The sequence below is a fragment of the Nocardiopsis sp. CNZ308 genome (assembly GCF_004217075.1).
On record NZ_SHKJ01000001.1, the window covers coordinates 2,302,191 to 2,359,861 of the forward strand.

Annotated in this window: 49 protein-coding genes (1 of these 49 only partly in view); 20 read left to right on the plus strand and 29 right to left on the minus strand. The window is 72.9% G+C overall.

The features are described 5' to 3' along the window. Positions 1–164: 164 nt before the first annotated feature. A complete protein-coding gene (locus EV372_RS09930; protein WP_130395781.1) occupies positions 165–1,454 on the plus strand; it encodes an activator-dependent family glycosyltransferase in 1,290 nt (429 codons plus the stop codon). Here the strand turns inward: EV372_RS09930 and EV372_RS09935 are convergent. The 3 genes from EV372_RS09935 to EV372_RS09945 all read right to left on the minus strand — a co-directional run bounded on the left by EV372_RS09935 (position 1,441) and on the right by EV372_RS09945 (position 5,106). Continuing rightward, positions 1,441–2,667 (minus strand): class I SAM-dependent methyltransferase, encoded by a 1,227-nt coding sequence (locus tag EV372_RS09935; RefSeq protein WP_130395782.1) that lies wholly within the window; start codon positions 2,665–2,667, stop codon positions 1,441–1,443. The two genes, EV372_RS09930 and EV372_RS09935, sit on opposite strands and share 14 nt — an antisense overlap. A 98-nt stretch (positions 2,668–2,765) precedes the next feature. Next, entirely contained in the window at positions 2,766–3,749 is a 984-nt protein-coding gene (locus EV372_RS09940; protein WP_026338358.1) for an NAD-dependent epimerase/dehydratase family protein, read from the minus strand. A gap of 4 nt (positions 3,750–3,753) precedes the next feature. Beyond that, positions 3,754–5,106, minus strand: coding sequence for a nucleotide sugar dehydrogenase (locus tag EV372_RS09945; RefSeq protein WP_130395783.1), 1,353 nt, complete (start codon positions 5,104–5,106; stop codon positions 3,754–3,756). A 419-nt stretch (positions 5,107–5,525) separates the two neighbouring features. Between EV372_RS09945 and EV372_RS09950 the strand changes: the two genes are divergently transcribed. Further along, entirely contained in the window at positions 5,526–6,785 is a 1,260-nt protein-coding gene (locus tag EV372_RS09950) for an activator-dependent family glycosyltransferase (protein ID WP_130395784.1), read from the plus strand. Positions 6,786–6,862: 77 nt separating this feature from the next. On the opposite strand, the gene EV372_RS09955 is transcribed toward EV372_RS09950, so the two are convergent. Then, complete coding sequence (locus EV372_RS09955; protein ID WP_130395785.1) at positions 6,863–8,137, minus strand: activator-dependent family glycosyltransferase; 1,275 nt, start codon at positions 8,135–8,137, stop codon at positions 6,863–6,865. 337 nt (positions 8,138–8,474) lie between these two features. Between EV372_RS09955 and EV372_RS09960 the strand changes: the two genes are divergently transcribed. Then, positions 8,475–9,461 carry an aldo/keto reductase gene (locus EV372_RS09960; RefSeq protein ID WP_130395786.1) on the plus strand — a complete coding sequence of 329 codons (987 nt, stop codon included), beginning with the start codon at positions 8,475–8,477 and terminating at the stop codon, positions 9,459–9,461. A 22-nt stretch (positions 9,462–9,483) separates the two neighbouring features. On the opposite strand, the gene EV372_RS09965 is transcribed toward EV372_RS09960, so the two are convergent. From EV372_RS09965 to rfbA, 8 genes are all read right to left on the minus strand, one after another. Next, the gene (locus EV372_RS09965; protein ID WP_094805408.1) at positions 9,484–9,759 is read right to left on the minus strand and encodes a phosphopantetheine-binding protein; all 276 of its coding nucleotides are present in this window, start codon (positions 9,757–9,759) and stop codon (positions 9,484–9,486) included. Beyond that, positions 9,756–11,243, minus strand: coding sequence for an amino acid adenylation domain-containing protein (locus EV372_RS09970; RefSeq protein ID WP_130395787.1), 1,488 nt, complete (start codon positions 11,241–11,243; stop codon positions 9,756–9,758). The genes EV372_RS09965 and EV372_RS09970 overlap by 4 nt, the downstream gene beginning before the upstream one ends. After that, entirely contained in the window at positions 11,240–12,385 is a 1,146-nt protein-coding gene (locus EV372_RS09975; RefSeq protein WP_130395788.1) for an acyl-CoA dehydrogenase family protein, read from the minus strand. The genes EV372_RS09970 and EV372_RS09975 overlap by 4 nt, the downstream gene beginning before the upstream one ends. A gap of 15 nt (positions 12,386–12,400) precedes the next feature. Further along, positions 12,401–13,441, minus strand: a complete 1,041-nt coding sequence (locus EV372_RS09980) for a ketoacyl-ACP synthase III family protein (protein ID WP_130395789.1) — start codon at positions 13,439–13,441, stop codon at positions 12,401–12,403. A gap of 132 nt (positions 13,442–13,573) precedes the next feature. After that, entirely contained in the window at positions 13,574–15,073 is a 1,500-nt protein-coding gene (locus tag EV372_RS09985; RefSeq protein ID WP_130395790.1) for an aromatic amino acid ammonia-lyase, read from the minus strand. Further along, positions 15,070–16,182, minus strand: coding sequence for an AMP-binding protein (locus tag EV372_RS09990; protein WP_130395791.1), 1,113 nt, complete (start codon positions 16,180–16,182; stop codon positions 15,070–15,072). The genes EV372_RS09985 and EV372_RS09990 overlap by 4 nt, the downstream gene beginning before the upstream one ends. A gap of 113 nt (positions 16,183–16,295) precedes the next feature. Continuing rightward, entirely contained in the window at positions 16,296–17,288 is a 993-nt protein-coding gene (gene rfbB / locus EV372_RS09995) for a dTDP-glucose 4,6-dehydratase (RefSeq protein WP_130395792.1), read from the minus strand. After that, positions 17,285–18,181, minus strand: a complete 897-nt coding sequence (gene rfbA / locus EV372_RS10000; RefSeq protein ID WP_130395793.1) for a glucose-1-phosphate thymidylyltransferase RfbA — start codon at positions 18,179–18,181, stop codon at positions 17,285–17,287. The genes rfbB and rfbA overlap by 4 nt, the downstream gene beginning before the upstream one ends. Positions 18,182–18,515: 334 nt before the next feature. On the opposite strand from rfbA, the gene EV372_RS10005 reads away from it, so the two are divergent. Then, complete coding sequence (locus EV372_RS10005; RefSeq protein WP_130395794.1) at positions 18,516–19,724, plus strand: nucleotide disphospho-sugar-binding domain-containing protein; 1,209 nt, start codon at positions 18,516–18,518, stop codon at positions 19,722–19,724. 26 nt (positions 19,725–19,750) lie between these two features. Here EV372_RS10005 and EV372_RS10010 read toward each other — a convergent pair whose 3' ends face one another. Both EV372_RS10010 and EV372_RS10015 read right to left on the minus strand, forming a co-directional pair. After that, positions 19,751–21,001 (minus strand): activator-dependent family glycosyltransferase, encoded by a 1,251-nt coding sequence (locus EV372_RS10010; RefSeq protein WP_130395795.1) that lies wholly within the window; start codon positions 20,999–21,001, stop codon positions 19,751–19,753. Positions 21,002–21,044: 43 nt separating this feature from the next. Beyond that, on the minus strand, positions 21,045–21,596 hold the full coding sequence (locus EV372_RS10015) for an N-acetyltransferase (protein ID WP_253795645.1): 552 nt from the start codon (positions 21,594–21,596) through the stop codon (positions 21,045–21,047). 396 nt (positions 21,597–21,992) lie between these two features. On the opposite strand from EV372_RS10015, the gene EV372_RS10025 reads away from it, so the two are divergent. From EV372_RS10025 to EV372_RS10035, 3 genes are all read left to right on the plus strand, one after another. Beyond that, positions 21,993–22,574: a GNAT family N-acetyltransferase gene (locus EV372_RS10025; protein ID WP_130395797.1), complete on the plus strand. Its 582-nt coding sequence runs from the start codon at positions 21,993–21,995 to the stop codon at positions 22,572–22,574. Positions 22,575–22,636: 62 nt separating this feature from the next. Further along, the gene (gene lanKC, locus EV372_RS10030; protein ID WP_130395798.1) at positions 22,637–25,156 is read left to right on the plus strand and encodes a class III lanthionine synthetase LanKC; all 2,520 of its coding nucleotides are present in this window, start codon (positions 22,637–22,639) and stop codon (positions 25,154–25,156) included. Positions 25,157–25,238: 82 nt separating this feature from the next. Next, entirely contained in the window at positions 25,239–25,964 is a 726-nt protein-coding gene (locus tag EV372_RS10035; RefSeq protein ID WP_013155725.1) for a class I SAM-dependent DNA methyltransferase, read from the plus strand. Between the two features lie 6 nt (positions 25,965–25,970). On the opposite strand, the gene EV372_RS10040 is transcribed toward EV372_RS10035, so the two are convergent. From EV372_RS10040 to EV372_RS10060, 5 genes are all read right to left on the minus strand, one after another. Continuing rightward, positions 25,971–26,735: a DUF4429 domain-containing protein gene (locus EV372_RS10040; protein WP_130395799.1), complete on the minus strand. Its 765-nt coding sequence runs from the start codon at positions 26,733–26,735 to the stop codon at positions 25,971–25,973. 21 nt (positions 26,736–26,756) lie between these two features. Then, on the minus strand, positions 26,757–27,761 hold the full coding sequence (locus tag EV372_RS10045) for an ATP-binding cassette domain-containing protein (protein WP_130395800.1): 1,005 nt from the start codon (positions 27,759–27,761) through the stop codon (positions 26,757–26,759). 73 nt (positions 27,762–27,834) lie between these two features. After that, complete coding sequence (locus tag EV372_RS10050; RefSeq protein WP_130395801.1) at positions 27,835–28,401, minus strand: GNAT family protein; 567 nt, start codon at positions 28,399–28,401, stop codon at positions 27,835–27,837. Between the two features lie 260 nt (positions 28,402–28,661). Next, the gene (locus tag EV372_RS10055; RefSeq protein WP_130395802.1) at positions 28,662–28,784 is read right to left on the minus strand and encodes a SapB/AmfS family lantipeptide; all 123 of its coding nucleotides are present in this window, start codon (positions 28,782–28,784) and stop codon (positions 28,662–28,664) included. A 160-nt stretch (positions 28,785–28,944) separates the two neighbouring features. Beyond that, a complete protein-coding gene (locus tag EV372_RS10060; protein WP_013155730.1) occupies positions 28,945–29,067 on the minus strand; it encodes a hypothetical protein in 123 nt (40 codons plus the stop codon). 316 nt (positions 29,068–29,383) lie between these two features. Between EV372_RS10060 and EV372_RS10065 the strand changes: the two genes are divergently transcribed. Continuing rightward, positions 29,384–29,986: a GNAT family N-acetyltransferase gene (locus tag EV372_RS10065; protein ID WP_130395803.1), complete on the plus strand. Its 603-nt coding sequence runs from the start codon at positions 29,384–29,386 to the stop codon at positions 29,984–29,986. Positions 29,987–30,035: 49 nt separating this feature from the next. Next, the gene (locus tag EV372_RS10070) at positions 30,036–30,893 is read left to right on the plus strand and encodes an ABC transporter permease (protein ID WP_013155732.1); all 858 of its coding nucleotides are present in this window, start codon (positions 30,036–30,038) and stop codon (positions 30,891–30,893) included. Between the two features lie 40 nt (positions 30,894–30,933). Here the strand turns inward: EV372_RS10070 and eda are convergent, their stop codons facing one another. The 3 genes from eda to zwf all read right to left on the minus strand — a co-directional run bounded on the left by eda (position 30,934) and on the right by zwf (position 35,364). Further along, entirely contained in the window at positions 30,934–31,566 is a 633-nt protein-coding gene (eda, locus tag EV372_RS10075) for a bifunctional 4-hydroxy-2-oxoglutarate aldolase/2-dehydro-3-deoxy-phosphogluconate aldolase (protein WP_130395804.1), read from the minus strand. Positions 31,567–32,038: 472 nt separating this feature from the next. Further along, the gene (gene edd / locus EV372_RS10080; RefSeq protein WP_130395805.1) at positions 32,039–33,889 is read right to left on the minus strand and encodes a phosphogluconate dehydratase; all 1,851 of its coding nucleotides are present in this window, start codon (positions 33,887–33,889) and stop codon (positions 32,039–32,041) included. Further along, complete coding sequence (zwf, locus tag EV372_RS10085) at positions 33,886–35,364, minus strand: glucose-6-phosphate dehydrogenase (RefSeq protein ID WP_130395806.1); 1,479 nt, start codon at positions 35,362–35,364, stop codon at positions 33,886–33,888. Before zwf ends, edd begins: the two co-directional genes overlap by 4 nt. A gap of 210 nt (positions 35,365–35,574) precedes the next feature. Between zwf and EV372_RS10090 the strand changes: the two genes are divergently transcribed. The 3 genes from EV372_RS10090 to EV372_RS10100 all read left to right on the plus strand — a co-directional run bounded on the left by EV372_RS10090 (position 35,575) and on the right by EV372_RS10100 (position 39,958). Continuing rightward, a complete protein-coding gene (locus EV372_RS10090) occupies positions 35,575–36,762 on the plus strand; it encodes an ROK family protein (protein WP_130395807.1) in 1,188 nt (395 codons plus the stop codon). Between the two features lie 314 nt (positions 36,763–37,076). Beyond that, positions 37,077–37,745, plus strand: coding sequence for a hypothetical protein (locus EV372_RS10095; RefSeq protein ID WP_130395808.1), 669 nt, complete (start codon positions 37,077–37,079; stop codon positions 37,743–37,745). A gap of 458 nt (positions 37,746–38,203) precedes the next feature. Continuing rightward, positions 38,204–39,958: an LCP family protein gene (locus EV372_RS10100; RefSeq protein ID WP_130395809.1), complete on the plus strand. Its 1,755-nt coding sequence runs from the start codon at positions 38,204–38,206 to the stop codon at positions 39,956–39,958. Positions 39,959–40,312: 354 nt separating this feature from the next. Here EV372_RS10100 and EV372_RS10105 read toward each other — a convergent pair whose 3' ends face one another. Then, positions 40,313–41,521, minus strand: coding sequence for a hypothetical protein (locus EV372_RS10105; RefSeq protein ID WP_130395810.1), 1,209 nt, complete (start codon positions 41,519–41,521; stop codon positions 40,313–40,315). A gap of 353 nt (positions 41,522–41,874) precedes the next feature. Continuing rightward, a complete protein-coding gene (locus tag EV372_RS10110; protein ID WP_130395811.1) occupies positions 41,875–42,855 on the minus strand; it encodes a hypothetical protein in 981 nt (326 codons plus the stop codon). 313 nt (positions 42,856–43,168) lie between these two features. Between EV372_RS10110 and EV372_RS10115 the strand changes: the two genes are divergently transcribed. Then, positions 43,169–44,914, plus strand: coding sequence for a GAF domain-containing sensor histidine kinase (locus EV372_RS10115; RefSeq protein ID WP_130395812.1), 1,746 nt, complete (start codon positions 43,169–43,171; stop codon positions 44,912–44,914). Between the two features lie 126 nt (positions 44,915–45,040). On the opposite strand, the gene EV372_RS10120 is transcribed toward EV372_RS10115, so the two are convergent. The 3 genes from EV372_RS10120 to EV372_RS10130 all read right to left on the minus strand — a co-directional run bounded on the left by EV372_RS10120 (position 45,041) and on the right by EV372_RS10130 (position 48,484). Continuing rightward, positions 45,041–45,712, minus strand: a complete 672-nt coding sequence (locus EV372_RS10120; protein WP_013155741.1) for a response regulator — start codon at positions 45,710–45,712, stop codon at positions 45,041–45,043. 208 nt (positions 45,713–45,920) lie between these two features. Then, entirely contained in the window at positions 45,921–47,435 is a 1,515-nt protein-coding gene (locus EV372_RS10125) for an amidase (RefSeq protein WP_130395813.1), read from the minus strand. 29 nt (positions 47,436–47,464) lie between these two features. Further along, positions 47,465–48,484, minus strand: coding sequence for a D-2-hydroxyacid dehydrogenase (locus tag EV372_RS10130; RefSeq protein ID WP_130395814.1), 1,020 nt, complete (start codon positions 48,482–48,484; stop codon positions 47,465–47,467). Between the two features lie 302 nt (positions 48,485–48,786). Here EV372_RS10130 and EV372_RS10135 point away from each other — a divergent pair, with 302 nt between their 5' ends. The 4 genes from EV372_RS10135 (at position 48,787) to EV372_RS10150 (ending at position 51,706) form a co-directional block, all read left to right on the plus strand. Next, positions 48,787–49,269 (plus strand): DUF3830 family protein, encoded by a 483-nt coding sequence (locus EV372_RS10135; RefSeq protein ID WP_013155744.1) that lies wholly within the window; start codon positions 48,787–48,789, stop codon positions 49,267–49,269. Between the two features lie 115 nt (positions 49,270–49,384). Continuing rightward, complete coding sequence (locus EV372_RS10140) at positions 49,385–50,185, plus strand: maleate cis-trans isomerase family protein (protein ID WP_130395815.1); 801 nt, start codon at positions 49,385–49,387, stop codon at positions 50,183–50,185. Between the two features lie 30 nt (positions 50,186–50,215). Beyond that, complete coding sequence (locus EV372_RS10145) at positions 50,216–50,968, plus strand: maleate cis-trans isomerase family protein (RefSeq protein WP_130395816.1); 753 nt, start codon at positions 50,216–50,218, stop codon at positions 50,966–50,968. Between the two features lie 54 nt (positions 50,969–51,022). Next, entirely contained in the window at positions 51,023–51,706 is a 684-nt protein-coding gene (locus EV372_RS10150) for a GntR family transcriptional regulator (protein ID WP_130395817.1), read from the plus strand. A gap of 199 nt (positions 51,707–51,905) precedes the next feature. On the opposite strand, the gene EV372_RS29015 is transcribed toward EV372_RS10150, so the two are convergent. Together EV372_RS29015 and EV372_RS10155 are read right to left on the minus strand one after the other, a co-directional pair. Further along, a complete protein-coding gene (locus tag EV372_RS29015) occupies positions 51,906–52,082 on the minus strand; it encodes an antitoxin VbhA family protein (protein ID WP_165435977.1) in 177 nt (58 codons plus the stop codon). 65 nt (positions 52,083–52,147) lie between these two features. Continuing rightward, positions 52,148–53,611 (minus strand): NAD-dependent succinate-semialdehyde dehydrogenase, encoded by a 1,464-nt coding sequence (locus EV372_RS10155; protein WP_130395818.1) that lies wholly within the window; start codon positions 53,609–53,611, stop codon positions 52,148–52,150. A gap of 146 nt (positions 53,612–53,757) precedes the next feature. Between EV372_RS10155 and EV372_RS10160 the strand changes: the two genes are divergently transcribed. The 3 genes from EV372_RS10160 to EV372_RS10170 form a co-directional block, all read left to right on the plus strand. Beyond that, on the plus strand, positions 53,758–55,014 hold the full coding sequence (locus tag EV372_RS10160; protein ID WP_130395819.1) for an aspartate aminotransferase family protein: 1,257 nt from the start codon (positions 53,758–53,760) through the stop codon (positions 55,012–55,014). 317 nt (positions 55,015–55,331) lie between these two features. Continuing rightward, complete coding sequence (locus EV372_RS10165; RefSeq protein ID WP_253795669.1) at positions 55,332–56,363, plus strand: hypothetical protein; 1,032 nt, start codon at positions 55,332–55,334, stop codon at positions 56,361–56,363. Between the two features lie 379 nt (positions 56,364–56,742). Then, a protein-coding gene (locus EV372_RS10170) for a glycoside hydrolase family 64 protein (protein ID WP_130395821.1) crosses the window boundary here: on the plus strand, positions 56,743–57,671 show its 5' portion. The gene runs 253 nt beyond the window's last position; the window shows 929 of its 1,182 coding nt (coding positions 1–929); the start codon lies at positions 56,743–56,745; its stop codon lies beyond the right edge, outside the window.

Genomic DNA, 57,671 nt, shown 5'->3' on the forward strand with positions numbered 1-57,671 from the left:
GGGACGCCAAACCGCGCGCCCCGGCTCGACGACACGCGGCCCGACCAGTGCTCACTCTCAGCGACGAAGCCCGGACGCAAGGAGGAAGGTCATGTGAGAAAAGGTTTTACTAATTCATTCGAAACCTTCGCCCTAGCATTTCTGACAGATCGTGAGGATCTCCGGTGCGTATCTTGTTCGCAACGTTCTCCGAGAAGACCCACTTCATCGGGATGACCCCCCTGGCCTGGGCGCTGCGCGCCGCCGGGCACGAGGTGCGCGTCGCCAGCCAGCCCGAACTCGCGCCGACGGTGGCCGCGACCGGGCTGCCGTTCGTCGCAGCGGGGTCGGACCACGTGCTCCCCCAGGTGATCGCCTGGGTCGGGCGCATGGCGCGGGACATGCGCCCCGACTTCGACATGATGCGCGTGGCGGCTCCGGAGGGCCCCTCCCGGGAGGAGCTGCGGGCCGCCTACCGCGACGTGCTGGTGCCGCTGTGGTGGAAGGTCGTCAACGACCCGATGCTGGAGGACCTGGTCGCCTTCTGCCGCGAGTGGCGCCCCGACCTGGTCGTGTGGGAGCCCATCACCTTCTCCGCGGCGATCGCCGCGGAGGCGTGCGGTGCGGCGCACGTGCGCTTCCTGTGGAGCCTGGACCTGTTCGCCGCGATGCGCGAACAGTACCTGCGCCACATGGAACGACAGCCCCCACAGGACAGGGACGACCCCCTCGCCGCGTGGCTGGGCGACCGCGCCGCCCGCCACGGCGTCGACTTCTCCGAAACCCTCGTCCGAGGCCAGGCCACCCTGGACTACCTGCCCGCCTCCCTCGGCGTCCCCGCCCCCACCCGCACCCACCGCCTGCCCATCCGCTACGTGCCCTACAACGGACGCGCCGTCGTCCCCGACTGGCTGCGCACACCCCCCACCCGCCCCCGCGTCTGCCTCAGCCTCGGGACGACGGCCACCCAGCGCCTGGGCGGTTACACGGTCGACGTCGCGACCCTCCTGGAGGGCCTGGCCGATCTGGACGTGGAGGTCGTGGCCACCCTGCCCGCCCGCGAACAGGAAAGACTCGGCACCGTCCCCGGCAACGCACGCCTGGTCGAGTACGTGCCCCTGCACGCGCTGACCCCCACCTGCGCCGCCATGATCACCCACGGCGGGGCGGGCACCGTGATGTCCGGCCTGGTGCACGGGGTCCCGCAGTCGGCCGTGCCGCACCACATGTACGACGAGCCCCTGCTGGCCTCACTGGTGGCCGCGCAGGGCTCGGGAGTGGTCGTGGACCCCGCTCAGGTCACCCCCGAGGCCGTCCGGGAGAGCACCCGGAGGCTGCTGGAGGACCCCTCCCACGCCGAGGCGGCGCGGCGCCTGCGCGGAGAGGTGGACGCCATGCCCTCCCCCGCCGACGTCGCGCGTCGGCTGGCGCGGGCTGCGGGGGAGGGCGGGCGGGTGGACCTCACACGGTGGTGACGTCCGGGACGTAGTGGATCCAGCGCCCCCCGGCCTCGCGGAACCCCTCCTCCTTGGCCATGATCTCCTCGGCGTGGTTCCAGGCCAGCAGGAGGGCGCGGTCGGGGTAGGAGGCCGTGAACGCGCCGTGGTCGCGCACCGGCACGTGGGAGCCGGGCGTCAGGCGCCCCTGCTTGGCCGGCGTGGTGTCGCAGACGAACTCCAGCAGGTCGGGGCCGATCCCGCAGAAGTTGAGCACGGTCGCGCTCTTGGCGGTGGCGCCGTAGCCCACCACGCGCAGGCCCTGGTCGCGCAGCGAGCGCAGTTCCTCCACGAGCCGGTCGCAGTTGCCCCGCACCCGGTCCGCGAAGGAGGCCAGCGACTCCGGGGAGGTCAGCTCCCGCTTCCTCTCCTCCTCCAGGATCGCCTCCACGGCGGGGGAGGCGGCCCGGGAGCCCTCGCGTGCCAGGGTGTAGCGCAGCTCGCCCCCGTGCGTGGGCAGACGCTCGACGTCGACCAGCTCCAGGCCGAACCTGCGCGCCATGTTGCGCACGGAGGCGGCGGTGAACAGGAAGAAGTGCTCGTCGTAGAACTGGTCGAAGGACGCCTTCTCGCTCACGTCACCGAAGTAGGGGTCCTCGAAGACGAACACGCCCCCGGGGGACAGCAGCTCCCCGATCCCCTCCAGCACCGAGTGCACGTAGGGGATGTGGCAGAAGGTGTTGGCCGCGTAGACGACGTCGGCGGGCCCGTCCTCGGCCAGGATCTCCAGGGCCGTCGCCTTCTCGAAGAAGGCGTTGCGCACGCGCACGCCCTTGCCTCGGGCGACCTCGGCCACGGCTCCGGAGGGCTCCATCCCGAGGTGGCGCACGCCCGCGCGGGCCACCGTCTCCAGCATGACGCCGTCGTTGCACCCCAGCTCGACCACGAAGGGGTCGGAGCCGGTCAGGTGCTCCGCGAGGAGCTTCTCGGCGGTCGCCTCGAAGTGGGAGCGCATCACGGTGGAGCCCGAGGAGTAGTACGGGTACCCCTCGTGGAACATGCGTTCCCGGGGCACCTCCTCCATCAGCTGCACCATCTGGCAGTCCGGGCAGAGCCCGACCGCGAGCCGGTAGAAGAACTCCTCGCTCGTGTCGTCGGGCGCCCGGAAGGCGTCGGACAGCGGCTGGCGGCCGAAGTCCATGAACTGGGTGACCGTTCCTTCGCAGACACGGCACGTGGTGGTGGGGACCAACCTCAACTCCTCGGCTTCTCACGGACGTCGTCGGACGGGCGCGCCGGAGTCGGCGGCCCGGGCGCGGGCGGGGCGGTGGCGCACCGGCCGCGGCGGGGTCAGCCGGTGGTGTTCTCCGGCTGTTCGAGCCACCAGGGGTTCTCCTCGGCCCACTCGATGGTCCGGGCGACCCCCTCCCGCAGCGAGGTGGTGCTCTTCCAGCCCAGGAGCGAGCGGATCTTCCCCGCGTCGGGGATGCGCCGGTCCAGGTCCTGGTAGGAGTGCCCGAACCTGTCGCGCGTGTCGATCGAGGTCGGGACGACCTTGCCGCCGGTCAGCTCCACGATCAGGTCCACGGCCTCGCGGATGGTGACCTCGTCAGAGCTGCCGACGTTGAAGCACTCGCCGTCCGCCTCCGGACGTGTGCCGATCTGGACCGTCGCCTCGACGGCGTCGTCGATGTAGGTGAAGCTGCGGGTCTGGCCGCCCTCGTCGTAGACGACGGGGGGCTCGCCGCGCAGGGCGCGGTGCAGGCTGCGGCTGACGAGGAAGGCGGGGCGCTGGCGCGGCCCGTAGAGGTTGAAGTAGCGGACGATGGAGGCGTTGAGCCCCCGGCCCATGTAGCCGAACGTCAGGTGCTCGGCCAGGGCCTTGCTGGAGGAGTAGCTCCACCTACTCGCCGAGGTCGTGCCGAGGACCCGGTCGGCGTCCTCCTTCCAGGGGACGTCGGGGTTCTTGCCGAACACCTCGCTGGTGCTGGCGAAGACCACCTTGGCCCCGGCGCGCTCGGCCAGGTCCAGGACGTTGCGCGTCCCCGTGAAGTTGACGTCGATGACCTCCATGGGGGACTCCAGGTACCGGTCCACCCCCACCACGGCGGCGAGGTGGTAGACCACGTCCACGCCCCCGCGGACCGCCTTGGCGAGCTGCTCGGAGGAGCTGACGCTGCCCCGGACGTACTCGACCTCCTTCCATGAGGGGGCGGGCGCGGGCCGGGCCCCCCTCGTGTCGAAGACCACGACCTCGTCGCCCCTGGCGAGGAGCCGGTCGACGAGGTGGCTTCCGACGAAGCCGTTCCCTCCGGTCACTACGGCGCGTGCCACGTGTCTACCGTCCGATCCCTCGGTAGGTGAAACCGAGCCCCGTCAGGGACTCGACGGTCTGGTCGTCGAAGTGGGCCCTGCCGTCCAGGAGGAGGCACTCCCGCGCCGTGAGGCGGCGCAGGGCCGCCATGTCCAGTGCGGCGAACTCGTCGTGCCAGGCGAGCACGGCGAGGCAGTGGGCCCCGGTCGCGGCCGCCTCCGCCGAGGGGGAGGGCTCCAGGCCGAACGCCTTGCGGACCTCGTCCGGGTCGGCGAGCGGGTCGAACACCGCCACGTCGGCCCCGGCGTCGCGCAGCGCGGCGACCACGGGCAGGGTCGGCGTGGACCTCAGGTCGCCGGTGTTGTTCTTGAAGGACAGCCCGATCACGGCCACGCGGGCCCGCTCGGCGGGGGTTCCCAGCGCGTCCAGCCCCTCGGTGACGAGCCCCGCGACGTAGCCGGGCATCGCGTCGTTGGCGCCGCGGGCCGAGACGACGGTTCCCAGGTGCACGCCCCTGTCCCGGGCGGAGCGCCACAGCATCCAGGGGTCCTTGGTCAGGCAGGAGCCCCCGACTCCGACCCCCGGGGAGAGGACGTTGATGGTCCCTCCGCCCTTGGGCACCTCGTTGGTGGCGGCGATGACCTCCATCGCGTCCACCCCGATCGACGTGCAGAAGCGGGCCAGCTCGTTGGCCAGGGCGATGTTGTGGTCGATCCACCAGTTGTTGAGGAGCTTGACCGTCTCGGCGGCCTCCATGGAGGAGCAGACGACGGTCCGCACGCCGAGCCGGGACTCCCAGAACCTCGCGGCTGCGGCCCCGCTCTCCGCGTCCCACCCGCCGACGACCACGGGCAGCTCCTGGATCTCCGCCAGGGCGTTGCCCTGGGACAGCCGCTCGGGGCAGAAGGCCAGACCGAAGTCCTCGCCGCAGGTCAGCCCGCCGCTCTCCAACAGGGGGACGACGAGGTCACGGGTCGTGCCCGGGGGGACCGTGCTCTTGAAGACGAGGAGCTGCCCGCGGCGCAGGTGGCGGCCCGCCTCGGCGGCCGCGCTCCTGATCTGGGTCTCGACGAGGGTGCCGTCCTCCCGGACCGGCGTGCCGACCGCGACGACGACCACGTCCGCCGAGGAGATCACGGAGTAGTCGGTCGTGGCGCGCAGGCGCCCGGCGGCACGCCCCCGGGCCACAAGTTCGGGCAACCCGGGCTCCTTGAGGTGGCAGCGCCCCGCCTCCATCTCCTCGACCGGGTGGGCGTCCACGTCGACGCCCACGACGTTCACCCCGTTGGACGCCAGGCTGGCGGCCACGCACGACCCCACGTACCCCAGGCCGACGACCGAGACGGTGATCTCCTCCCGGTCCAGCAGGAAACGCATACGATCTCCATTCGACTCTCAGCCCGGCGCTACAGGGAAAACAGGCCCGGAGGGGCCTTGACGAGAAAAGTCGGGTTCCGCACCCGGCCATTCACCTGGCCCGGAGGCCGGATTCTCCCACTCTTTCTTCACTACTTCCCGTGGCCAGGGAGGCACGGGGCAACATCGAGGGAATCATCGTCGGAATCGGAACAGCCAGCTTCTCTACAATCCCCTTTGTCGAGGACGGATAAAGCACCGGCCGGATCGGCTGGGCAATGATATCCGCGCGGAAGCGGCTCTTGGCAAACCCGGTTGAGCGGTGATTGGACCGCCCGCCGGAAAGGTAACAGGCCCGCCACGGGGGGCGGCGGAACCGGGAGCGCCCCGGTTCCCGCCCCGGTGCGCGGGACCGCACACGAAGGACGGAGGCGACGGCCGTGCGCGTGCTGATCGCGACGCAGGCGGAGCGGACCCACTTCCTGGGGCTGGTGCCCCTGGCGTGGGCGCTGCGCGCCGCCGGGCACGAGGTCCGGGTGGCCAGCCAGCCCGAGCTGGAGGCGGTGGTCACCGGGACGGGCCTGCCCTTCTCCCCCGTGGGCAGGGACCACCTCCTGCGCCGGGTCATGCGGCAGTACCACGCGATGACCGGCGGGGAGGACGACGACTTCGACATGGCCGAGGACCGTGACGAGGTCCTGACCTGGGACTACCTCCTGGAGGGCTACCGCCTGACCGTGCAGTGGTGGTGGCGGATGGTCAACGACCCCATGGTCGACGACCTGGTCGCCCTCTGCCGCGAGTGGCGCCCCGACCTGGTCGTGTGGGAGCCCATCACCTTCTCCGGGGCGATCGCCGCCGAGGCGTGCGGGGCCGCGCACGTGCGCTACCTGTGGGGGGCCGACATCTTCGCCCGCACCCGCGCGCGCTTCCTGGCGCGGATGGGCGAGCGGCCCGCCTCCGAGCGCGAGGACCCCCTGGCCGACTGGCTGGGGGCCAGGGCCGCCCGGCACGGCGTGGACTTCTCCGAGACCCTGGTCCACGGCCAGGCCACCATCGAGCAGGTGCCCTCCCCCCTCAGGGTGGACACGCCCCCGCACCTGGACTACCTGCCGGTGCGCTACGTGCCCTACAACGGACGCGCCGTCGTCCCCCACTGGCTGCGCACACCCCCCGCCCGCCCCCGGATCGGACTCAGCCTCGGGACCAGCGCGAACGAGTGGTACGGCGGCCACCGGGTCTCCGCCGGGGAGATCCTGGAGGGTCTGGCCGAACTGGACGTGGAGGTGGTGGCCACCCTGCCCGCCACCGAACAGGACAAGCTGGGCGCCGTCCCCGGCAACGCCCGCCTGGTCGAGTACGTGCCCCTGCACGCCCTGGCCCCCACCTGCGCCGCCATGGTCACCCACGGCGGCCCCGGCACCGTCCTGACCGGCCTCGCCCACGGGGTCCCGCAACTCCTGTCGCCCAACGCGCACATGTTCGACACGGTCCTGCTGTCCGGGCTGGTGGAGGAGGCCGGGGCGGGCAGGGTCGTGGACCCCGACCGCCTGGACGCCGCCACCGTCGCCGAGGGCGTGCGCGCCCTCCTCGAAGACCCCCGCCACACAAGCGCCGCCCGCGCCCTGCGCGCACGCATGGACGCCATGCCCACCCCCGCCGACCTCGCCCACACCCTCACCGGCCTCACCCGCACCTGAACACGACCCACGACCCGAAGGAGCACTCAGGCACCGCCGCCACGGGACACCCGTTGTCCCGCTGGCGGGACCGTCCCTCAGACGGAGGCGCCCAGACCCTCCAGGACGCGGGGCAGGCCGCGCACCGCCTCCGCGGGCGAGGGCATGGCGGCCATCTCCCCGCGCAGGCGCCGCGCCGCCTCGGCGTGGGAGGGGTCCTCCAGCAGCCTCCGGGTCGCCTCGCGGACGCTGTCGGCCCCGGCCTCGCCCGACCGCACCACCAGTCCGGCCCCCTCCCGCTCCACCAGCCGCGCGAGCAGGGGGGCGTCGAGGCGGGGGCCGGGGACGAGGAGCTGGGGGACTCCGTGGGAGAGCCCGGAGCACAGGGTTCCCGGCCCCGCGTGGGTGATCATGACGTCGCAGGTGGGAGCCAGGACGTGCAGGGGGGCGTATCCGACCAGCCGCACGTTGTCCGGGACCGCGCCGAGTGCGGCCTCCTCCTCGGGGGGCAGGGTCGCGACCACCTCCACGTCCAGTTCGCCGAGGCCGCGCACCACCTCGGCCAGGGAGAACGTGTGCCCGCCGAACCACTCGGTCGTGCTGCTCCCCACGCTGAGGCAGACGCGGGGGCGGGTGGGGGGTGTGCGCAGCCAGTCGGGGACGACGGCGCGTCCGTTGTAGGGCACGTAGCGGATGGGCAGGCGGTGGGTGCGGGTGGGGGCGGGGACGCCGAGGGAGGCGGGCAGGTAGTCCAGGGTGGCCTGGCCTCGGACGAGGGTTTCGGAGAAGTCGACGCCGTGGCGGGCGGCGCGGTCGCCCAGCCACGCGGCGAGGGGGTCGTCCCTGTCCTGTGGGGGCTGTCGTTCCATGTGGCGCAGGTACTGTTCGCGCATCGCGGCGAACAGGTCCAGGCTCCACAGGAAGCGCACGTGCGCCGCACCGCACGCCTCCGCGGCGACGGGGGCCGAGAACGTCGTCGCCTCCCACACGACCAGGTCGGGGCGCCACTCGCGGCAGAAGGCGACCAGGTCCTCCAGCATCGGGTCGTTCACCATGCGCCACCACCAGGCCGCGGTGTCGCGCATGCCCCAGCGCATCTCGTCCCAGGACAGGTCGCCGGGCCAGCTCTCCCCCACGTCGAACAGCCCCGGGGCGTCGCCCTCGCCCCACTGCGTCACCAGCTCGAACCGCTCGCGCAGCAGGTGGTCCCGTCCGACCGGGACGGCGGGCAGACCCGCACTCCTCAGGAACCCCGCCAGTCCGGGCTGGCTGGCGACGCGCACCTCGTGCCCGGCGGCGCGCAGCGCCCACGCCAGGGACACCATGCCGATGAAGTGCGTCTTCTCCGCGTAGGAGGCGAGTAGTACACGCAAGGGGTCATCTCCCAGATGGAAGGCGGAACCCGCTTCCGGGACCGGGGCGGGCGCCGCGCGGCTCGGCGGCGGAGGAGGGGCCCTCGGCCGCGTCGAGTTCACGGGGCCCGGGATACGGTGCCATTCGTCCGCCGGGAGCGGGTCGGTCCCGGCCCGAATCCGCCGGACCGGAGCATACCGGCGCGGCCTTTCCCCGGAACGTGGAAGCCTTCCCTCGACGGCCTTTCCTGCTCCGGAAAAGTGGCGGCCTACCCGTGGGCTTCTGCAGCGGATGAGAGCCCCGTCCGACCCCGAGTCCCGTTTTCTCCGCGAGAGACACCATGAAACAGGGGAGAGAATGCAGTACACACGCCTTGGCCGGACCGCTCTTGAGGTCAGCCGGCTCTGCCTGGGAACGCTGAATTTCGGCGTGAACACCCCGAGGGACGAGAGTTTCGCGATGATGGACAGGGCCCTCTCCCACGGCGTCAACTTCTTCGACACCGCCAACCACTACGGATGGCAGGTCCACAAGGGCATGACCGAGGAGCTCATCGGCGAGTGGTTCGCCAGGGGCGGCGGACGTCGCGAGCGCTCCATCGTGGCCACCAAGGTCTTCAACCCGATGAGCGACTGGCCCAACGACCGCGGCCTGTCGGCCCGCCACATCATCGCCTCGTGCGAGGGGTCCCTGCGGCGGCTGCGCACCGACTGGATCGACCTCTTCCAGATGCACCACGTGGACCGCAACGCGCCGTGGGAGGAGGTCTGGCAGGCGATGGAGATCCTGGTCCACCAGGGCAAGGTCCGCTACGTCGGCTCCTCCAACTTCGCGGGCTGGCACCTGGCGGCGGCGCAGGAGGCCGCCAACCGCAGGAACTTCCTCGGCCTGGTCTCCGAGCAGTGCGCCTACAACCTGGTGACGCGCCACGTGGAGCTGGAGGTGCTCCCCGCGGCGCAGGCGTACGGCATCGGGGTCCTGACCTGGTCGCCCCTGCACGGCGGCCTGCTCGGCGGCGCCATCCGCAAGCTGCGCGAGGGCACCGCCGTCAAGACGGTCAAGAGCCGGGCGATGCAGGCGCTGGAGGAGCGGCGCGAGACGATCACCGCCTACGAGGACCTGTGCGACGAGATCGGCAGGGACCCCGCCGAACTGTCCATCGCCTGGGTCCTGTCACGCCCGGAGGTGCACTCGACGATCGTCGGGCCGCGCACCCTGGAGCAGTTCGACGGGGCGCTGCGGGCCCTGGAGACGGGGCTCGGCGACGGGGACGGCGAACGGATCGACGCCCTGTTCCCCCCGGTCGGCAAGGGCGGCCCCGCCCCCGAGGCGTGGTCCTGGTGACCCCGGGGAGGGCCGGGGCCGCTCAGGCCTCCCCGGTCCTCCCCGCGCACAGCATCGCCGCGATGCTGCGGACGTCGGTGAACGCGCGGGGGTCGATCCTCTCGGCCCGGATCGGCACGCCCAGGCCGGTGTGGATGTGGTTCATCAGGACGGCGGTGTTGAGGGAGGTGAGCACGCCCCACTCCCGCAGCGGTGAGTCCTCGGTCAGCTCGCCGTGGGGGTCGCCGTCCAGGAACCGGTCGCGGACGAAGAGCAGGAGGAGTTCCCGCACCTCCTGCTCGCTGGCGTCCTTCGTCACGTGTTCTCCCTCTGCTCCGGAGCGCGCGCCCACCGGGCGAGCTCCAGTCTGTCGGTCTTGCCGTTGGGTGTGCGCGGCAGCGCCTCGGTGAAGCGCACCGCGTCCGGGATCATGTAGGCGGGCAGGTGCCGCGAGGCGTGGCGCTTGAGCCCCAGCACTCCCATCCGGGCGCCCCTCCTCAGGACGGCGAACGCCGTGATGGCCGCCGTGACCCCGCTCCCGGTCACCACCACGGCCGCCTCCTCGACGTCCGGGCTGCGCTCCAGCGCCGCCTCCACCGCCCCCGGCTCGACGCGGTACCCGCGGACCTTGGCCATGTGGTCGCGGCGCCCCAGGAACTCGAACACGCCGTCCTCGCGCATGCGCGCCAGGTCGCCCGTGGCGTAGGGGCCCTCCACGGGCGGCGCCCCCCAGTAGCCGAGCATCACCGTGGGGCCGTCCACCACCAGTTCTCCGGCCTCCCCCGGGGCCGCGGGTCGGCCCGTGTCCGCGCGCACCCAGACGCGGTTGCCCGCGGTGGCCCGGCCGATGGGCAGCGGCCTTCCGCCCTCCAGGTCGGCGGGCACCACCTCGTGGAAGGTGCACGCGTTGGTCTCGGTGGGTCCGTACAGGTTGAGCAGCCGTGCGGGGCTCCACTCCGCCAGGCGCCGGGCGTACTCCGGGGGGAGCGCCTCCCCGGCGAAGAGCACGGCGCGCAGGGCCGGAGGCGGGGGCCGGTCGGCGAGCCCGCCGTCGCGGAGCATCAGCACCAGCGCCGAGGGCACGGAGTACCAGACGGTCACGCCCTCGCTGTGGACGAGGTCCACGAGCAGGTCGGGCGCGAAGGAGTACCCCTCGGGGATCAGCGTGACCGAGGCCCCCGCGCTGAAGGCGGTGTACAGGTCCAGGACCGACAGGTCGAAGGTGAGCGAGGCGTGGTTGGCGAAGCGGTCCCCCGGCCCCGCGTCCAGCTCCCCGCGGGCCCACTCCACGAAGGCCAGGGCGCCCGCGTGGCTCACCGTCACGCCCTTGGGCCTGCCGGTGGACCCCGAGGTGTAGAGCACGTAGGCGGGCGCGTCCGCGGGCGCGGTGTACCCGGGGACCGGCCCGCTCCGCGCCGGAGGGGCGTCGATGTCGAGGAACGCCGTGTCCGCGCCGAGGCGTCCGCGCAACCGCTCCAGGTCCGCGGCGGCGGCGCAGACCACACGCGGTCGGCAGTCCTCGGCGATCCGCAGGACGTGGTCCGGCGGCATGGCGCCGCTGGCCGGAACGTGGACGGCCCCCGTCCGGAGCACCGCCTGGGACGCGGCGACGGCGCGCAGGCCCTTCTCCGCCCAGACCAGGACGCGCTCGCCGGGGCCCGCGCCCAGCGCCGCCAGGTCGGCGGCCATGGCGTCGGCCTCCGCGTCCAGCTCCGCGTAGGTCCGCTCCCGGCCCCCGCAGCGCAGCGCGGTGCGCTGGGGCGCCTCGCGCGCGGACCGGCGGACCAGGTCCTGGAGGTTCACAGGCCCTCCCCCCGGGCGATGATCTCGCGCTGGATCTCGCTCGTGCCCGAGACGAGGGTGCCGGGCAGGGCGTCGCGCAGCCGCTGCTCCATCCCCGTGCCGACGAGGTAGCCGGAGGAGCCGAAGAGCTGGACGGCGTCGAGCCCGTTGGCCACGGCCGCCTCGGTGACCGCGACCTTGGCCAGGGAGACGGCGGTGTCGGCCTCCGGCCTGGCCCGGTCGAGCAGCCAGCAGGCGCGGTAGAGCAGGAGGCGGGCGCCCTCCAGCCTCTGGCGCATCGCGGCCACCCGGTGCGAGACCGCCTGGAACTCGCTGATCGGCCGCCCGAACTGCCTGCGGCCGCGCACGTGCGCCGCGACCCGGCCCAGCTGGTCCTCCATGGAGCCCAGGTAGATCGCCGGGAGGCAGGCCCGCTCCCAGGCCATGGAGAACTGGAAGACCGCGTTCCCCTGCCCCTCGGCGCCCAGCCTGAGCGAGGCGGGCACGCGGCAGCCGGAGAAGGTCACCGGCGCCGCCGCGCAGGCGTGCAGTCCCGCCTTGCGCAGTGTCGGGCCGACGGTGACCCCGGCCGTGCCGCGCGGCACGGCGAACGCGGTGACGCCGAAGAAGCCCGCCGAGGGGTCGGTGACCGCGTAGGCGACCAGGACGTCGGCCTCGGCGGCGTTGCTCACGAAGGACTTGGTCCCGTCGAGCACGTAGCCCCCGGCGTCCGGCCGGGCCGTGGTCGCCATGGCGTTGACGTCGGAGCCCGCGCCCTCCTCGGTCGCGGCGTTGCCCGCGACCACTTCCCCGCCGGCCATGCCCCGGAGCAGGTCGGTGACCTCCGGGCCGCGGCCGAATTCGCGCATGGGGACGCCGCAGGCCAGCAGGTGGGCGGCCACCGCGAAGGGCAGCCCGGCGTCGGGGCAGGCCGAGCCGAGGGCCTCCAGGGCGAGGGCGGTGTCGAGCGCGCCGAGCCCTCCGCCGCCCACGGAGGCGGGCAGGCACGCACCGGTCAGTCCGGCCTCGGCCGCGGTCCGCCACTCCTCGCGGGTCAGCGGCTGGTCGTGTTCGCGGGGCGGGGCCCCGCCGAGGCGGTCCCGGACGAGCGCGGCGACGCGCTCACCCCTCTCCCGCTGCTCGGGGGTCGGATCGAAGTCCACGGTGTCCCTTCCGTCTCAGGAGCCGGACGGGGGTTCGGCGATCCTCACCACGGCGCAGGAGACCGTCATCCCCGAGCCGAGTCCGCCCAGGATGACGTGGTCCCCCGGCCCGACCTCGCCCTCGTCCATCAGGTGGCGCAGGCCGATGAAGGGGTCGGCCGCGCCGATGTGCCCGATGGTGCGGCCGTGTTCCCACGTGGAGCGCTCCATCGGCAGACCGAGGACCTCCATCCAGCGGTGCTCGACCGCCTCGGGGCCCAGGTTGCCGAAGGCCGCCCGGGAGATGTCCCCGAAACCCACCCCGGCCTCGGCCAGGGTCCGGCCCACCAGCAGCATCATCTTCTTCTGGAGGGTGAACCAGGCGATGTTCACCTCCGGGTCCCGCTCGCCCTGCCGGGCGTGGTCACGGGCCCTGGCCCGGAAGTCGAGGAGCGAGCCGGTGGTCGCCGCGGGGGGGAAGTCGGGCTCACCCGAGCGGTGGTGCTGCTCCAGCTCGGGGACGACCATCGACCCCACCGCGAGCACCCGCGCGGGTCCGGGGCGGCGGCCGAGGAGGACGGAGCAGGCTCCGTCGCCCAGCACGAAGGCGCCCGACCGCCACCGGTCGACGCCCGGGGTGCCGAAGTTGTCCGCGGCGACGAGGAGCGCCGTGGCGTCCTCGGGCGCCTCCCTCAGGTGGGGGACGCACAGCTCCATGGCGGTGAACAGGGCGTTGCACCCCTGGCGCACCTCGGCGGCGATGACGTCGCCGCGGACCAGGTGGTGCTGGAGGTGGTACTGGGGGAACCAGCCGTCCGGGCCCTGGTGCCAGGTGTCGGCGTACAGCAGGACGCGCACGTCGTCCGGGCTGGCCCCGGCCCGCTCGAAGGCCTCGCGGGCGCTGCGCAGCGCCATCTCCGGCGCGGGCAGGTCGTCGGCCACGGCGGCGCCGACCATGTCGTGCACGGCGGCCTCCTCCGCCGTCGTGAGGCCCCGTTCGACCGCGGACCGCACGCTCACGCGGGCCTCGGGCAGGTACACGCCGAGGCCGCGGATCCATAGTTCTGGCGTCTTCAAGGGGAACCCTTCCTGTCCGGTCGCGGCGGGCGGCCGGGGCCCGCCCGGATGCGCGCCCGGTCGGCGGCGCGCCCCCGGACCGGGGCGCGGGACGAAGGTAGCGAAGGGCCGGGGCGCCCGCCCCGGCCGCCGTCACAGCTCCGGCAGGGGCCACCGGTCGGCTCTGCGGGAGGCCTCCTCGGCCAGGGCGTCGCGCACGGCCCGCACCTCGGCGGCCAGGGGGCGGTCGCGGTCCAGCGGCGGGCTGAGCTCGGCGATCCGTGCCCACGGCCCCGCCTCCTCGGACCGGCCCGAGAGCGCGGCGAGCTGCGCCAGGCCCACGCCGAGCGAACCGACGACGAGCCAGGCCAGCTCGATCGCCTGGGCCACCGAGTTGGCGCCGTTCAGCGCCATCGGCACGTGGTCCTGGTTGCCGTTGTTGCAGGGCAGGGCGGTGAGGCTGGCGGGCGTCACGAGCTGGCGGATGCGCGAGACGAACGAGGTGGCGCTCACCTGGACCCCGGCCAGACCGCTGCCCGCACCGGGCCGGGGGGTGAGCATGGGGGGCAGGCCCCCGTTGGTCTCCGAGGCGCAGAGCAGGGAGAGCTGCCGGTCGGCCAGGTAGGCGACCTGTTGGAGGGCCAGGCCGATCTGGTCCGAGCACAGCCCCACCGGCATCGCGTGGAAGTTGCCCCCGTGCAGGACCTCGTCACCGTGGCTGACCGGGTTGTCGGTGGTCCCGACCGCCTCGCGCAGCAGGATGCGCGAGGCGGCGGAGAGCTGGTCCAGGACCGCGCCCAGCACCTGCGGCGCGCACCGCAGGCTGTAGGGCTCCTGGAGGGGCCGCGAGGGCGCGCGCTCGGCTCCGGCGGGCAGGTCGGACCTGATCCAGGCCGCGACCGCGGTCTGGCCCGCCTGGCCCCGGGCCTCGGCGACACCGTGCGCGTACGCCTGGGGGTTGGCCCCCAGCAGGTCCGCCATCCGCGCCGTCATCATCGCCGAGGCGCGCACGACGTCCTCGACCTGCTGGTGGTTGTGCAGGGTCACCGCGAGGCTGACCCCGCTGCCGTTGACGAAGGAGAGGGCCTCGCGGGCGCTCCAGCGCACGGGGGCGGCGCCCAGACGGGCGAGGGCCTCGTCGGCGGGCACGCGGGACCACCGGCCGGGGCCGTCGGACACCCACGCCTCACCCTGTCCGGCGAAGGCCAGGGCGGCGCTGGCCAGGGGCTGGAGGTCGCCGCTCGCGCTGACGGTGCCCTCCCTCGGGATGACGGGTGTGAAGCCCCGGTTCCACAGGCCGACGAGCTCCTGCCAGAAGTCGACCGAGACCGCCGAGTAGCCCCGGCGCATGCTGGTGAGGCGCAGCGCGACCACGAGCCTGCTGACCTCGGGCGGGAGCGGCTCGCCCTGGGCGCTGCCGAGGTGGGAGATGAGCCCCTCCCCCTGCTCGCCCGCGGACTCCGCCGCGGGGAAGGCCACGAGCGGGCCGAAGCCGCGCGTGACGCCGTAGACGTCGGCGCCCTCGGCCAGGTGCTTGGCCATGGTCGTGGCGCTGGCGCGCATGCGCGAGAGGTCCTCCTCGGTCCATCCGATGCGTGCGTCCGGCTCGGCCTGGCGGAGGACCTCGGCCAGGCTGCTCGGCGTAGGCGTCAACTGTCCACTCCTTCGGGGCGGGCGCGCGTCGGCTGCACGCGCCGTAGTTTGCCTGTCTCGGAGCGGTCGATCCGCTCCACCGCGCACACCCTCCGGGGGCGGTACGCGATCTGGTCCAGGGCCCGCGCCATCTCGTCGGCGCCCGGGACGCCGTTCTCCCCCGGTACGACCAGCAGGTCGAAGTGCTCCCCCGTCAGGGGGTCGCGCACCGGGACGCAGGCGAGGTCCTCGCATTCCAGGGCGCCGGACAGGGTCTCCTCCATGGCGTCCAGGTCCAGGCGGCGGCCGTTGACGTTGACCAGCCGGGTCCTGCGCCCGGCGAAACCGAAACCGCGCTCTCCCACGCGGACCACGTGGTCGTCCATGCGGCACTCGGGGCCCGCCGTCCCGTCCTGGGGGCGGGCCAGACGGGGGCTGCGCACCACCAGGGGCGCCTCCGCCGCCGGGTCGGTCGGCCCGTCGCCGAACTCGACGTCGGGGAAGAGGCGCCACGGCGGGTCGTTCGGACCCCACAACCGGTGGGCGACGCCACCGGTCTCCGTGGACCCGAAGATCTCCACCAGGCTCGCCCGGTCCCCCAGCCCGGCCATCAGGTCCACCGCGCTCTGCGGCAGGACCGCCGTGCTGTGCACGAAGGCCAGGTGCTCGGCGGAGGCGAGCCACTCCCGGCGCTGCCGCAGGATGCGGAAGGTCCAGGGGATGGCCATCACCGCCCAGCGGCGTCCGTTCCCCGGCGGGAGCGGCGCGAACTGGGAGGCGTACCAGACCGGCACGCCCAGGTAGGCGGGCACCAGAACGCTGGCGAGCATGCCGTAGACGTGCCGGGGCGGGGCGAAGGACAGGACCGCCTCCGGGCGGTGGCCGGCCACCAGGTCGGCGAGCAGGCGGGCCTCGTCCATGAGCTGCTCACGGGTGCGGAACCAGGACCGCGGCCGCCCCGTGCTCCCCGAGGTGAAGAACTCCGTCTCGGGCGGGAGGAGTTCGGCGAACAACCGGTCGGCCGGTTCGTCCGCCTCGTCCCAGCGCACCGTCCACGGGCGCTCGGTGAGTTCGGGGGCCCGGGGCAGCTTCGCCATGAGGTCGCCGGGGGTCAGCTCGTCAACCGCCACGTGAGTCCTGATCCGATCGTGGTCGTGTCCCGGACCGGTCCGGGAGCTGTGCGGATGGGGCGCGCCCGCGGGTCGGTGTCCCGCCGGCGGGACGCGGCCCGGGGCGGAGCCCGTCAGTCGTCCTGCTGGGGGAGGCGCTTCTTCAGCGGCTCCCACCACGCGCGGTTCTCCGTGTACCAGGCGACGGTGCGGGCCAGTCCCTCTTCGAAGGAGACGGAGGGGCGGTACCCGAGCCTGGTCTCGGCCTTGGAGCCGTCCACGGAGTAGCGGCGGTCGTGGCCCTTGCGGTCGGCCACGAAGCGGACCATCGAGCCGTCGTGGCCGAGCAGTTCCAGGAGCGCCTCGGTGACCTCCAGGTTCCGCTTCCCGACCGAGCCGCCGATGTTGTAGACCTCACCGGGCTCGCCGTGCTCGGCCGCCAGGGCGAGGGCGTCGCAGTGGTCGTCCACGTGGACCCACTCCCGGACGTTGCCGCCGTCCCCGTAGAGGGGCACCGGGACGCCGTCCAGGAGGTTCGTCACGAAGAGGGGGATCATCTTCTCGGGGAACTGGAAGGGCCCGTAGTTGTTGGCGCAGCGGGTCACGCAGACGCGCATCCCGTAGGTCCGGTGGAAGGACCGCGCCAGCAGGTCCGAGGCGCTCTTGGAGGCCGAGTAGGGGGAGTTCGGCTCCAGGGGGTCGGTCTCGACCCAGGAACCCGTGCTGAGGGTTCCGTAGACCTCGTCGGTGGAGACGAGGACGAAGTTCTCCACGCCCTCGTTGAGCGCGCTGTCCAGCAGGTGGAACGTGCCCACGACGTTGGTGCGCACGAAGCACCCCGCGTCGGAGATGGAGCGGTCGACGTGGGTCTCGGCGGCGCAGTGGACCACGGTCGAGACCCCGCGCATGAGGCCGCGGACGAGCTGCTCGTCGCAGACGTCCCCCTGGACGAACGTCATCCGGGGGTGGTCGGCCACGGAGGCGAGGCTCTCCGTGGTGCCCGCGTAGGTCAGTTTGTCCAGGACCACGACCTCGGCGTCCGCGAAGCGCGGATAAACGCCTGCGAGCACGCGCCTGACGAAGTTCGAACCGATGAATCCGGCTCCACCGGTGACCAGGATCTTCATACGCCCGCACCCTGCCATACCCCGGCCGCCCGGCGGGCGGCCTCCATGACGTACTCGCCGTAAGGCGAATTCTGCATTTCCTCCCCAAGGCGATAGCACTCATCGGCCCCGATGAAGCCCATGCGCAATGCGATCTCCTCAAGACAGGCGACTCGGACTCCGGATTCCCGGGCCATGGTGGACACGTACCGGCCTCCCTCCAGCAGGGATTCCTCCGTGCCGAGGTCGAGCCACGTTATCTCGTTCCCCATGGTCACGAGTTCGGCTCTGCCCATTTCCAGATAGGCGCGGTTGACATCGGTGATCTCGAGTTCTCCGCGCCCGGACGGCTCGATCCGCTCAGCGATGTCTACCACGTCCTGGTCATAGAAATAAAGCCCGGTGACCGCGTAGTCCGACTCCGGCTCGGAGGGCTTCTCCACCAGGGAGACGAACCTGCCCTTTTCTCCGAAGCCCGCCACGGCGTAATGCCGGGGGTCGCTCACCTTGCACCCGAACAGCGTGCAGCCGGAAGTGGAGGCGGCGGCCCTGCCGAGGAGGTCCGGAAACCCTTCGCCGTGGAATATGTTGTCACCCAGCACTAGGGCGCTACGGGTTCCGCGAATGTGCTCCCTCCCGATGAGGAGCGCCTCGGCTATACCCCTGGGCTCTTTCTGGACCGCGTATTCGATCTCTATTCCCAGATGGCCGCCGTCACCCAGGGCCTGCTGGATGAGGGGGAGGCTCTCTGCGTTCGATATCACCATGATCTCCCGGATTCCGGCCATCATGAGCACGGAGACCGGATAGTAGAACATCGGCTTGTCATAAACCGGGAAAAGGTGCTTGGAGACGCTTCGCGTGGTGGGGAATAGGCGGCTACCAGTACCGCCTGCCAGCACAATACCTTTCATGGTGACTCCCAACGGTGGCCGAACATCGATATTGCTGGGCAAGCACACCACGGATGCGCCGTGGTGCTTTGGTCAGCGGCCTGGACCCGGCACTCGGTGCTAGGCTCTCCGAACCTCTCCCGAAGGAATCCTCACAACAGTACCGTCACGCTGCCTCGGGAGAGGAGAACAGTCCGGAGTGCAGCACCCGCAATGAACATGGCGCGGACCGGACTTGTCAAGGATCGGTGTCGGCTTTCACTCCTCGGAACATCGGGTCATCGAAATCTCGGAAGTGGGGAACACGTTGCGAATCGTCGTCGCGGCTTACGCGGACAAAGCTTATTTCTTTAGCATGGTGCCGACGGCGTGGGCACTGCGCGCCGCCGGGCACGAGGTCCGGATCGCCACCCAGCCCTCCATGACCGAGGCCGCGGCGGAGACGGGCCTGACCGTGGTCCCGGTCGGCGACGACCACACCCTGGCCGAGGTGCTGGCCCACGCCCGCGATCAGCAGGGCGAGTCGATCTTCGACCTGGCCGAGGAGCGGCCGGAGATGCTGGTGCCGGAGAAACTGCACCACGCCTACGAGGAGTACGTCACCTGGTGGTGGAAGCTCGTCAACGAGCCGATGGAGCGGGACCTGGTCGCCTTCTGCCGCGAGTGGCGCCCCGACCTCGTGCTGTGGGAGCCCAACACCTACTCCGCGGCGATCGCCGCGGAGGCGTGCGGCGCCGCGCACGGGCGGTTCCTGTGGAGCGTGGACCTCTTCGCGCGCATGCGGCGCCTGTACCTGGGGGCCGCCGACGCCACCCCCGGACCCGACCCGCTCAGGGGCTGGCTGGAGGAGAGCGCGGCCCTGTACGGGGTGGAGTTCTCCGAGGACCTCGTCCTCGGCCAGTTCTCCGTCCACCAGCTCCCGGAGGCGCTGCGGCCGCGCGAACTGGAGAAGACGGGCACCCACCTGAGCGTGCGCCCGGTTCCCTACGCCGGAAGCGCCGTTCTGCCCTCCTGGGCACGGGCCGGGGCCGAGCGGCGGCGCGTCCTGGTGGACTGGGGGTCCTGGAGCAGGACGGCCGAGGGCGCCGCCGCCCTGGTGGACGTCATCGACGCCTGCGCCGAGATCGGCGCCGAGGCCGTCGTCCTCTCCCCCGCCTCCCGCCGGGACTCCCTGCCCGCGCTGCCCGAGGACGTGGTGGTGACCGACTCGGGGGCGGCCCACATGCTCATGGGCTCCGGCTCGCTGATCGTCCACGGCGGCGGATTCGACGTGTCCTGCAACGCCGTGGTCGAGGGGCTGCCGCAGCTGGTCGTGCTCAACACCGAGCAGTTCGACGCCGCTCCGCTCTCGCGGGCGCTCCGGGAGCGCGGGGCCGCGCGCGTACTGGAGGTGGAGGAGGTCCTCACCCGGGGCGTGGACGACCTCCTCACGGAGCTCCTGGACAGCGGGGAGGTACGCGCGGCGGCCGGGCTGGTGCGCGACGAGGCCCTGGCCGCGCCCGCCCCGGACCAGGTGGTGCCGGAGCTGGAGCGCATCGCGGCGGCCCGTGGGGGCGGTGTCTGAACGCTCCCCGGACCGCGGGGCGTGCTTCAGACGCGGGTGAGGCCGGTGAGGGTGCGGGCGAGGTCGGCGGGGGTGGGCATGGCGTCCATGCGTGCGCGCAGGGCGCGGGCGGCGCTTGTGTGGCGGGGGTCTTCGAGGAGGGCGCGCACGCCCTCGGTGACGGTGGCGGCGTCCAGGCGGTCGGGGTCCACGACCCTGCCCGCCCCGGCCTCCTCCACCAGCCCCGCGAGGACCGGGATGTCGAACATCCGGGCGTTGGGCGACAGGAGTTGCGGGACTCCGTGGGCGAGGCCGGTCAGGACGGTGCCGGGACCGCCGTGGGTGACCATGGCGGCGCAGGTGGGGGCCAGGGCGTGCAGGGGCACGTACTCGACCAGGCGCGTATTGCCGGGAACGGCGCCCAGCTTGTCCTGTTCGCTGGCGGGCAGGGTGGCCACGACCTCCACGTCCAGCTCGGCCAGGCCCTCCAGGAGGGTCGCGACGTCGACCGTGTAGCCGCCCAGGCGCAACGCCGCCGTCGTCCCGAGGCTGAGTCCGATCCGGGGGCGGGCGGGGGGTGTGCGCAGCCAGTGGGGGACGACGGCGCGTCCGTTGTAGGGCACGTAGCGCACCGGCAGGTACTCCAGGTGCGGGGGCGTGTCCACCCTGAGGGGGGAGGGCACCTGCTCGATGGTGGCCTGGCCGTGGACCAGGGTCTCGGAGAAGTCCACGCCGTGCCGGGCGGCCCTGGCCCCCAGCCACGCGGCCAGGGGGTCCTCGCGCTCGGAGGCGGGCCGCTCGCCCATCCGCGCCAGGAAGGTCCGGCGGACCCTGCTGAACAGGTCCACGCTCCACAGGTGGCGCACGTGGACGGCCCCGCACGCCTGGGCCGCCACGGGGGCGGCGTAGGTGGACGGCTCCCACACGACCAGGTCGGGGCGCCACTCGCGGCAGAAGGAGACCAGGTCGTCGAACATGGGGTCGTTGACCGTCCGCCACCACCACGTGACCACCCCGCGGTAGCCCTGGAGGAGGTGGTCCCAGGTCAGGACCTCGTCACGGTCCTCGGCCATGTCGAAGTCCAGGTGCCGGTCCGCCCGGCCGTCCCGGCTGATCCTGGCGAAGTGGTGGTCGCGGCCCACGGCGGTGAAGGGCAGCCCCGCCCCCGCCGCGACGGACTCCAGATGGGGCTGGCTGGCCACCCGGACCTCGTGCCCGGCGGCGCGCAGCGCCCACGCCAGGGGCACCAGCCCCAGGAAGTGGGTCCGCTCCGCCTGCGTCGCGAACAGCACCCTCATCCCGGCGCTCCCCGCCGGAGGGGGCCCGTCCGCGGGACCGCGCTCACGCCGTCCTCCCGGCCGCGGCGTCCCGGACGTAGCCGGCCCCGGCCGCGTCCCACGCCTCCCGGTAGACGGCGAAGATCCGCACCGAGCGCAGCCGTTCGCCGTCGAGCACGTACTCGGAGAGCGTCCCCTCCCGGTGCACCTCCACGCCGCTCGCCCGCAGCGCGGGCAGCCCGCTGTCGACCACCCAGAAGTAGACCTTCCGGATGTTCCACATCGCGAAGGCGTAGTTCACGGCGAGGGCGTGGGCGTGGGCCACGCCCTCGGAGCCCAGTACCTCCGGATCCGCGGCCACGGAGCACTTGACATAGCGCCCCAGCGGATTGAGGGAGTGGAGGGAGACGTAGCCCCCGGCCCTTCCCGACCCCGGTTCCTCCGCGAGGAACTGCGCGGCCACGCCCTCGAACTCCTTGGGCCACAGGGACGCGAAGACGTCCCTGCTGGGAAGGCCCCCCAGCCCGTGCCGCGAGAGCTCGTCGTGGACCGCCTCCCCCGACCTCTCCGCCGTGGAGGCGAGCCTGACGGCGCGCGTCACGATATGCGGAAACACGATCTCCTGCACCACATCTCCCGTCGCCCCGAACGGGGCAGAGAAAAGCGCTGTGAAGAATGGATTTCTCCACAGCGCATCAGAGGAATCAGCTGCAACCGACGTAGCTGAGACCGCTGTTCAGCAGAACGGCTTCATCGAGGACGGTGTCCATCTCCTGAAGGGACAGAACGTCAGAGAGAACCATGGCTGGCCTCCTTTCCTTCGCGTGGGCCGACACTGGCGGGACAGAACCTAGGACAATTCCTCCGGCTCGACAAGAAGGCGGACCGGACCGGGCCCCCGCAGCGGCGGCTGTCCCGCCGGCGGGACGCCGCGCGGCGGGAGGGGGCGCGGCGGGAGGGGGCGCGGCGGGAGGGGGCCCGCGCCGCGGCGCGGACACTAGGGTGTGGCGCCATGCTCACACTGCACCTGGAGACCCCGCGTATCAGGTTCGGTCCCATCGCCCCGGAGAAGGTCGGAGAACTCTACGACCTCCTCGTGGAACTGGGCCTGGAAAGCCTTCCGTCGCGAGGCGCCTTCATCGAGTCCTACCACTCGGTGGCCAAGCGCTTCGTCGACGTATTCGAGATCCAATTCCGCAGCACGGGCGAGGTCCTCGGTTTCGCGTCGATTCGCGAACACGATCCGGCGGGACACGTGAAACTGGGCATCTTCATGCGCACGGACCGTCTTCCCGTGGGCGTGGGGGCCGAGTCCATGATGATGCTCGTCAACTACGCCTTCGCCCACTGGGATTACCTGCGGAAGGTATACGTTCTGACGACGGACGCGAGCCTGGGGAAATTCGGTTCGGCGCTCGCCAGCACCCCCCGGGAGGCGTCCCTCCCCCGGCACGTCTACTTCCAGGGCCGTTTGTGGGACCTGCACTTCTACTCGGTCTCCCGCGGCGCCTGGACCGCCAAGGGGGCGCCCATCCTCGACCGGATCGCGCGCGGACCGCGTTCGAGACGGTCCGGGAGCCCGGACCGCGGCTGAGCCGCCGCCCGCGAGCCGGACGCAGCACCCGCCACACCGCCCATCCCGGAGGGAAGCCCCCCATGCTCGACCTGGTCGAGATGTACACGCTCGCGGACCCGTTGTTCTTCGAGGAGCCGAGCAGGCTCACGGACGACTCCCCCAACGCCCTCGTGGCCCCGGCGGACCTCTCCGTCACGAGGCTGGACCCTCCCCCGGGTTGGCGGCGCGAGCGCGACGGCCTGTGGCACGTCGTCTCCCCGGAGGCTCCGGACCTGCCCGAGCAGGGCTGGAAGATCCACGTCTCGGCGACCGTGGACAACGCGGACGCGATCTGCCGCGAGGTGTGGGACCACTGCACGGAGCACGGCCTGGTGTTCAAGTACCTGTTGAACAGGAACATCCTGGTCGCGGCCAACACCAAGTACGCCCCCCGGGCCTCCAGCGGCAAACTGCTCACCGTCTACCCCCGCGACGAGGAGGAGCTGGAGCGGACCCTGCACGCGCTCTCCGCGCGCGTGGGAGGGCAGCCGGGCCCCTACGTCCTGAGCGACCTGCGGTGGGACCAGGGGCCCCTGCACGTCAGATACGGCGCCTTCCGCCAGATGTGGTGCCTCGACGAGCACGGCTCCCGGGTCCCGGCGCTGCGCGACCCCGACGGGGCGCTGGTGCCGGACCGCCGGCTGCCCTCGTTCACCCCGCCCCCCTGGGTGGTGCTCCCCTCCTTCCTCCAGCCGCACCTCGACGCCCGCTCCACCGGGGAGCGCGTGCCCTACCTCGTCGACAGGGCCCTGCACTTCTCCAACGGCGGAGGGATCTACCTGGGGCGCCGCGAGGAGGACGGGGCCCGGGTCGTGCTCAAGGAGGCCCGTCCCCACGCCGGGCTCGACCGCGAGCTGCGCGACGCGGTCTCCCGCCAGATCCGGGAGGAGGAGAACCTGCGGCGTCTGGACGGGGTGCCCGGCGTGCCCCGGTTCCTGGACAGCTTCACCCTGGGCGGCCACCGCTTCCTGGTCCAGGAGTACAAGGAGGGCCGGACCCTGGGCTCCTGGTGCGCCGTCCACCACCCCGGCGTCACCGAGGCGTACGCCGACGCCGACGCCCTCGCCGCCTTCACCGGGCGCGCCCTGCGCATCCTGGGCCGGTTGGAGGCGGTCCTCGACGCCGTCCACGACCGCGGCCTGGTCTTCGCGGACCTGCACGCCAACAACGTGCTGGTGGACGAGGACGACGAGGTCTGCCTGATCGACTACGAACTGGCCTTCGACGCGAAGAGGGAGGGGCACCGGGCACCGCTCGGAGCCCCCGGGTTCGCCAGCGCCGACCGGGTCGGCGCCGCGGTCGACCGGTACGCCCTGGCCGCGACCCGCCTGTCGGTCTTCCTGCCCTTCTCCCGGATCACCGCCCTGTCGCCGCACAAGGCCGCGGAGCTGGTGGACGTGCTCCGCGAGCTCTACCCCGTCCCCCGTGAGTGGGCCGACGAGATCGAGCGCGAACTGGTCCCGGAGCGCCCGGAGGAGGCCCCCGGGCGCCCGCCCGTGTCCCTCGGCTCCGTCGCGGCGGGCATCGCCGCCTCCGCGACCCCGGAGCGGACCGACCGGCTGTTCCCCGGGGACCTCCAGCAGTTCCTCTCCGGCGGCTACGGCGTGGCCCACGGCGCGGCCGGTGTCCTGTGGGCGCTGGAGCGCGCGGGCGGGGACCGCTTCCCGGAGCACGAGGAGTGGCTGGTCTCCGCCGCGCGGCGGCTGCGCTCCCCCGGCCAGGGCTTCTACGACGGCGTCAGCGGCCTGGCCTACGTCCTGGACCACCTCGGCCACCGCGACGAGGCCGACGAACTGCTGGAGCGCCACGCCGGGGACGAGTGCGGCGGGATCTCCCTCTTCTCCGGCGCGGCGGGCGTGTGCGCCGCGCTGGTCCACCTCTCCCGGGGCGGCGCGGACGACGCGCGTATGACCCGCGCCCTCGCCCTGGGCGGGCGGCTCTCGGAGGCGGTCGCGGAGGCGGGGGCGGCCACGGAGCCCCCGAGGCCCGGACGCGCGGGGCTCATGCGGGGATGGAGCGGCGTGGCCCTGGCCCTGCTGAACCTGTACCGGGCGACGGGGGACGGCCTCTGGCTCGACACCGCGGCGCGGGCCCTGCACCTGGACCTGGACCAGTGCGTCTCGGCGCCGGACGGCACCCTGCTGGTACGCGACCGCGGGGCGCGGGCCCTGCCCAACATCGACGCCGGGGGGCTGGGCGTCGCCCTGGTCGTCAAGGAGTTCCTGGAGCACCGCGAGGACGGGCGCTGCGCCGAGAGCCTCCCCGCGCTGACCCGTTCGTGCCACACCCTGCTGTACGCCCAGGCGGACCTGTTCCACGGCAAGGCGGGCCAGGTGGCGGCGCTGGCCCGGCTGGGCGGAGCACCCGAGGCGCTGCGCTCCCGGGTCGCCGAACTGGAGTGGTACGCCCTGCCCTTCCGGGGGCAGACCGCCTTCCACGGCGGCCGGGTGCCGCGGCTGTCGATGGACCTGGCCACGGGCGGAGCGGGCGTACTCCTCGCCCTGGCCGCCGCCGAGGGGGGCGGCCGGCCCTTCCTCCCCTTCTTCTCCGAGGCCCCCTAGGGCCGCGGAACCGGACCGGACGGCCCGCGGCCGGGGCGACAGGCGCCCCGGGTCCGCCGACCATGGACGAAGGACCGATCGGATGTACGACACCTACTACGCCGCCGTCTACGACGCGGTGATGATCCACCGGGGCAAGGACTACGCCGCCGAGGCCGACCGGATCGGCGAGATCGTCCGGGAGCGGCGGCCCGGCTCCGCCTCGCTGCTGGACGTGGCGTGCGGGACGGGCCTGCACCTGCGCGCGTTCGCGGAGCGCTTCGACGAGGTGGCGGGCCTGGACGGGTCACGGGAGATGCTGGCGCTGGCCCGGGCGCGCGTCCCGGGCCTGCGGACCTGGTGCTCGGACCTGCGGGAGACGGCGCTGGAGGCGCGTTTCGACGCCATCACCTACCTGTTCGCCGTCCCGCACCTGGAGTCGGAGGCGGAACTGGCCGCCGTGGTCCGGTCCCTCGCGGACCACCTGAACCCGGGAGGGCTCCTCCTCCTGGAACCCTGGATCGGCCCGGACGGTTTCACGCCCGGGTACGTCTCACGGGACGTGGTGGAGGACGGCGACCGCACGATCATGCGCCTGTCCCACTCCGCCTCCGTGCCCGGGCGGCGCGACCGGATGTCGATCGTCGTGCACTACGCCGTGGCCGACCCCGCGGAGGGGCTGCGCCACGCCACCGAGTCGACGGAGATGTCCCTGTTCACCCCGGAGCAGTACGCGGCGGCCTTCGAGGGGGCCGGGTGCGAGGCCGAGCACCTGAGGACCGAACCGTTCGCGCACGGGCTGTGGGTGGCCCGGCGCCGCGACGGCTGATCCTGTTCAGCGCTCCTCCCCCTCCGGCAGCGCGCGCCGGGCGGAGCCCCCGAGTTCCCCCCGCCGCGCCGACGGGTGGGGGAGCCGCGCGGCCACGGCCGTGGCCACCGCGGCCGTGGTCCCGCCCTCGTAGTCGCGGCCCCACTGGCTCCAGTGGACGGAGAAGGGGTCGTACCGGGGCTCGGTGCGGTCGCCGCGGCCGTCCGCCGTCACGAACCTCAGGCTGCCGTCGTGGCCGCCCGCCACGGAGGTCCACCGCACCTCGACGATGTCCTCCAGCGCGAGCTGCTGGGGGCCCGCCGCGCGTTTGGCCGCCTCCGCCTTCCAGTTGGGCCTGATGTAGACGTGGGTCCCGTCGAAGACGACGGACGCGTCACCGGCCTCGGAACGCACCGGAGCCCCGGGGGCCCCGACCAAGTACCGGTCCGGAGCGCCCTCGGGGGGCAGGGCGGCGAGCTCCTCGGTGACGGTCTCGGCGAAGTACTCGGCCACCAGGACACGGGAGCGGCCGACCCTGAGCTGGTACGGGTCGCCCCTGCGGGCCAACAGGCCCCGGGTGACCTCGGTGAAGGGGTCGGCGCCCGGGCGGAGGTGCACCCGCAGGGTCCCGCCCCCGCGCCGGGGTTCGAGGACGACGCCCGCCAGCGCGGGCAGCGGCAGCGAGACCACGCCCAGGGCACGGCGCAGCTGGTGGGACCTGCGGCCCGGGGTGATCCACACGGCCGCGCCGTCGAAGGACCACGAGCCGTCGCGCGCGCTTACCTCAGCCATGCCGTCATCGTAGGGGAGAGGTCACCGCCCGGCCCCTTCGACGGAGGGCGCGGCCCCCTGGCCGCGCTCCTCCGCGGGGGTGTTGATGCCCCGGCCGGTGTGGGCGAGGAAGACGTCGTCCAACGAGGGCGACCTGACCTGAACCGACGTGATCTCGGTGTCCGCCTCGGCGAACAGACGGGGGACGAACCGGCGCCCGTCGGCCACCGTGAACCAGACGGTGTCGCCCTCGACCACCGGGGCCGTGTCCAGGATCGACCGGAGCCGCTCGCAGAGCGCCCCGGGGTCGCGCGCGACGATCTCCACGCGGTCCCGCCCGATCCCCGCCTTGAGTTCGGCGGGGCTGCCGACCGTGACGATCTCACCGCCGTCGATGATGGCGATGCGGCCGCAGTTCTCCGCCTCCTCCAGGTAGTGCGTGGTCATGAGCACGGTGACGCCCTCGCGCTCGTTGAGCTCCCTGACCCGGTCCCAGATGGCCTCCCTGGAGCGGGGGTCGAGCCCGGCGGTCGGCTCGTCCAGGAACAGCAGGCGAGGGCCGTGCAGCAGCCCCCTGGCGATCTCCAGCCGTCGCCGCATACCGCCGGAGTAGGTTCCAGCGAGCCTCTCCCGTTCCTCCCACAGGCCCACGTCCCGCAGGGCCCGGGAGACCCTCTCGTCGACCTCCGCCGGGGGCACCCCGTAGATCTCCGCGTGGAACCTGAGGTTGTACCAACCCGTCAGGTAGCGGTCGAGGGTCTGCTCCTGGAACACCAGGCCGATGCTGCGGCGCACGTCGGGCCGCTCCCGGACGATGTCGAAACCCGCGATCGAGCCCGTCCCGGAGGTCGGTGTGACCAGGGTCGAGAGCATGCCGATCAGCGTGGACTTGCCCGCTCCGTTGGGCCCGAGGAGGCCGAACAGCTCGCCGGGGGCCACGTCCAGGTCCACCCCCCTGACGGCCTCGACCTCACCGAAGCGCTTGGTCAGCCCGCGCGCGCGGACCATGGCCCGCGGGCCGGAGCCGTTCACCGACGTGTTCTCCAACAGTCCTCCGTACGTAGGGCGCCCCGTGTCGGGCGCGCGGACGCGGGCGCCCCGGCCCCGCGGGCCGGGACCCTCAGGCGGGGTCCGCCCGGCCGACGCGCCCGTCGACGAAACCGGTCCCGGTCCGCTCCCACGCGTCCCGGTAGACCGCGAAGACTCGGGCCGTGCGCAGTGTGCCCCCGGCGAGCACGTACTCGGGCAGGGAGCCCTCCAGCCGGACCTCGACCCCGGTGCGGCGCAACGCGGAGGGGTCCTCCTCCAGGGTCCACAGGTAGAGCTTCCTGAGGTTCCACATGGAGAACGCGTAGTTGACGGCGAGCGCGTGGGCGTCGGTGGCGCCCCGCGGCCCCAGGACCGCCTCGTCCGCCGCCAGGGAGCAGCAGCCGTGACGCGCCTGGAAGTTGAACCCGTGCAGGGAGGCGTAGCCCGCGACGCGCCCGGAGCCCGGGACGCGCACGAGGAACTGCGCGCCGACCTGGTCGTACACGCCCGGCCACAGGGCCTCGAACACCTCGCGTCCGGGCACTCCGGGCACTCCGGCCACGCCGTGCCCGACGAGTTCGTCGTACACAATGCCACCCCTCCTGGTGTCGGTGGGGTCGAGCACCGCGTCGGCGGAGCCGGTGTGGGGGAAGATCATCGGACACGACCTCTCACGGGCCGGGCCGTCGCGCCCGGCCGGACGTCGGGGGGAGCGCCGCGGAGGAGGACGCCTCCGCGGCGCTCCCGTCGGGGGACCGGGTTCTGTTCCTCGGACCGGCCTCAGCCTGGGGGTTCGTTCGGGCGCCGAAGGTTGCTGTCCTCCGGGCGCCCGAACACAAGCAGGACCGCGCCGTAGGCGTCCGTCGAGGGTGGTGGCGGACGACGGGCGGGACGAGGCGAAGGTCCGGGGAACACCGCCTAGGCGGGGCGGACGATCACGTCACCGCTGCATCCGACGAGGCTGAGTCCGCTGTTCAGCATGGTGCTCTCGTCGACGGTGATCTCGAAACCCTGCAAATCGAGAACGTCGGAAAGGGGCATGTTCCCTCCTCGGAAGAGAATGGACGGGGGTGCCGGCACGAAAGGAACATAGAAGAACTCGGGACCGCCCACAAGAGAGGTTCCCGCGCTCGCCCGAACAGCTCCCGCCCTCCTTTGGTGGGATCATCGGCAGAATCCCTTCCGCATGGCGCGCCAGGCCTCAGGCGGGCCTGACGATGACGTCGCCGCTGCAGCCGACATAGCTCAGACCGCTGTTGAGGAGGGCCTCCGCCTCCAACCGCACGCCCAGGGACTGGAGGGAGAGGACATCGGAAATAATCATGGTTCGGCCTTTCTCGGATGCTTTTCCGACAGGACGCGCCAGAACCTAGGCAAGGGTTTCCGCAGGCGCAAGGGAAAGCCATGGAACCGCACGTCCCGCCGGCGGGACGTTTACGCGCGCGAGGCCCGCGGACCCTTCCCGGACGCGCGACGCCCTTTCCCGGGCTTTCCCGCGAGGACGTTCGGGGGACCTTCTGCGTCCTTCCCCGCCGGTCACGCCATGGGAGCGCTCCCATAACCCGGGGCGCGTGCAAGGATGGCCTCTCCCCCGGGCTGCCACGCCCGACGGTCCCACGGAAAGGCCAGGGCAGTCGGCGATGATCCCCCTCCACCTCGAAACCCCCCGCGTCCGGTTCCGCCCCATCGGGGAGGACAACGTCCTCGGGCTGTACCAACTGCTGCTGAGGCTCGGGATCGAGACGCTCCCGGCCCGGGACAGCTTCGAGTCGTCCTTCAGGGCGCTGGACGGTTCGGACGTCACCGTGCTCCAGATCGAGGCCGCCGGGAGCGGCGAGGTCCTGGGGTTCGCCTCGGTCCGCGAGCGCAGCCCGGCCGGACACGTGAAGATCGGCATCTTCATGGACCCGGACGGACTCGCGGTGGGGGTCGGCGCCGAATCCATGATGCTCCTCGTCAACTACGCGTTCGCGCGCTGGGACGACATCAGGAAGGTGTACGCGCTGACCACGGACGCGAGCCTCATGCACTTCGGTTCGGCGCTGTTCGCCACGCCCAAGGAGGCGACGCTCCCCGGCCACGTCTACTTCCGGGGACGGCTGTGGGACCTGCACTACTACTCGGTCTCCCGGGACCACTGGCTCCAGACGGGGGCCCGGCTCCTCGCGCGCATCACCGGGGACCGGTCGCGACGGGAGGGCGGCCCGGTGGGAATCGGCTCCGCGCCGGTCTGGACCGAGTGACGGGCGCCCGGACCGTCCCCCCACCACCACGAGCAAGGACAAGGACCAGATGACGGCCACGCGACGGCGCCCGCTCCCCACCTCGCCCTTCGGGCTCGGCCACGACCTGCGCACGGTCCGGGTCGTGCTCAAGCGCGACCTCTTCCGCTTCGTCCACGACGTCAGCCGGGGCGTGGCGATGCTGCTCCAGTCGGTGATGTGGCTGTTCGTCATCGGGGTGGGCTTCGGCTCCCTCATCCCGAGGGGAGAGGACGACCTCCCGCTGACCGCCGTGATGTTCCCGGGCGTGGTCGTCATGACCGTCATGGGGACGGCGGTGTCCGCCGCGGCGACCATCGTCACCGACCGCGAGGTCGGCTTCCTGCGCGGAATGCTCGTCGCCCCGGCCAAGCGCTCCGCGCTGATCCTGGGCAAGATCCTCTCGGGCGCGGTCCTGGCCACCCTCCAGGCCAGCATCATCCTCGCGGTGGCCGGCCTGGCGGGGGTGCCCTACGCGCCGGGGCTGATGCTGACCCTGTTCGGGCTCACCTTCCTGGTGGCGCTGACGGCGTCGGCGGTGGGCGTCCTCATCGCGATCTCGGTCCGGGGCAGCGAGGCGTTCATGGGGATGGCCCAGCTGGTCATCTCCCCGCTGGTCCTGCTGTCGGGCGCCATGTTCCCCATCGGAAACCTCCCCTCCTGGCTCACCGCGATCACACTGGTCAATCCCGTCACCTACGTCGTCGACCCCATGCGCCAGGCGGTCTTCGCTCACCTGGACACCTCACCGGAGACCGAGGCGCTGTTCAACCCCGGCATCTCCTGGTTCGGCTGGCAGATCCCCTGGGCGGCCGAGGTCGCCCTCGTGGCGGGCGTGGGCGTCCTGCTGGTCTGGCTGACGGTGGTCAGGTTCGGCGACTCCGAGTAGGAGGCGCCCCGGTCCCGCCGGGACCGGGGCGCGGGCGGCGCTACAGGGCGGCGGCCTCCCCGGCCAGACCGGTGATCCGCTCCCACTCCCCCGCCGCCACCAGGTCGGCCGGGGTCAGCCAGCTGCCGCCCACGCAGCCCACGTTGGGCAGGGCGAGGTAGGCGGGGGCAGACGCGACGGTGATGCCGCCGGTCGGGCAGAACCGCACCTGGGGCAGGGGGCCCGCCAGCGACTTCAGGAACGCCGCGCCGCCCGAGGCCTCGGCCGGGAAGAACTTCATCTCCGTCACCCCGCGCTCCAGGAGCGCCAGGGCCTCGGACACGGTGCCCACGCCGGGCAGGAAGGGCAGGCCCGTGTCGGACATGGCCGACGCCAGCCCGTCGGTGCACCCGGGGCTGACCAGGAAGCGCGCGCCCGCCCTGGCGGCCGCGGCCGCCTGGTCGGGGGCTGCCACGGTGCCCGCGCCGACCACGGCCTCGGGCACCTCGGCGGCGATCCGCTCGATGGCCTCCAGCGCGGCCGGGGTCCGCAGGGTCACCTCGATGCCCGGCAGGCCGCCCGCCACCAGCGCGCGGGCCAGCGGCACGGCGGACTCGGCCTCCGAGACGACCACCACCGGCATCACCGGGGCCAGGTCGAGGATGTCGGCGCCCGAACGGGGGTTCGTCGTCATCTGAATCCTTTCGAGGAAACTCTGGCCTTCAGGCCAGAGAGGAATCGGGCTCCTGCTGAGCGGGACGGTCAACGGTGGTGCGCCCCCGGGCGAATCACCATCCACCAAAATCACCAAACCCGCCAACCACCACTCGAACCGGTGATAGCTTGCTTCGCGTCGGCTCAGACGAGGACCACGTCCGGGCCCTCCTACTGCCGGGCTGGCAGAAAGTCAGGTCTGTGGAGCTGATGTAAGACCGATGGGCGGCACCCCGTCCCCCGCCGTTAGTTCGGGTCGGCAACCGGCTACGAAGCAGAAAGCTCAACCCGCGAGGGAAGAATCTCCCCGCTTCAGCTGGGAGAGAAGTCAAGTCGTGTCTCTCCAGGGTCGGTCGAAGGTCTGGGTGGGCGCGCCGCGGCCTCGGGGCGTGCGGGGCGGACGTCCGCCGCGCGCCCCCGGGCCGGTCCCCCGGCGCGCCCGGTTCGGCGGGTCAGGATCCGAAGACCCCGGCGCCCCTCTCGGCGGGGCCGACCGCGCCGCGCAGGGCCGCGAAGAGCTCCCGGCCGGTGCCGGTGGCGGAGTCCGCGGTGGGGCGGGCGGGCTCGCGGCCGGTCAGGTCGGCCAGCACCTCCAGTGTGCCGGTGGTGGCGTCCAGGCGGATGGGGTCGCCGTCGCGGACGTAGGCCAGCGCGCCGCCCGCCTCGGCCTCGGGGGACACGTGGATGGCGGCGGGCACCTTGCCCGAGGCGCCCGACATGCGGCCGTCGGTCACCAGCGCCACCTTCTGTCCCCGGTCCTGGAGCACGGCCAGCGGCGGCGTGAGCTTGTGCAGCTCGGGCATGCCGTTGGCGCGCGGTCCCTGGAAGCGGACCACCGCGACGAAGTCGCCGGTCAGCTCCCCGGCGGAGAACGCCTCCTGGAGTTCGGCCTGGTCGCCGAAGACGCGGGCGGGTGCCTCCACCACGTGCCGCTCCGGCGCGACCGCGGAGACCTTGATGACGGCGCGGCCCAGGTTGCCCGACAGCATGCGCAGGCCGCCGTCGGGGGCGAAGGGGTCGTCCGTGCCGCGCAGGACGGAGGTGTCGCCGCTCTCCTTGGGTCCGTCGACCCAGGTCAGCTCGCCCCCGTCCAGGCTCGGGACCTGGCGGTAGCGGCCCAGGCCCTCACCCATCAGGGTGCGCACGTCCTCGTGGAGCAGTCCGGCGTCCAGCAGGGAGCCGATCAGGTGGGCCATGCCGCCCGCCTCGTGGAACTGGTTCACGTCGGCGGCGCCGTTGGGGTACATGCGGGTGAGCAGCGGCACCACCTCGGACAGGTCGGCGAAGTCGTCCCAGGTCAGCTCGATACCGGCGGCGCGGGCGATGGCGACCAGGTGCAGGGTGTGGTTGCTGGAGCCGCCGGTGGCCAGCAGGGCGACCACGGCGTTGACGACGGCCCGCTCGTCGACCTGGCGGCCGACGGGGTTGTAGGAGTCGCCCAGGGCGGTGCGGGCGAGCACGCTGCGCCCGGCCTCGGCGGTCAGGGCCTCGCGCAGCGGGGTGCCCGGCTGCTCGAAGCTGGCCCCGGCCAGGTGCAGGCCCATGACCTCCATGAGCATCTGGTTGGAGTTGGCGGTGCCGTAGAAGGTGCAGGTGCCGGGCGAGTGGTAGGCGGCGGACTCGGCCTGGAGCAGCTCGCGGCGGCCCACCTGGCCCTCGGCGAAGCGCTGGCGCACGCGGGCCTTGTCCTTGTTGGGCAGGCCCGAGGGCATGGGTCCGGCGGGCACGAACGCCACCGGCAGGTGGCCGAAGGACAGGGCGCCGATCAGCAGGCCCGGCACGATCTTGTCGCACACGCCGAGCATCAGCGCGCCGTCGAACATGTCGTGGGACAGGGCCACGGCGGTGGCCATCGCGATGACGTCCCGGCTGAACAGGGACAGCTCCATGCCCGCGCGGCCCTGGGTGATGCCGTCGCACATGGCGGGCACGCCCCCGGCGAACTGGGCGACGCCGCCCGCCTCGGCCACGGCGGCCTTGATCACGGCCGGGTAGGACTCCAGCGGCTGGTGCGCGGAGAGCATGTCGTTGTAGGCGGAGACGATCGCCAGGTTGGGCGTGACGTCGCCGGACAGCTTGAGCTTGTCCGAGACGCCGCAGGCCGCGAACCCGTGGGCGAGGTTGGCGCAGCCCAGGGCGGAGCGGGCGGGGCCCTCGGCCGCCGCCGCGTCGATCCGCGCCAGGTAGGCGGACCGGGTGTCGGCGCTGCGCTCGGCGAGGCGCCGGGTGACGTCTGCGACGACGGGGTGGACGGCGGGTCCGTACCCTGCGTTGTCGGCGTCGTCGGGGATGTGCGCGGTCATCGGGGTCGCTCCTCTTCGTACCACGTACGGCCTGTTCGGCCGATGAGCCGGTGCGCGCCCGCGGGGCCGGCGCTTCCGGCTGGATAGGTCTCGGGGGTGGTGCTCAGGCCGTTCCACGCCTCGATGACGGGGTCCACCCAGCGCCAGGCGGCCTCGACCTCGTCGCGGCGCATGAAGAGGGTGGAGTCACCGGCCAGGACGTCCGTCAGCAGTCGCTCGTAGGCCTCGGGCGAGCGGGTGGCGAAGGTGTCGGCGAAGCTGAGCTCCAGCGGGGCGGGCCGCAGCCGCAGCGCTCCGGCGCCGGGCGTCTTGGCCAGCATGGTCAGGTGTATGCCCTCGTCCGGCTGGAGCCGGATCACGAGGCTGCCCGCGCCGGGCAGGTTGGTGCCGGGGAAGATCGTGTGCGGCACCTCGCGGAAGCGGATGACGATCTCCGAGCGGTCGTGCGACATGCGCTTGCCGGTGCGCAGGTAGAAGGGCACCCCCGCCCAGCGCCAGTTGGCCACCTCGGCGCGCAGGGCCACGAAGGTCTCGGTGTCGCTGAGGGCGGGGCCGCCGGGCTCGTCGAGGTAGCCGAGCACCTCCGAGCCGTGGACGGAGCCGCGTCCGTACTGGCCGCGCACGGTGTCCTCGGCGACGCGGTCCCCGGTGAGGGGGCGCAGCGACTGGAGGACCTTGAGCTTCTCGTCGCGGACGGAGTCGCGGTCGTAGCTGGCCGGGGGCTCCATGGCGGTCAGGCACAGCAGCTGGAGCAGGTGGTTCTGGACCATGTCGCGCATGGCGCCGGAGGTGTCGTAGTAGCCCCGGCGCCCGCCGACGCCGACGGTCTCGGCGGCGGTGATCTGGACGTGGTCGATCCAGCGGGAGTTCCACAGGGGTTCGAGGAAGACGTTGGCGAACCGCAGCACCAGCAGGTTCTGCACCGTCTCCTTGCCCAGGTAGTGGTCGATGCGGTAGATGCGCGACTCGTCGAAGACCGCCCCCACCGCGTCGTTGACGGCGCGGGAGGAGGCCAGGTCGCGGCCCAGGGGCTTCTCCATGACCACGCGGGAGTCGGGGGTGACGAGCCCGGCGTCGTCCAGGCCGCGGCAGATCGCGCCGGAGATCATCGGCGGGACGGCGAGGTAGAAGACGCGGTCGCGGCCGGGGGCGAGGGCCGCGGTGAGGGCGTCCCAGCCCGAGGGGTCGCCGCCGACGTCCACGGTGACGTGGGAGAGGCGCTCCAGGAACCGGCGGAGCACGTCGGGCTCGGCGACCTGGACGGCGTGGTGGCCGCGGACCGCCGAGGCGGCCTTGTCCCTGAGGTCGGCGTCGGTGAGGCCGTCGCGTGAGACGGCGACGACGCGGGTCCCCCCGTCCAGGTGGCCGTCGCGGTCCAGCAGGTACAGGGAGGGGAGGAGTTTGCGCATGGACAGGTCGCCGGTACCCCCGAAGACCACCAGGTCGGTGGCACGGGACGCGGACTGCTGCGGCATCTTCGGTCTGCTCCAGCGGGGAGGGAAGGGGATGGGGAGCGGGGGGCGGAGTGTGACGCAGGCGGGGGGCGCGGGGAGGAGGTGCGGACGCGCGGGACGTCCGGCCCTTTGAGCCTAAGCCCGACTATGGTAAAAAACCAAGCACACTTGAGAACAATTATTTACATAACCTCCCAGCCTTCCCGTCGTAACCTCGTGGTTGAATGAGCTATGGCCAGAACCCCCGGACGCCTGTCCTCTGCTGCCACCAGCGGCCACATCCTGGAGCTCATCCGTTCCGGAACCGCGACCAGCCGCTCCGAGATCGGCCGGGTCACGGGCCTGTCCCGTCCCTCCGTCGCCCTGCGGGTCACGGAGCTGATCGGCGGCGGGCTCGTCACCGAGGGCACCGGCGCGGTCTCCAGCGGCGGACGGCCGCCCACCCTGCTGGAGTTCAACGCCGCCAGCGGCCTCATCCTCACCAGCGCCCTGGGCATGGTCCGCAGCCAGGCCGCCGTGTGCGACCTCGACGGCGAGGTCCTCGTGCGCACTCCGGGCTCGCCCGCGATGGAGCAGGGCCCCGACGCCACCCTCCCCTGGCTGCTGGACACCTGGTCGGAGCAGATCGCCTCGCTCGGCCGCGACCCGGGCGACGTGCGCGGCGTGGGCATCGGCCTGCCCGGCACCGTCGAGTTCCACGCGGGCCGCGCCGACGACCGCCCCTTCCTCGGCAAGTGGGCGGGCGTGGCGCTGGCCCCGCTGGTCGCCGAGCGCTTCCCGGTGCCGGTGATGGTGGACAACGACGTGAACGTGATGGCGCTCGGCGAGCACATCGCGGGCGGGCACGGGCACCCCGACGACATGGTGTTCGTGAAGGCCTCCACCGGGATCGGCGCGGGCCTGCTGTCCGGCGGGCGGCTGCTGCGCGGTTCGCTGGGCGCCGCCGGGGAGATCGGGCACATCCCGGTGCGCGGCGCGGGCGGGCTCCCGTGCCGCTGCGGCAACACCGACTGCCTGGAGGCGGTCGCGGGCGGACGGCGGCTGCTGGAGAGCGCCGCCGAGCAGGGGTGCCGGGCGCGGACGCTCAAGGACCTGGTGGCGCTGGCCTCGGGGGGCGACCCGGTGGCCGTCACCCTGGTCCGGGAGGCCGGGCGCAAACTGGGCGAGGCCCTGGCGGGGGCGGTGAACCTGCTCAACCCCGAGGTGATCGTGCTGGGCGGCGACCTGGCCGAGGCCTACGACCACCTGGTGGCGGGCGTGCGCGAGGTGGTGTTCCAGCAGTGCACCGCCCTGGCCACCCGTCAGCTGCGCGTCGTGGCCAGCTCCCTGTGGGACGAGGCGGGCGTGCGCGGCTGCGCGGCCATGGTGACCGAGGAGATCCTGTCGCCGGAGGCGGTGAACAAGCTCCTGGCGGGCTGAGGGGGCCGACCGCCCCCTTCTCCGTCCACAGGCCGCGGACGGGGAAGTTACCTCCGCGCCCGATCGGGAATCCTCGCACGGGAGGGGCTCCGCCCTCCTCCGGCAGCCGCCGCGACCCGCGACCGAGCCCGTGCCCCCGCGCTCACCCCGCCGACCTGCGACGACGCGTTCGTCGGCGCGCACTCACCCCGCACCCGCACTTGACAACCGCCCTCGGTGTGACGAATAGTCACCGAGCATCACCCCCGCCCCGCACACCTCTGTCACCCCTGTGGCCGCGCCCGTGCGGACCCCCGCCCGGAAAGGTCCCCGCCGTGTTCCCAGAGAACCCCCTCGTACTGATCCTGTTGGGCGCCGGAATCAGCCTGGTCACCAGCGTCGTCGTCACCGCCGTCCAGGCCCGCCTGGTCAGGCGCGACACCATCCGCACCTCCTCCCGCGCCTCCGCGCGCACCCTCACCAGCGCCTTCATCGCCGAACGCGACTCCGTCGACGGAGGTGACAGCTTCCTCGCCGAGGCGGAGCTGACCGTCATGTCCATGACCGACCGCAAGACGCGGGACCGGCTGCGCGACGTCATCCGCCTGCTGCGCGAGCGGGCCCTGCCGGAGATCGAGGAGCTCAGCGGGGTCAGGTCCGAGCGCTCCCGCCAGCTGCTGTGCGACCACGCCCTGGAGGTGCTCGGCGCGCACCTGCGTTCCGAGAAGCTGCCCGAGGTGCCCGCCGCGGTCCGCAAGATGCTGTCCGTGGAGGAGGAGGCGCTGAGCATCCACTCCGGCGAGACGCCGCGTCCCGCCGAGCCCATCACCAAGAGCGCGGTCACCCCGCGCCCCCGGCACACCGGCGCCAAGCCCGCGACCCCGGCCCGCAAGCCCGCCAAGAGCGCGGCCAAGACCCCCGCCAAGCCCGCGGCGAAGGGCGGACGCTCCTCCTCCGCGACCGCGGAGGAGCCCGCCAAGGAGAGCGCCTTCTGGGACGACTGATCCGGCCCCGCTCCGCTGACCGCCCGCCGTCCCCGCTCAGGGGCGCGGGCGGTCCGCGTCTGCCCCGGCGGAGACCGGACATAGGCGTTTCAAGCGGACAAGCCGGGGAAAGTCAGGCGGACAGACTCCAGGAGACGACCACGGGGGCTGAGGAATTGTGCGGCGCAATTGCGGTCAGGACCCCCGCTCAGGGACAACCCGCGCGCGCGGACGGGAAGAACTTGACCTAGGATCACTGCCACGCACGCGTTTTCCGTGCCCTCGGCCGCACCCGCTTCCCGGTGCTGCCGGTGCCCCGTGGGCCGCTCCCGAATCCCCAGGAGGCCCCGGATCCGGCGACTGCCCGCCGCTGACGTTCCGCGCGTTCCCCGCCCTCCCCCGAACTCGGACGCGTGTCCCTCCGGCCCGGCGTCCGACCGTTGGCACGTCCCGCCGTCCGAACTCACCGAGATTGCACGATGCCCGCTGATGAGAAGCCCTCTGCCTCCGGCAGGGACCACACACCAGACGACAGGCCCGAGGACGGCTCCGCACCCCGATCAGGGTCCGAGAACACCGGCGACGACGCGGCAGGTGGGGACAACACCACCGCGTCCGGAACCGGGGCTGACGGAACCGGCCGGGCCCACGAGTCGGACGAGACCGAGGGGGCGGAGGAGGTCGGAAAGGCCGAAGAAGCCCCCAGAACCGGTGTGACATCAGACACCGGAGGCACCCAGGAGACTCAGCAGGCCCAGGAAACCGCGGAGGCTGACGAGCCTGCCGGTACCGGGGAGGCTGCCGAGTCTGGCGACACCCGAAAGTCCACCGGTACCGAAGGGGCCACCGACGCCGACGGGGCCTCCGAGACCGAGGAGACCACCGGGGATGAGAAGGCCGTTGAGGCCGAGGAGCCCGCCGAGAGCGAGGAGGCCGCTGGGACCAGTGCCTCAGCGGGAGCCGCTGCGACCGACAAGCCCGAAGAACCGGCCGGGAGCGACGAGGCCGGTGGGACCGCGGGGGCCGCCCCGGGCGCGGACGCCCCGGCCGCCGCCGTTCCCGTCCGCACGAAGCGCCGCCGGACCGGCAGGATCCTGGTGTGGGTCGCCGCGACCCTGGTCCTCGTTCTGGCCGCCGGGGTCGGCACCGCCTACGGCTACTACCGCTCGCTGCGCTCGGACATGGTCCAGTACGACATCGACGGGCTGCTCAAGGAGGAGGACCGGCCCGAGAGGATCAACGACTCCGTCAACATCCTCTTCATGGGCACCGACGGCTACGAGGAGGGCAGCACCGCCTACTCGACGGAGTTCGAGGGCGAGCGTTCGGACTCGATCATGCTGGCGCACATCTCTCCCGAGAACCGGGTGTCGGTGATCAGCTTCCCCCGCGACTCGCTGGTGGCCCTGCCCGACTGCGACCCCTACGGAGAGACCGAGGGCACGCCCGGCTACTTCGGCATGATCAACGCCGCGATGTACCACGGCGGACCGCCCTGCGTGGTCAGCACCATCGAGTCGCTGAGCGACGTCCGCATCGACCACTTCGTGCACCTCAGCTTCATGAGCTTCCGGGACGTGGTGGACGCCATCGGCGGCGTGGACATGTGCATCCCCGAGCCGATGGAGGACAGCCGGTCCAAGCTCGACCTCGACGCGGGCCAGCAGACGCTCGACGGCGACGAGGCGCTGTCGTTCGTCCGGGCCCGCTACGAGATCGGCGACGGCGGCGACATCGGCCGCATCGACCGCCAGCAGATGTTCCTCGCGGCCCTGGCCGACCAGGTGACCAGCAACGACGTGATCACCGACCCGGGCAGGCTCAACGCCGTCCTGCGCGCGGTGGCCGAGCACAGCGCCACCGACAGCGCCCTCACGTTCGACCGGATGCTGTCGATCGCCGTGACCCTGGCGGACGTGGAGCTGACCGACATCGAGTTCCACACCGTGCCCTGGTACCAGGCGCCCTCCAACCCCAACCGGGTCCTGTGGTACGAGGACCAGGCTGAGGAGCTGTTCACCGCCGTGCGCGAGGACCGGCCCCTGCCCCTCACGATGGCCGACGAGGCGCCCGCCCCCCAGGACCCGCCGGGGGCCTCGCCCTCCCCGGCGGACGAGGACGTCGCGGACGCCTCCCCGAAGGCCGACCCCGCCCGTCCGGGCGTGGGACGCGACGCCACCTCCAACCCGTGCTCCGACGGCCTGGGCTACGGCACCGGGGACGAGAGGGAATAAGGGGCATCCCGGAGGGGCCTCTGAGACTCCTGGAGCTTTCTGGGATCTCAGAGGCCCCTCTGTCGCTTGTCCGTGCCTTCCGTAACGCCGAGGGGCCCCGGGGCCGGTACGCAGAGTCGTACCGGCCCCGGGGCCCCTCGCGTGTTCCCGGGGACTCCGGGCACGAAGGACCGCGGTTCCGGTCCCCCCGGTCCGGAACCGCGGTCGGGCCTCGGGCGGCGGAGACTCCGCCCTCCGCCGGTACGCGCCTGGAACCCCCACAGTTCCCTTCGGCGCCCGTCAGCGGAGGTGGTCCCGCTCACCGCCCGAGGCTCGTGCGCCCGCCACGACCGGCGGGCGCACGTTCCAGGGAGGTCAGGCGATGCTGTCGGGCAGCAGGTCCAGCTGGCTGGTGTCCACCTGGGGCTGGCCCAGGTCGGGCATGCCGTCCACGCCCACCAGGTCGTTGCCCACGAAGTCACCGGAGGGGTCGAGCTGCGTCGTGCGGACGGCGTCGACGGCGAGGTCGGTGACGTCCGAGACCTCGGGAGCGGCGGCCATGGGCAGGGTGCCCTCGGGCACGGGCAGCAGGTCGGCCGAGGCGTCGGCGACGGTCTGGGGCAGCGAGGGGGTGCCCGCGGACATGGGCAGCTTCACGTCGTCGGACAGCACCAGGTCGGAGACCAGGTCGGCGGCGCCGCCGGTCAGGTCGGTGTTCTGGCCGTTGACGGGGACGGCGGGGGTGTCCGCGGCGGCCAGGGGCAGGGTGTCCCCGGGCGCGGGCAGGGTGGCGTCGAGGCCGCTCAGGTCGGTGCCGACCTCGTGCGTGCCCCGCTCGACCGACGAGCCCAGCTGGTTGATGCCGGTGCCGACCGTCTCCCTGGTGTCCTGGAGGGACAGGGAGGGCTCCGGGTGCGACAGCGGCAGGGTGCCCCCGCCCGCGCCGCCGCCACCGACGCCGCCGAGCAGACCGCCCAGGAGGTCCGTACCGCCCAGCCCCGTGGAACCACCGCCCAGCAGACCGGACAGCGGGTCACCCGACACCGGCCCCGAGGCCAGCCGCTCCGTGGAGGCGTGCGACAGCGGCAGGGTGCCCCCGCCCGCGCCGCCGCCACCGACGCCGCCGAGCAGACCGCCCACGAGATCCGTACCGCCCAGCAGACCGGACAGCGGGTCACCCGACACCGGACTCGCGGTGCCCGACAGGGGCAGCGTCTCGCTGACGGTGTCCAGCTCCAGCGGACCGACGTTGGTGGAGTTCTCCTCCCCCGCCCGGATCGGGGTGTCGGTGGAGACGGCGTTCCCGGCGACCGGGCCGAGGGGCTGATCCGGGGCGGACTGGCGCCGCACGTCGGGCTGGGCGGAGATCTGACCGGGCTCGACCTTGACCAGCTCGCCCAGGGGTGTGGAGACGCCCTCCGTCAGCGGCGCCGGAACCTGGCTGCCCAGATCGTTCAGCGCGAGCCCGTCCGTGGCGCCGCCGAGGACGCCGGCCCCGGCGATCCCGGCGCCGAGGGCGACGAAACCCGCGGTGCTGGCGGCCACCAGCAGGGTCCTGGCAGAGGTGCGAGCGGTGTTGAACATGTCGTGTGTCCTTCCGGAATGTGGTCTGTGGCTCTCGTGTGGACGGCGTTCGTGTGCGCTTCGCGCCGTCCGACGGTTCCGCTCCCCTGGCCGGGGGGAGGGGTTCCGTTCTGGTCCGGGCTTTCCGGTGGGAGAGCCCGCCGCGCCTGGAGGGAGCGGTGCGGCTCTACCGGTCATCAGTCGTGGGTCTGGCTGGCCACTGACTGACGTGAACCTCGCCGTCGGGGTGCGCGGCTCACGTCAACCCCCAGAGGAGTCCGGTTCCTCACCCACCGTGATCGGTCGGAGGCGTTGCGGCTCTGGGAAGGGGCGTGCCAGGAGGGGTCGCTGGGCGACCGGCTGGGAGGGGGCCTCTAGTCGGGCGAGAAGGTCGGCTCGTCCGCGGACTCGGCGGGGACCGCGAGCAGGACGTGCCGGGCGGCCTGGAGCTGGCCGGGCGCCGGCGCCGGGGCGCCGGTGGTGGTGAGGTAGCCCGCGACGGAGGGGACACCGACGGGAGCGCCCTGGGCGGAGCCCGAGGCGGAGCCGTTCAGCCCGGAGGGCGTGGCGACCGGGTCGGAGACCAGGCGCGCGGGAGCGTTCTCCGCGGCCGGGTCGGCGTGCGCCCGGACGGCGCCCGCGGTGGTCCCGGTGACGGACGGGACGAAGTGCGCGACGACCTCGGCGGGCGCGGTCGGTACCGCTTCCCCGCTCTCGGCTCCGGTCCGCTCGTCCTCGTCGGCCGGGGTCTCGGACGGGTCCTGCGTCCGCGGCTCGGCGTCGGAGGCGTCGTCCTCGTCGAGGTACCCCCCGACGGGCTCGGTCACCCCGTGCACGGTGTCGCGGATCTGCCGGACCGCCTCGGGGGTCTCGGGCACGTCGCCGCGGGAGACCCCGGCGGGCCCGTCGAGGACCATCCGCGTGGTGCTCTCCCCCACCGCGGACACGGCCCCGACCAGCGGGTCGTTGATCCTGGCGGTCATCGGGACGGAGGTCCCGGCGTCCGGTCGGTTCCCGGAGTCGGGGGCGCCCGCCTCCGTCCGCGCGGCGTCGGCCTGCCCGGAGCCGTTCCGGCCCGAGCCGTCGTGACCGTGAGCGGCCCGCTCCGCCTCCGGCCGCTCCGCGACCGCCTGCGCGGCGGGTGCCCCCGCGGTCGCGGCGACGGAGGCGGCCTGGTGCGCGAGGGTGCCGGTCGCCCCCTCCTCCTGCGCCCGCACGGGGTCGGAGGCCGTCAGCCACGCGGTGACCACGAGGCCGCAGACGAGGGCGGCGAGCAGCAGCGCCCGCCGCACCGGCGCGGGGAGCACGGCGGAACGGGCGCCGGCGGCGCTCGTGAGACCGTGGACTCCAGACACCGGGGGTTCCTCTCCACCGTGGGGCGAGAACCGACACGCGGGGGCGGTCGGGGCCGGTCGCGCCGCACCGGGCGGCGCCTTCCAGCCGGGGGACGGGAGGTCACAAGGGCCTCGTCGCGTCCGCTGATCGCGACGTTAGCATGAATTAGACGACCGGAACCCCGAATCCACAGGAATTCCCGCCCATCCGGAACCGGCCCCTGAACAGCAAGATGTGGCAAACCGGGGAAAAACCAACGACAATTCGACTATTACGCCCGAGGAAACGCGCATTGCCACAACGCCGACCGGCTCTGCGGAGGTTGACGGACACATGACTGAGATCCCCCAGAGCTCCTCCCTGTCCCCCCACAGCGTGGACGAACTGCTGGACGAGGTGCGCTCACTGGACCCGCGCATGTCCGCGCACGGCCGGGTGCACTCGCTGCTCCAGGCCGTCCTGGCCATCGGCGGTGACCTCGACCTGGCGACCGTGCTGCGCAGACTGACCGAGGCTGCGGCACAGCTGACCGGCGCCCGGTACGCGGGTCTGGGAGTGATGGACGAGGACGGGGGCTTCAGCGAGTTCATCCCCGTGGGCCTGAGCGAGGAACAGGCCCGGCGCATCACCGGCTTCCCCCACGGCAAGGGCGTCCTGGGCGTGCCCCTGAACGAGCGCGCGTCACTGCGCCTGGCCGACCTGCGCGAGCACCCCGACTTCGAGGGCTTCCCCGAGGGCCACCCGCACATGGGCAGCTTCCTCGGCGTCCCCATCCAGGTGCGCGACGAGGTCTTCGGCAACCTCTACCTCACCGAGAAGGCCCGGGGCGCGGAGTTCGACGAGGACGACGAGGCGGTGGTGACCGCGCTGGCCACCGCCGCGGGCATGGCCATCGAGAACGCGCGCCTGTACGAGGAGGCGCGGCTGCGCGAGCGGTGGCTGGCCGCGTCCACCGAGGTCACCACCCGCCTGCTGTCGGGCGCCGACACCTCCGAGGTGCTCGCCCACATGGCCGCGCAGGCCCGGGAGATCGGCGGCGCGGACACGGCCGTGATCATGCTCCCCGACCCCCGCGCCCGGGGGCACCTGTTCGCGGAGGTCGCGGACGGACCCATCGCCCAGGAGATCCTGGGGACGCCGGTGGAGATCCACGACTCCGCGTGCGGGTGGGTGTACGAGTCGGGGGAGGCCCTGAGCGTCCCCGACCTGAGCCGGGCGAACTGCCCCATGCTCGCCCACCGCGGTTACGCCTCGGGCCTGGTGGTGCCCCTGGGCACCCCGGGGAACACGCGCGGGGTGCTGCTCCTGGGCAAGCTGTCCGACCGCGCCCCGTTCACCGCGGCGGTACGCCGCATGCTGCACGGGTTCTCGGTGCAGGCCGCGGTGGCCCTGGAGCTGGCAGAGGCGCGGCGCGACACCGAGCGCCTGGCGGTGCTGGAGGAACGCGACCGGATCGCCAAGGACCTGCACGACGTGGTGATCCAGCGCCTGTTCGCCTCGGCGATGACGCTGATGAGCACGCTGCGGCTGATCACCTCCCCCGAGGCCGAGGAGCGGGTGCAGCGGACCATCGACGAGCTCGACGGCACCATCCGCGAGATCCGCTCGACGATCTTCGCGCTCCAGAACCCGCCGAGCCGCCGGGACACGTCGCTGCGCGGACGCATCCTGAAACTGGCCGAGAACACCGCGCACAGCCTGGGGTGCCACCCCGGGGTGAGCCTGGACGGGCCGATCGACGCGTCCGTGCCCGACGACATCGGCGAGCAGCTGCTCGCGGTGCTCGGCGAGGGGCTGACCAACGTGGCGCGGCACGCGCGCGCGACGGAGGTGCACGTGTCGGTGGCGGTGGAGGAGGCCGCGCACACCGGGCGCCCCACCACCCTGACCCTGACGGTGACCGACAACGGCGTGGGCCTGCCCGAGCACGGACGGCGCAGCGGTCTGCGCAACCTGGAGCAGCGGGCCCAGGCCCTGGGCGGCGGTTTCACCGCGCGCGGGAGTGAGGGCGGGGGCACGGTGCTGGTGTGGCGGGTGCCCCTGCGCGACGACGCCGTGCCGCCCCCGGACAGTTTCTGAGGGAACCGGTCCCACGGTCCCCGGGCCACCGCGCGGTCGCCGGGGCCCATGGGACCGCCGGGGCTGCCGGGACCGCCGTGACCGGCCCGGTGGCCCGACCCGCCGGGGCGGGCCGGGCAGCCGTGGTCAGTACCGGCGGCCGCGCAGTTCGGCGACGAGCACGGCGGCCTGCGTGCGGCGCTTGAGGTCCAGTTTGGACAGCAGGGCGGACACGTAGTTCTTGACGGTCTTCTCCGCCAGGTACAGGCGCTCGCCGATCTGCCGGTTGGTCATCCCCTCGCCGATGAGGTCGAGGATCTGCCGCTCCTGCGGGGTGAGCTCGGCCAGCGGGTCCGGCTCGGCCTGGGCGCCGCGCAGCCGCTCCAGCATCGCGCCGGTGCTGCCCGAGTCCAGCAGCGAGCCTCCCGAGGCCACCGTGCGGACCGCCCCGACCAGGTCGGCGCCGTGGATCTGCTTGAGCACGTACCCGGCCGCTCCGGCCATGACGGCGTCGTACAGGGCGTCCTCGTCGGCGAACGAGGTCAGCATCAGGCAGGCGATCTCGGGGTGGTCCGAGCGGATCTCCCGGCACACCTGCACGCCCGACCCGCCCGGCAGCCGCACGTCCAGGACCGCGACGTCGGGCAGCACCACGGGGATCCGCGACAGCGCCTGTTCGGCCGTCCCGGCCTCGCCGACGACGGTCATGTCGTCCTCGGTCTCCAGCAGGGCGGCCACTCCCCGACGGACCACCTCGTGGTCGTCCACCAGGAACACCCTGATCCGCTTGCGAACGCCCTCGGCTCCACCACCCGGCATCGGCCCATCCTCATCCCTGCGTCACCGCGATCAGACACCGCTCCGATGAAGACGGTAATACGTGCGGAGGCCCGCGCGCGGGCCCTTAGGCACCGAACTCCTCGGACGAAGGTCCTACAAACGGACAATTCTCCTCATCTTCGGAGCAAAGCACCTGATCGCAGCGGGTGTGCGCATGATTCCCACGAGCCACGGAACCTCTCGGAATTCACGGCCTCCGGTCCGCCCAGGGACGGGCGAGCTCGAACGCGCGGCAGGCCGCCAGCACCCGGGAGTCGGCGTGCCGGGGCCCGACCACCTGGAGGCCCACCGGCAGCCCCGCCGCCGTGAACCCGCACGGCACGCTCGCCGCGGGCTGCTGGGTCATGTTGAACGGGTAGCTGAACCCCGCCCACGAGGTCCACCGCTCCCCCGCCAGCCGCGGCGGCGACTCCAGCCCCGCCTCGAACGCCGCGATCGGCATCGACGGGGTGAGCAGCAGGTCGTAGGCGTCGTGGAAGCGGCCCATCCGGGCGCCCATCTCCATCCGCAGCGCCATCGCGGTCAGGTAGTCCTGCGCCGAGTAGGTCAGCCCCTCCTCGACGATCTCCCGCAGGCCGGGGTCGAGCAGGTCCCGCTGGCGGTCCGTGAGCCGGTCCGTGGCCTTGGCCGCACCGGAGTACCACAGCACGTGGAACTCCTCCCGGGAGTCGGGCAGACCGGGGTCGGCCTCCTCCACCCGGGCGCCCAGCGCCTCGAACACGGCCACCGCGTCGGCGACCGCCGCGGCCACCTCCGGGTCCACGTCCAGACCGCCCAGGGTGGGGCTGTAGGCGATCCGCACGCCCCGCACCAGCCGCTCGGCGTCGGAGCGCAGGCGCACGTCGCCGAGGCCGGGCGCGGGCGCCGCCAGCGCGGCCCAGTCGCGCGCGTCGGGCTGGGCCATGACCTCCAGCATCAGCGCCATGTCGCCCACCGTGCGGGCCAGCGGCCCGGTGTGCGCGAGCGACCCGAAGGGACTGGCCGGGTAGTGCGGCACCAGGCCCCACGTGGGCTTGATCCCGCACACGCCGGTGAAGCTGGCCGGGATGCGGATCGAACCGCCCCCGTCGGTCCCGGTGGACAGCGGGGCCATCCCGGCCGCGACGGCCGCCGCGGACCCGCCGCTGGAGCCGCCCGGCGTGGTGGACAGGTCCCACGGGTTGCGGGTGACACCGGTGAGCGGGCCGTCGGTGACGCCCTTCCACGCCAGTTCGGGCGTGGTCGTCTTGCCGACGAACACCGCGCCGCTCTCGCGCAGCCGGGCCACCGCCGGGGAGTCCTCGTCCCACGGGCCCTCCTGGGGGCTGGTGACCGAGCCCTTCAGGGTGGGCCACCCGCGGGTGAGGTGGACGTCCTTGACCGAGACCGGCACCCCGTCCAGGGCCCCGGTGGGCTCGCCGCGCCGCCACCGCTCGGCGGAGGCGCGGGCGGCCTCGCGGGCCTCGTCCGGGCGCACCAGGCAGAACGCGTTGAGCGCCGGGTTGTCCCGCTCGATGCGCTCCAGCACGGAGTCGACGGCCTCCACCGGGGACAGCTCCCCGGCGGCGTAGGCCGCGAGCAGCCGCTCGGCGGACAGGTCGGCCGGTGCGGAGGGCCCGCCGGGACGCGCCTGCGGAACCGCGGTCGCCCCCGGGGCGCCCTCGGCCGCGCCGACGTCCGCGCTCGCGTCCTCGGTCCCGGCCCGGTCGGAACGGATCGTCACTTCAGCCTCCCGTGTCACGCCATCAGGGGTCAGCCGGGCACGTAGCCGCGGCTCTTGTCGACCACGTTGAGCAGTTCCCGCCCGTCCAGGTAACGGGCGAGGTTGTCGAGGAACAGGTCCATGAGGTCATCGCGCCAGCCGACGACGTCGCCCGACATGTGCGGCGAGACCACCGACCCGGGCAGCCCCCACAGCGGGGAGACCGCCTTGAGGGGCTCGTCCTCGAACACGTCCAGCGCGGCGCCCGCGATGACGCGGTGCTCCAGGGCCGCGGCCAGGTCGGCCTCGGCCACGATGGGGCCGCGCGCCACGTTGACCAGCCGCGCGGTGGGTTTCATCAGCCCCAGGAAGCGGCGGTCGACCAGCCCCCGGGTGGCGTCGGTGAGCGGGGCGGCGATCACCACGTAGTCGGCCTCGGGGAGTTCGCCGGCCAGGGTCGGGGCGCCGTCGGCGCCGCGTTCGGCCAGGCTGGACTCGACCACGGTGCCGAAGTCGGGGTCGCCTTCCCGCGCGCGGCTGCCGGAGGCGCGCACGCGCATGCCCACGGCCGTCAGCTTGCGGGCGATGTGGCGGCCGATCGGCCCGGTCCCGACCACGAGGGCCCGCCTGCCGGACACGCGCTCGGTCTCCCGGTGCTCCCAGCGGTGCTCGCGCTGGTGCTCCCAGGTCTGCTGGAAGCCCTTGGCGAAGGCGATGACCTGGCCGAGCACGTACTCGGCGATGGGCTCGTCGAAGACCCCGCGCGAGTTGGTGACCACCGCCGGGCTCTCCACCAGGCCGGGGAACATGAGGTTGTCCACCCCGGCGGTGGCGGCGTGCACCCAGGCCAGGGAGTCGGCCTTGGGCCAGGCGGAGGCCAGCGCCTCGGTGAACAGGTCCCACACCAGCAGGGCGTGCGACCCGGGCAGCCTGGCGGGAAGCTCGTCGGCGGTGGCGTACACGACCTCGCCGAGGCGGGGATGGTCGTCCATCCGTTCGCGGCCGGGCGGGAGGTCGTCGCCGTGGAGGACGAGGAGTCTCGGACGGTCGGGCGGGATGAGGCTGTTCACGGGCGTGCACTCTCCGGTTGGCGACGGTGGTTCAGAGAGGTCGTCGGGGACGGATCGCCCTACACGGGAAACGCTAGGGAGCCCACATAGGATTGTCAACAATCCACAAATCGACTGTTCCCCCCGAAACCCGGGCCTCTCCTACCAGCTCTGACCTGCCCGGGATACCCACTCGCACCGGGGTTATTGCCGCATCCGGGTTGTGGACCCTAGGATTGTCAACAATCAACAGCCCCGGCGCCGGGGGTGTTCCCGCAGGTCCCGCTGCCCGACGTCGAAGGGACTACCCATTGCCCCGGTACATGACCATCACCCTGCCCAGGCGCGGGGTCTCCTGCGTCGCCGAACTCCTGGACAAGGACGCGCCCCGCACCTGTGAGGCGGTCTGGAACGCCCTGCCGCAGGGCGACGCGGTCCAGCACGCCAAGTACGCGCGCAACGAGGTCTACACGATGGTGCCGCGGTTCGCCGAGGACGAGCCCGGCCAGGAGAACCCCACCGTCACCCCGATCCCCGGCGACGTCGTCTACTTCTCCTTCGACGGGGGCATGCTCGACCGCGCCTTCAAGGAGGACAAGGGGATCGGCCACCTGCCCGGGGTCATCGACCTCGCCCTCTTCTACGGGCGCAACAACCTGCTCCTCAACGGCGACGTCGGCTGGGTGCCCGGCAACGTGTTCGCCACCGTGGTCGAGAACCTGCCCGCCATGGCCGAGGCCTGCAACGACGTCTGGCGCTCGGGCAGCGTCGGCGAGCGGCTGGTGTACGAGCGCCTGGAGCGCTGACCGGCCCGCGGGCCACCACGACCGCGCCCGCGGGCGGCCCTCGGGCCCCGGCGCGAAGCGACCGCGTCCCCGCGGGGACGGCAACGACAACACACATCCGGGAGGTGAGTGACCGATGCGGACCGACGGAGAGTACACGAACGGCACCGGCGCGCAGCAGCAGGTCGTCGAACTGGCCGCGAGCACGCGGACGCCGTGGCAGGCGGGAGTCGGCGTCATCGCGCCCTACGACTTCGCGCTCGACCGCGAACTCTGGCGCTGGACGCCCGACGACGTCTCACTGCACGTCACGCGGTTGCCGTACGTACACGTACCGGTGACGGTCGACCAGGCCGCAGCCCTGTGCCGGGAGGAGCACGTGGCCCCGGCGGTCCGCGCGCTGCTCGCCCCCGAGCCCCTGGCCGTCGGGTACGCGTGCGCCTCGGGCAGCTTCGTGCACGGCGCCCGGGGCGAACGGCGCCTGCACGGGTCCATGGTGGACGCCGGGGCGCCCGCCGCCGTCACCACGTCCGGAGCGCTGGTCCAGGCCCTGGAGGCGCTCGGCGCCGACCGGATCGCCGTCGTCACGCCCTACGTGGACAGCGTGACCGACCGGCTCCTGGCCTACCTCGCCGAGCACCGCGTCGCCGTGACCTCCAGCGTGGGGCTGGGCCTGCTCAGCCACATCTGGCGGGTGACCTACGCCGAGGTGTCCGAGGCGGTGCACTCGGTGGACCGCCCCGACGCCCAGGCCGTGTTCATCAGCTGCACCAACGTGCTCACCTACGACATCATCGCGCCCCTGGAGCGCGAGCTGGGCAAACCGGTGATCGCGGCCAACCAGGTGACCATGTGGGCCGTGATGAGGGCCGCGGGCCGCCAGGCCGTGGCCCACGGACAGAGCCTGATCGATGTCGCCACACCGAGTGCCGCGTGACGCGCGGGACGTGACCCGAAGGAGAGCCGCATGACCCGCGTCGGATTCCTCTACCCCGGGTTCAGCGCCGAGGACGACTACAAGGCCTTCGAGGGCCTGCTCGGAGGAGGCGTCGAACTCCCCGTGGTGCACACGCTCATGCGCGAGGACGCCCACCGCGTGGACGCCCTGCTCGACGTCGGCGGAGAGGACGTGCTCGCCAAGGGCGCCCAGGAGCTGGCCGTGATGGAGGTGGAGGCCGCGGTGTGGGCCTGCACCAGCGGCAGCTTCGTGTTCGGCTGGGAGGGCGCCCGCAGGCAGGTCGAGGGGGTGCGCCGGCACGCGGGCGCGCCGTCGTCGAGCACCTCGTTCGCCTTCGTGCACGCGCTGCGCCAGCTGCGCGTCTCGCGGGTGGCGATCGCCGCCACCTACCCCGACGACGTCGCCCAGAGGTTCGTGGAGTTCCTCACCGAGGCGGGGGTGACCGTGCTGTCGCTGGCCAGCCACGGCATCGCCACCGCCGCCGAGGTCGGCGACCTGGACCCCGACGACGTCCTGGACTTCGTCATCTCCAACGACCACCAGCGCGCCGAGGCCGTCCTGGTGCCGGACACCGCCCTGCACAGCGCCCACCTCATCGAACCCCTGGAGGCGCTGCTCGGCAAGACCGTGCTCACCGCCAACCAGGTGAGCGTGTGGGAGGGTCTGCGCCTGGCGGGGGCGACCGCGGGCCGGGGCTCCGGACCGGGCATGCTGTTCCGCTCGGGTTCGGCCGCGGTCAACAGCGTCCTGGCGCCCCGTTAACCTCGACGACGCGCCCGCCGCGCGTCCCGTCCCCGATCCGAGAGGAGGGCGGCCATGCCCGCCCCAGGCCAGCTCAGACCCGTGCCCCGGCGTTCCACCGCCGAACTGATCGCCGACCAGCTGCGGTCCGCGATCATGTACGGCTCGCTCGCGCCGGGGGACCAGCTCGGCGAGTCCGAGCTGGCGGGTCAGCTCGGGGTGAGCCGCGGCCCCCTGCGCGAGGCGATGCAGCGCCTGGTGCAGGAGGGGCTGCTGCGCAGCGAACGGCACAGGGGGCTGTTCGTGCGCGAACTCACGCCCGCGGACGTGCGCGACGTCTACGTGGCCCGGCTCGCCGTCGAGCGGACCGCCTGCGAGCTGATCATGCGCGGCAACCGGGGCGAGGCCGTCGCCCGCCTCACCCCGGCCGTGGAGCGGCTCGCCGCCGCGGCGGCGAGCCGCGACCGCAACGCCATGAGCGACGCCGACCAGGCCTTCCACCAGACCCTCGTCAGCTGCGCGGGCAACAGCCGCCTGGAGCGCATGGCGCAGACGCTGCTGGTGGAGACCCGGATGTGCCTCACGGTGATGCAGGACGTGTACCCGGAGCCGGAGGAGCTCCTGGACGAGCACCGCCGCATCCTGGACGCGATCGTGGACGGGGCGGAGGAGGAGCTGCTGCGCCTGATCGAGGCGCACATGGTGGACACGGTCGAACGCATCAACGGCGAGGGCGGGGAGTCCGTCCCCGAGGTCTAGGACGCCCGCGGAACACGGACGCGCCCGTGCCGCCGCGCGGCGCCGACGCCTGGCCTGCGCTGGCCGGAAACGTCACCGGTGTGACGCGAGGGTCCTGAACCGCGGTGATCTCGTACTTGTGGCCGATGTCGGCGCTCGGACCTCGCTACAAGCACGAGGTCACGGCGGACAGGGCCGCGGGGGCGCCGCGTCGCCTCCGTCACTCCCGCAGCCGGTACCTGGCCAGGATGCGCTCCCTGGCCTCCTCGAAGCTCATCTCACCGCGTGCGATCCGCTCCAGGTCCGCCCGCGCCTCCGGCGACGGTTCACCGCCCGCCGCCCTGACGGAGGCCAGAGCGGCGGCGGCGTCGCCGTCGTCGGGGATCCGTGTGCCCATGGGGCGAGCGTAGGCGGTGCCGCGCCCGCGCCACAGGCGAACCCCCGGATTACCGGGATATCCGGTCAGATCCCGCCGATGCCGATGTACTTGGTCTCCAGGAACTCGTCGATGCCGACCCGGCCGCCCTCGCGGCCCAGACCGGAGTGCTTGACCCCGCCGAAGGGCGCGGCCGGGTTGGAGACCACGCCCTGGTTGAGGCCGACCATGCCGGTCTCCAGGTTCTCACTGACCCGCAGCGCCCGGTTGAGGTCGCGGGTGTAGACGTAGCTGACCAGGCCGTACTCGGTGTCGTTGGCGGCCCGCAGCACCTCGTCCTCCGTCTCGAAGGGCAGCACGGGGGCCACCGGGCCGAAGATCTCGGTGGTGGACAGCTCGGCCTCGAAGGGCACGTCGGCGAGCACGGTGGGCTTGTAGAAGTGGCCCGGACCGTCGCCGGGGCCGCCGCCGACCAGCACGCGGGCGCCCTTGCCGACGGCGTCGTCCACCAGGCCCTGCACCTTGTCGCGGGCCTTGTCGTCGATGAGCGGGCCCACGTCGACGCCCTCGTCCACGCCGCGGCCCAGGCGCAGTGCGCCCATGCGGCGGCTGAGACGCTCGGCGAACTCCTCGGCGACACCCGCCTGGGCGTAGATGCGGTTGGCGGCGGTGCAGGCCTCGCCGATGTTGCGCATCTTGGCGAGCATCGCGCCGTCCACGGCGGCGTCCATGTCGGCGTCGTCGAAGACCAGGAAGGGCGCGTTGCCGCCCAGCTCCATGGAGGTGCGCAGGACCTGCCCGGCGCTCTGTTCGAGGAGCTTGCGGCCCACGGCGGTGGAACCGGTGAAGGAGACCTTACGGATGCGGCCGTCGCTGAGCAGGGGCTCGGTGACCGAGCCCGGGTCCGTGGTGGGGATGACGCTGAGGACGCCCTCGGGGAGCCCGGCCTCGGAGAGGATGCCCGCCAGCGCGAGGGCGGACAGGGGCGTCTGGTGGGCGGGCTTGAGGATCATGGTGCACCCCGCGGCGATGGCGGGGCCGATCTTGCGGGTGCCCATCGCCATGGGGAAGTTCCAGGGGGTGATGAGCATGCAGGGGCCGACCGCCTGGCGCATGACCAGGAAGCGGGACTTGCCGTCGGGGGAGGTGGAGAACCCTCCCTCGATGCGCACGGCCTCCTCCGAGAACCAGCGCAGGAACTCGGCGGCGTAGGCGATCTCGCCCCTTGCCTCGGCGAGGGGCTTGCCCATCTCCAGGGTCATCAGGACCGCCAGGTCCTCCCGGCGCTCCATGAGCAGCTCGTAGCCCCGGTACAGGATCTCGCCGCGGTCCCGGGGCGCCGTGCGCATCCAGGCGGCCTGGGCCCGGTGCGCCGCGTCCAGGGCGTCGAGCGCGTCCTCCTTCCCCGCGTCCGCGACCTCGCAGAGCACCTCGCCGGTGGAGGGGTCCTCCACCTCGAAGGCGTTCCCGGAGGCGGCGTCGCGCCACGTCCCGCCGATGAACAGCCTCTTGTCCACCCGCGCGACGACCCGTGCTTCCTGATCCGACATGTTCGCTACTCCCCGGTCGAGATTCGGCCTGTGGTCAGAACTGCCCAACGTGCGCCCACTGGACACCGTCGCCGCACGGATGTTTCCATAGCAGCGTCGATTGTCAACAATCCTACGGAACACGCGACACGGAATCGAGGCCACGCATGGCGGAGCTCTCCCCGATCCTCAAGCAGGCGACACCGGTCGTCGCCGCCCGAGGCGAGGGCGCCTACATCTACGACGAGGACGACCGCCGCTATCTCGACTTCACCGCCGGCATCGGCGTCACCAGCACCGGCCACTGCCACCCCCGCGTCGTGGCCGCCGCGCGGGAGCAGGTGGGGACCCTGGTCCACGGCCAGTACACCACCGTGATGCACCGGCCGCTGCTGCGGCTCACCGAGCGGCTGGGCGAGGTGCTGCCCGCCGGGCTCGACCGGCTGTTCTACGTGAACTCGGGCAGCGAGGCCGTCGAGGCCGCCCTGCGGCTGGCCCGGCAGGCGACCGGCCGGCAGAACGTCATCGTGTTCCAGGGGTCCTTCCACGGGCGCACCATGGGCGCCGCGTCGCTGACCACGTCCGGGGTCAAGATCCGCGCGGGCATCGGCCCGCTGATGCCCGGCGTGGTGGTCTCTCCGTTCCCGTACGCCTACCGGCTGGGCGTGTCCGAGGCCGACGCGGTCGCGTACGCGCTGCGCGAGCTGGACTACCTGTTCGCCACGGTGACCTCGCCCAGGGACACGGCCGCCGTGTTCATCGAGCCGGTGCTGGGCGAGGGCGGCTACGTGCCGGTGCCCCCGGCCTTCCTCCAGGGGCTGCGCGAGCGCGCGGACCGGCACGGGTTCCTGCTGGTCGCGGACGAGGTGCAGACCGGCTTCGGGCGCACGGGCACGTTCTGGGGCCACGAGCCCTCGGGCATCCGTCCGGACGTGGTCATCACCGCCAAGGGGCTGGCCAGCGGCTTCCCGCTGTCGGCGATCGCCGCCCCCGCCGCGATCATGGAGAAGGCCTGGCCGGGCTCCCAGGGCGGGACCTACGGCGGCAACGCGGTGTCCTGCGCCGCCGCCCTGGCCACCCTGGACGTGATCCAGGAGGAGGGCCTGGTGGAGAACGCCGCGCGCATGGGCGAGCGGCTGCGCCTGGGCCTGGAGAAGGTGGCGGAGGCCAACCCGGTCATCGGCGACGTGCGCGGCCGGGGGCTGATGCTCGGCAACGAGTTCACCGCCGCCGACGGCTCGCCGGACGGCGCCACCGCGCTGCGCGCCCAGCAGGCCGCGGCCCGGCACGGGCTCCTGCTGCTCACCTGCGCACCCGAGGGGAACGTGGTGCGGATGATCCCGCCGCTCATCGTCGACGGCGACCAGGTCGACAGCGCGGTGTCGCTGTGGGCCGCCGCCGTGGAGGAGGCCGTCGCGGGCTGAGGCGCGCTTCGTGACCGCCGCCCCGGTACGGATTCCGTGCCGGGGCGGTAACGTGCGGTACGGACTCCCCGAGAAACCACGCGTCCGAAACGCGTGTCCGAAACGGGGGGCCCGAGCGCGGCGAACCGCACGCGAGAGGAGCCGAACCAGTGTCGGACAACCGGTGGAAGGCCGCGGACAGCACGGCTGGGGGCGCACGTCCCGTCCTGGACCCCTCACTGCCTCCCCGCCTCGCCGGAAGACTCCGGAAGCATCTGCCCTTCCTTCGCTCGAAGCGGGCCTGGGCCAGGCAGCCCCGGTTCCCCAACCGGACGCGCATGGCGGCGGCCGGGACCGCGGTGGCCTCGCTGAGCCTCCTCTGGGCGCTGGTCAGCGGCCCCCTCCTGGTGTGGTCGGTCTCCCTGTACTTCCTGGGCCTGCTGGTGCAGGCCGCGGCCGTGGGCGCCGCCGGACTCGCCGTCACCCGTGTGCGCCCGCGGTCCCTGCTGCCGCGGTGGCTGTCGCGGACCTCCCGGCGCCGGTCCTGGCAGGCGTTCTCCCTGGCCTTCGTGCCCGCGACCCTGACGAGCTGGTTCCTCGCCCTGGCGGGACCGGAGTGGGCCTTCAACCTCTACTGGTTCGTGCCGGGCGCGGTGTACGCGGCCGCCGCCCTGTGGGCGGGGTGGTGGTGGCCCCGGGGCGACCGGCTGGCGGCGGCCCACGCGGACCGCTACCTGGTGCCCGCGAACCTCGGTCGGCAGGGCGCCCGTCTGCTGCTGGACGTGCAGAGGACGATCGGGACCGTCGAGGAGGCCGACCTGCGGCTGGGCGACTCCTTCGACGCGGCCCAGCCCCTGTCGGTCCTGCGCGCCGAGGAGTGGCGGATCGCCTCGCTGCTGCACCGGCACGAGCGGATCAGGGAGGAGTACGTGGCGGACTCCCTCGACGCCGTCTCCGACCGGGTGCTCGCCGTGCTGGACCAGCAGCACGAGCGGCACGAGGCCGTGTACCGGGAGCTGGCGGCCCGGGTGGACGCGATCCGCGACTACGGCGCGTCCGTCGAGGAGGCCCTGGCCGCGCACACCGAGTGGGAGCAGGTCCGAAGGGTCGAGGAGCGCCAGCGCGAGCTGGACCTGCTCCTCGTCCAGGTGGACTCCGACGGCGGCAACGCCGACCAGCTGCACGGCGAGGCCCTGAACGCGCGCGCCGTCAGGGAGACCAGGGACGAACTGATCGACCGGATGCTGGAGGCGGGCCGTTCCCTGGAGGCCGGGGCCGTCGTTCCGGTCGAGGCGGCCGTGCGGACCGGGACCGCCGAGTCGGCCGGAGCCGCCGTGCCGACGGAGCCCGCCGAGGGCGCGAGGGCGTAGACCCGGGGCCGCGGAGGCGGACGCGGCGAAGACCCGGACCGGGGCTCCGGGCTGCGCGGGCCGGTGGTGCGGCCGGGCGCCTTCCCGCCGCCGCGTTCGGCCGGAGGAAGCCCGCGCACCGGCTCCCTCCGGCGGAGCGCGGCCCCCGTGAACCCCGGCCCACCAGGGGGAGAACTTCTGTGGACGCCCATCAACCGAAAATGTTCACCCACAGAACCGAAAATCATTCGGTCAGCAGGTGACATAAGTCACATGACAACTTTGTTACCAGTGAGAACACGAAAACGTCGCGGACGGATCGTGACCACGGGTTGACGCGACGCTTCAACGGTCGTCAGATTGGGCGCGTCTTACCAGCCCCTCCAGTGAGGCGACCCCCATGATCGACCGAAGACTGTTCCTCGGCGGCGCGTCGCTCGCCACCGTCAGCACCCTGCTCGTCACGACCGGCTGCTCCCGTGCGGAGAGCAACGGCGAACTCACCTCGGGCGGCGGCCAGGCCGGCGCCCTTCCGGTGAGGGTCACCAACGAGACCGGGACCTTCCCCGACAGCGAGATCCGCGCCTACGTCGTGGGAACCGACCTGACCACGAACACGCAGTCCTGGGTCGACGCCAGCGGCGTCGCGCACCCGGTCGCGGAGTCCGACAACACCGACGACGGGTTCACCGACTACTCGATCCCGCTGGACTCGGTCAGCGAACTGTCCCTGCCGTTCATGTCCGGCCGGGTGTACTTCGCCCTCGGCGGCAAGCTCCGGTTCAAGGTCGTCACCGACGGCAACGGCAGGCCCGCGCTCCAGTACCCGGCGGGCTGGGTCGAGTCCGACCCCAGCCACGGGGTGCTCCACGACACCGTGGAGTTCACCCACAACGAGACCGGCATGTACTGCAACACCAGCATGGTGGACCAGTTCAGCGTGCCGCTGGCCATCCGCCTCCAGGGCGAGGCCGACCAGACTACCGGCACGTTCGAGCCGGGCGGCCGCGACGCGGTCTTCGCCACGCTCTCCGCCGACCCCGTCTTCTCGTCGCTCGTGCTGAGCGAGGGAGGACTCGTCATCGCCCCCGGGCACGGACTGGACGCCGGACTGTTCCCCGCCGACTACTACGACTCCTACATCGACCAGGTCTGGGAGCGCTACAGCACCACCGACCTGCGCGTCACCACCAACGCCGGGACCTTCACCGGCCGTGTGGACGGCTCGGGCGACCTGGTCTTCGACGGCGGCGTGGCCCCGATCCCCAAGCCCTCCACCCGCGACGTCTTCTTCTGCGACGGCGCCCTGGCGGCCCCCAACGACGGCAT

Bases quoted from the DNA above. Each gene is read 5' to 3' on its own strand.
- EV372_RS09945 (WP_130395783.1), bottom strand. From the start codon at position 5,106: ATGCGTTTCCTGCTGGACCGGGAGGAGATCACCGTCTCGGTCGTCGGC.
- EV372_RS09960 (WP_130395786.1), top strand. From the start codon at position 8,475: ATGCAGTACACACGCCTTGGCCGGACCGCTCTTGAGGTCAGCCGGCTC.
- rfbB (WP_130395792.1), bottom strand. From the start codon at position 17,288: ATGAAGATCCTGGTCACCGGTGGAGCCGGATTCATCGGTTCGAACTTC.
- rfbA (WP_130395793.1), bottom strand. From the start codon at position 18,181: ATGAAAGGTATTGTGCTGGCAGGCGGTACTGGTAGCCGCCTATTCCCC.
- EV372_RS10005 (WP_130395794.1), top strand. From the start codon at position 18,516: ATGGTGCCGACGGCGTGGGCACTGCGCGCCGCCGGGCACGAGGTCCGG.
- EV372_RS10010 (WP_130395795.1), bottom strand. From the start codon at position 21,001: ATGAGGGTGCTGTTCGCGACGCAGGCGGAGCGGACCCACTTCCTGGGG.
- EV372_RS10025 (WP_130395797.1), top strand. From the start codon at position 21,993: ATGCTCACACTGCACCTGGAGACCCCGCGTATCAGGTTCGGTCCCATC.
- lanKC (WP_130395798.1), top strand. From the start codon at position 22,637: ATGCTCGACCTGGTCGAGATGTACACGCTCGCGGACCCGTTGTTCTTC.
- EV372_RS10035 (WP_013155725.1), top strand. From the start codon at position 25,239: ATGTACGACACCTACTACGCCGCCGTCTACGACGCGGTGATGATCCAC.
- EV372_RS10040 (WP_130395799.1), bottom strand. From the start codon at position 26,735: ATGGCTGAGGTAAGCGCGCGCGACGGCTCGTGGTCCTTCGACGGCGCG.
- EV372_RS10050 (WP_130395801.1), bottom strand. From the start codon at position 28,401: ATGATCTTCCCCCACACCGGCTCCGCCGACGCGGTGCTCGACCCCACC.
- EV372_RS10055 (WP_130395802.1), bottom strand. From the start codon at position 28,784: ATGCCCCTTTCCGACGTTCTCGATTTGCAGGGTTTCGAGATCACCGTC.
- EV372_RS10060 (WP_013155730.1), bottom strand. From the start codon at position 29,067: ATGATTATTTCCGATGTCCTCTCCCTCCAGTCCCTGGGCGTGCGGTTG.
- EV372_RS10065 (WP_130395803.1), top strand. From the start codon at position 29,384: ATGATCCCCCTCCACCTCGAAACCCCCCGCGTCCGGTTCCGCCCCATC.
- EV372_RS10070 (WP_013155732.1), top strand. From the start codon at position 30,036: ATGACGGCCACGCGACGGCGCCCGCTCCCCACCTCGCCCTTCGGGCTC.
- eda (WP_130395804.1), bottom strand. From the start codon at position 31,566: ATGACGACGAACCCCCGTTCGGGCGCCGACATCCTCGACCTGGCCCCG.
- edd (WP_130395805.1), bottom strand. From the start codon at position 33,889: ATGACCGCGCACATCCCCGACGACGCCGACAACGCAGGGTACGGACCC.
- zwf (WP_130395806.1), bottom strand. From the start codon at position 35,364: ATGCCGCAGCAGTCCGCGTCCCGTGCCACCGACCTGGTGGTCTTCGGG.
- EV372_RS10090 (WP_130395807.1), top strand. From the start codon at position 35,575: ATGGCCAGAACCCCCGGACGCCTGTCCTCTGCTGCCACCAGCGGCCAC.
- EV372_RS10100 (WP_130395809.1), top strand. From the start codon at position 38,204: ATGCCCGCTGATGAGAAGCCCTCTGCCTCCGGCAGGGACCACACACCA.
- EV372_RS10105 (WP_130395810.1), bottom strand. From the start codon at position 41,521: ATGTTCAACACCGCTCGCACCTCTGCCAGGACCCTGCTGGTGGCCGCC.
- EV372_RS10115 (WP_130395812.1), top strand. From the start codon at position 43,169: ATGACTGAGATCCCCCAGAGCTCCTCCCTGTCCCCCCACAGCGTGGAC.
- EV372_RS10120 (WP_013155741.1), bottom strand. From the start codon at position 45,712: ATGCCGGGTGGTGGAGCCGAGGGCGTTCGCAAGCGGATCAGGGTGTTC.
- EV372_RS10135 (WP_013155744.1), top strand. From the start codon at position 48,787: ATGACCATCACCCTGCCCAGGCGCGGGGTCTCCTGCGTCGCCGAACTC.
- EV372_RS10140 (WP_130395815.1), top strand. From the start codon at position 49,385: ATGCGGACCGACGGAGAGTACACGAACGGCACCGGCGCGCAGCAGCAG.
- EV372_RS10145 (WP_130395816.1), top strand. From the start codon at position 50,216: ATGACCCGCGTCGGATTCCTCTACCCCGGGTTCAGCGCCGAGGACGAC.
- EV372_RS10150 (WP_130395817.1), top strand. From the start codon at position 51,023: ATGCCCGCCCCAGGCCAGCTCAGACCCGTGCCCCGGCGTTCCACCGCC.
- EV372_RS29015 (WP_165435977.1), bottom strand. From the start codon at position 52,082: ATGGGCACACGGATCCCCGACGACGGCGACGCCGCCGCCGCTCTGGCC.
- EV372_RS10155 (WP_130395818.1), bottom strand. From the start codon at position 53,611: ATGTCGGATCAGGAAGCACGGGTCGTCGCGCGGGTGGACAAGAGGCTG.
- EV372_RS10160 (WP_130395819.1), top strand. From the start codon at position 53,758: ATGGCGGAGCTCTCCCCGATCCTCAAGCAGGCGACACCGGTCGTCGCC.
- EV372_RS10165 (WP_253795669.1), top strand. From the start codon at position 55,332: ATGGCGGCGGCCGGGACCGCGGTGGCCTCGCTGAGCCTCCTCTGGGCG.